Raw genomic sequence first — 54,831 nt, 5'->3', positions numbered from 1 at the left:
CGAACCGCACGAAATGGCCATCATGAAGACGCACACCACCTTGGGGCGGGACGCCATCCTGGCGGCCGAACACGAGCTGGGCATCGAGGTCGATTTCCTCAAGTACGCCAAGGAGATCGCCTACAGCCACCATGAAAAATGGGATGGCAGCGGTTACCCCTTAGGGCTGGCTGGCGAAGACATTCCGATTTCAGCGCGCCTGATGGCGCTGGCCGACGTGTATGACGCCCTGATCAGCCGGCGCATCTACAAGCAGGGCATGGACCATGCGCAGGCCGTGCAGATCATCGTCGAAGGACGCGGTTCGCACTTCGACGCCGAGATCGTCGACGCCTTCCTGGAGATCCAGGAGCAGTTCATCGCCATCTCCAGGCACTATGCCGATGGCGTGTGCGAGATCGCCGACAAGCGGCGGCAGATCGCGCCATACACCGAAAACATCAGCTGACGGTTTTGAAGAAACGCAGCATCTCTCGGCTGGCGTCCGGGCCTTTGCCATCGGTATAACTGCCGCTGCCGCTGCCGCCGGACCACGCATGACCTGCGCCGTGGATGACCCAGTGTTCGCCCAGCGGCGAGCCATCGGCCTGGCTGTGCGTGGTGCGCGTGTAGCGGTGGCCATTCGGTACGCTGCCGTCGATGGAAGCCGCCTTGGCCGCCTTGCCGCCCGCCTGGCTGCGTACGCCCTGGGCAATCAGTTCATCGCCATTGCGCGGGTTGACGGTGGTGTCGCGGTCGCCATGGAAAACGATGATGGGTACGCCACCCGCCGGTGCCTTGCGCTGGGCATTGGGCATGGCGCCGCCCTTCATGGCGGCCAGCGCCGACGGCAAGTCCTGCGCCGAGGCGAAGGGCAGGCCCGAATGCACACCGACGGCGGCAAACAAATCCGGATACAAGGTGCCGACAATGACGGCCATGGCGCCGCCCGCCGACAGGCCGGCGACGAACACTTCGCGTTCATTCACCGGGTAGTCATCGATGACTTGCCGCGCAATGCCGGCGATCAGCGACGGTTCGCCCTGGTCGCGCTGCTGGTCGATGGCATTGAACCAGTTCCAGCAGCGCGAACTGTTGGCAGCCTGCGTCTGCGCCGGATAGACGACAAAACATTCCTTTTCTTCGGCCAGCCCATTCATCTGCGTACCGGCCGCGAAATCGTCGGGATTTTGCGTGCAGCCGTGCAGCATCACGATCAGCGGCATGGCCTGGCCGTGATAGCTGCTGGGGATATACAGTTTGTAGGAGCGCGTGCCCGCATGGTTGCGGTATACGCCGTCGATGAACTGCGCGCCAGCGGGCATCTGCGCCGGCGCGGTGGCCGGCGCGTTGAAACCTGGCGGATGAAAATTCGGCATCTCGAAGCTGGGCATGTCGAAGCTGTGTTGCCCCAGGCTGACAGGCACACCCAGGCGCGCCATGAAATCCTGCGCGAAATCCTGCGCCGCCTGCGCGGGTGTGGGCGGCACAGCTGCCGCTTCCGGCGCGGCATCAGCTTGCGGCTGCGCGGTGCGGGCCTGCGCTGAGGGTGGCGCCGGTGGTGGATTGATATCGCGCATCGGTTGCGGTGGCGGCGCTTGCGTGGTTGCTGCCTGCGGCGCCAGGCCGGCGGCAGACAGCGCCTGCTGGATCGCTTCGGCGGCGGCGGCGGGACCGCTGCCCATCAGATTACGGGTCGCTGCGCGCATCTGCGCCAACATGTTGAGAGGTTGTTTCATGGCCGTCCTTAACGGTGCCGCGCATCGGCCGGGTCATCGCCGCGAACCAATACGCTAGTGAATTCGCCCTGCGAGCGCCGTCTTGACGACGGTGCTGGCATGCAGGGCACCTAATACGAAAATCGACTCGATGGTGGCCAGTGCCAGTTCCACGGAGACGTCGCTGGCGATGCTGGCCAGCCCCAGGACCTGGATCTGCAGGCGCTGACCGGCTGCCTGGATCGCTTCCAGGTCGGCGCGCGAATAATGCTGCATGCCCAATACCAGGCTTTTACGGGCGACGGTTTGCCTGACCACGTCGGCGTGGATACCCAGCTGGTTGCGGATGGCCGTACGGATCAGATCCGTGCGGTTGGAATAAAATCCCTCCTGGACCAGCAAATCGATCTGCCCCAGGTCGATCAAACCGAGGTTGATCGTGATTTTCTCGGATTCCCCAATTTTGGGCTTGCTGTCTTGCTTGGCCATAAGTCTCCAAAAACTCCCCGTGGCATCCATTTGCCATCTGTATGGATGGTAGTATAGTTGTGAAATATCTCAAGTCAAGCAGAATCTGGCCTGATCGGGGTGTAGGACGGACACCTGCAGAGTGAGATCCGTTGCAAAATATATTTTCTAAAGATAGGTTTTTAATCATGCTTACGCTTGAAAATATATTCACAGAAACATTGAATGGCGATGCCGCCGACTCACCGGCATGGTTTCGCGGCATAATGAAAGCCTTCACGTTTACCGATGCCGCTCCATGATGGTCGCTACCCCACCTCCGCCAGCCGTTCCGCTCCCCTTGCCGTCACCGGTGCCGTCGCCCTGTGTCAGCCTGTGCAAGATGAACCGCAACAGTGGCTTGTGCGAAGGCTGCTTGCGCACGCTCGACGAGATCATCGCCTGGAGCAAGGCGGATGACGACTTCAAGCGCGCCGTGTGGGCCGAATTGCCGGACCGTGTATCCCTGCTCGATTTCGAGTCCGACTACTGAGAAAACCCATGCCGCGATCGCCAGCGCTGTTCCCCGATTCCATGCAGGTGTTCGAACGCGGCTGGCTGTCGTCGAATAACATCCTGTTCCAGGGCCGGGACGACACTGCCCTGATCGACAGCGGCTATGTCACGCATGCGCAGCAAACACTGGCCTTGCTGCGCCATAGCTTGCAAGGGCGACCGCTGGAGCGCTTGTTCAACACCCATCTGCACTCCGACCATTGCGGCGGCAACGCGCTGTTGCAAGCCGAATATGGCTGCCAGACGGCCATTCCCGTGTCGGAAGCGGACAAGGTGCGAGCGTGGGATGTCGATGCCCTGAGTTTCCAGGCCACGGGCCAGCAATGCCCGCGCTTCGGCTTTGACTTCACCGTCTCGCCCGGCGACACGTTGACGTTGGCCGACATGGCCTGGCAGGCGCTGGGCGCACCGGGCCATGACCCGCACTCCCTGATTTTTTACTGCGCTGACGAGGGCATCCTGATCTCCGCCGACGCCCTGTGGGAAAACGGCTTTGGCGTGATCTTCCCCGAACTCGATGGCGGCTCCGGCTTTCTTGATGCGCGCGCCACGCTGGACCTGATCGCCAGCCTGGACGTGCGCGTGGTGATTCCTGGCCATGGACGGCCCTTCCAGGACGCCGTCGGCGCTCTGCAGCGCGCTTATTCGCGTCTCGACTACCTGTCGTCGGACCCCGTGCGCAATGCGCAGAATGCGGTGAAAGTGCTGCTGAAATTTTTGCTGCTGGAACGCCAGCGCATCGCCCTCGCCGCAATACCAGCCCTGTTGCGCGGCATGCCCATCTTCGAAGAGGCCAACCGGCGCTTCCTGCGCCAGGAGGCGGCCGCGCTGGCCGAGTGGGCCGTGTCCCAGCTGGTCAGGGCAGCAGCGGCGCGCGTCGAGGGTGAGTACTTGCTCAACGAGGGCTGAAACGGATAGGTGATAAATTCAGCACGACCGTACTTTTTCTGCACTATAATCAACGTTCAGTGTGTCTTTCATCCCGATCAACTTTCCAGCGAGTCCGCCATGGCATTGCCTGTTGCGTTGCAAAACCTCTCCTTACCCGTTATCGCCTCGCCGATGTTCATCGCCAGCGGCCCGGCCCTTGTGGCGGCGCAGTGCAAGGCCGGCATCGTCGGTTCCTTCCCGGCCCTGAACGCGCGTCCCGCCGAATTGCTCGACACCTGGCTCACTGAGCTGCAGGCCGAGCTGGCCGCCTTCCAGGCCGCCAATCCCGATAAAAAAGTGGGGCCGATCGCCGTCAACCAGATCGTGCACCAGTCGAACGACCGCCTGGCGCATGACGTGGAAGTGTGCGTGAAACACCGGATTCCCATCATCATTTCCTCGCTGCGCGCGCCGCCCAAGGAAATGCTCGACGCTATCCACAGCTATGGCGGCATCGTGCTGCATGACGTGATTTCGATCCGCCACGCGAAAAAGGCGCTGGAGGCGGGTGTCGATGGCTTGATCCTGGTCGCCAGTGGCGCCGGTGGCCACGCGGGCACCCTGTCGCCATTCGCGCTGGTGGGCGAAGTGCGCAAATTCTTCGACGGTCCGCTGGCGCTGTCGGGCTCTATCGCCACGGGCGATGCCGTGCTGGCCGCGCAAGCCATGGGTGCCGACTTTGCCTACATCGGCTCGCGCTGGCTGGCGACCAAGGAATCGAACGTCAGCGACGGCTACCGCGACGCCATCGTGGCATCCGCCGCATCGGACATCGTCTACACGAACCTGTTTACGGGCGTGCACGGGAATTACCTGAAAAAATCGATTGTCGCGGCCGGACTCGATCCGGAAGCCTTGCCTGAAGCGGACAAGAGTTCGATGAATTTTGGCTCCGGTAGCGCCAAGGCCTGGCGCGACATCTGGGGTGCGGGCCAAGGCGTGGGTTTGATGGATGATGTGCCAAGCGTAGAAGAGATGGTGGCGCGCCTGAAGGCCGAATACGATGCGGCGCGCGCGCGTCTGAAGCTGTAACGCTGATGCTGCCGGATGACGCGGCATGCCGCGTCATCCGAGCCATCCTTACTCCTGCTTCAAATCCTCGGGCTTGATGGCCCACAGGCCTGGCAGGTTGCGCCAGTAGCCATACGCATCCATGCCGAAGCCGACGACGAAGCGATTCGGGATCACCAGGCCGACGATGTCCGCCTGCACGGGCTTTTTCTTGCCGATGGCCTTGTCGGCGAACACGGCCAGGATGACTTCCGAGGCGCGCATGTCCAGCAAACGCTGCTTGACGTGCGCCAGGGTTTCGCCCTCGTCGAGAATATCGTCGAGCACGATGACGGTGCGGCCCGCCACGTTCGAACGGGGGATGACCTTCCACACCACTTCGCCGCCCTTGTCATCGTCGCCGTAGCGGCTCACATGGATGTAGTCGAATTCGAGCGGGAAGCTCAGTTGCGGCAGCAGGTTGCCCGTAAATACGACGGCGCCGCCCATCACGCCCAGCACCAGCGGGAACTCTTTCGAGTCCTCGGCGTTGAAGCGCGTGTTGAGTACATCGGCCATGCGCGTGATCGACGCCTGCACGGTATCTTGGTCGAACAGCAGTTCCGCGTTCTTGATCAGATCACGGGCACGGTTGTGATGAAATTCTTGCATGGACTCTTGCATGGCGATGAATGGGGCTGATGGTCAATGCCGGTATTATCCCGCAAATCGGCCTTATTTGTAATCGCGCATGTCGTCGATGACCTTGCCGTCCTGCGCCAGACTGCCCACGGCCACCAGCACCACGTCGCCACGCAGCTTGGTCAGTTCGCGGATCGAGCCAATGATGGCCTCGGTGCCGCTGGTGTCAAGCGGATCGTCGACTTCGCAATGCAAGGCCATCTCGTCGTTGGCCATGCGTCCCGATACCACCAGCCGCGCCTTTTTGATTTGCGGATGGCGGCGCGCGATGTCATGCACCTGCGACGGATGCACGAACATGGCGCGCACCTTGGTGGTCTGGTCGGCGCGTCCCATCCAGCCGCGGATGCGCGTATTCGTGCGCCCGCACGGCGAATCCGGCGCGTCCATCAGCACGGCCGATAAATCGCCCGTGGCAAAGCGGATCAGCGGGTAGTCGGCATTGAAGACGGTCACGACGACTTCGCCCACTTCGCCCGGCGCGACGGGAATGCCGCTGCCCGGATGGACGATTTCCAGCAGCACGTTTTCGTCAACCACCATGCCCGGATTGAGTTTGCCATTGCTGGCCGTTTCATAGGCGATGCTGCCGATATCGGCCGAAGCATAAGTCTGGAATACGTGCGGCACACCGTTTTCGGCAAACCAGCTGCGCAAGGATTCGGGCAAGGCTTCGGCGCCCATCACGGCCTTGGTGACGCTGCTGATGTCTGCGCCCATTTCGCGCGCCTTCTCGATAATCAATTTCAGGAACGACGGCGTGCCGATATACGTGTCCGGCTTGAGGTCGGCCATCGCTTGCACCTGCATTTCCGTCTGGCCGATGCCGGCCGGGATGACGGTGCAGCCGATGCGGGCGGCGCCCCCTTCGACCATGAAGGCGGCCGGCGTGAAGTGATACGAAAAGCAGTTTTGCAGCAAGCCGCCGGCGCGTACGCCGGCTGCATACATGGGCCGCGCGAAGCGCCACCAGTCAGGGCCGCGGCCTTCCGGATCGAAGATGGGGCCAGGCGAGACGAACACACGCGACAGGGCGTTTTTCGGCGTCGTGTTGAAGCCGCCGAACGGCAGTTGCGCGTGCTGCAATTGCTTGAGGTCGGACTTGCGTGTCACGGGCAGCTGCGCCAGCGCAGCGCGGCTGGTGATGTCGGCCGCGTTGACGCCCTCGAGGATGCGGGCCCAGCCCGGTGCTGCCTGCGCGCGCGCGATCAGTTGCGGCAGGCCGGCCATCAATTCGCGTTCGCGCGCTTCGGGGGCGCGTGCTTCCAGACTATCGAGCGTATCGGTCATGTTGCAGATTCTCCAATGTCACGTTGCATTTTTTTCGTCAGTCCCGCAAAAATCAGGCTGTATGAGCGGCGCAGCAGGGCCGCCATTGCCCCGTCGTCGAGTGCGTCGGGGCTGGCGACCAGCACCCACCTGGCCCGCGCCAGGTAGGGCGCCGGGCGGAAGCCGGGGCGGTCCGTCAATTCCAGGAAGCGTTCCGCATCGACCTTGAAGCTCATGCCGCGCGTGCTGTGCGCTTCCGCGCCGCACAGGGCGAACATCTTGCCGCCGACGCAAAACGCCAGCACGTTGCTCCATTTGACGTCTTCTGTCGCGCCGGGAAAGCCGCGGCACACTTGCTTCGCCCGTTCCAGGTCCATGACTCGCTTCCTGCGTCAGGCCAGCCAGCGCTTGCGGCGGCGGTAGAACTTCATATCGCGGAAGCTCTTGCGCCCGGCGCTGGAGACGCCCAGATAAAACTCTTTGACGTCTTCGTTGCTGGCCAGTTCCTGGGCTTTCCCTTCCATCACGACGCGGCCGTTTTCCAGGATGTAGCCGAAATCGGCGTAGCGCAGCGCCACGTTGGTGTTCTGTTCGGCCAGCAGGAAAGACACGTTTTCCTTGTGATTCAAGTCCTTGACGATGCCGAAGATCTCTTCGACGATCTGCGGCGCGATGCCCATCGAGGGTTCGTCGAGTAAAATCATCGACGGCTTGGCCATCAGCGCGCGGCCGATGGCGCACATCTGCTGTTCGCCGCCCGAGGTATAGCCGGCCTGGCTGCCGCGCCGCGTTTTCAGGCGAGGAAAGTAGTGATACACCTTCTCCAGCGCGTCTTTCAGCTCGCTGCGCGACAGGCTGCGCGTGTAGGCGCCCGTCAAGAGGTTTTCCTCGATGGTGAGGTGGCCGAAACAGTGGCGGCCTTCCATCACTTGCGACAGGCCCCGCTTGACCAGTTCATTCGGCGTCAATTGATCCACGCGCTCACCTTTGAACTGGACTTCGCCCTTGGTGACGTCGCCCCGTTCGCCGCGCAGCAGGGTCGAGATGGTTTTCAGGGTGGTCGACTTGCCAGCGCCGTTGGCGCCCAATAGCGCCACGATCTTGCCCTGCGGGACTTGCAGCGACACGCCTTTGAGGACCAGGATCACGTGGTCGTAGATGACTTCGATATTGTTCACCGACAGGTAGGGCGGCGGCGCGTCCGGCTGGATCGGGGATTGCGTGGCAGTGTGGGTCATGGCTGCTTCTATAAAATGTTAAACACGGGACCGGCGCGCTGGCGCCGGTCCGGTTCTAGTTGCTTATTTCATGCACGCCGGCGTGATCTTCTTTTCGTCGGCGTACTTGCCTGACGATTCCTCGACCAGCTTGCGCACCAGGGCCTTGTCGCCGACGATCCATTTCGGCGTGATGGCGGTCCATTTCTTGCCATCCCACTGCTGCACTTTCACGGCGCCCGAGCCTTCGTGGTCGTCGCAGCTGGTTTTTACGGTCGGGAACATGCCCAGCGCGCCCACGGCCTTCTGGCGCGCATCGTCGACGTTCAGGTTTTCCAGGCCCCAGCGCATCTGCTCGCCCGTGATCGGTTTGCCCTTGCCGAATTTTTCCTGCGCTACGCGGATTGCTTCCACCCACAGAATGCCGGCCGTCACGCCGCGCATGTGGTAGACGGAGCCGATGCGCGACTGGTCGGACAGGTTGCCCTTGCCGGACGCGTAGAGTTTCTTGCGGATGTCGTCGAGCACGGGGTAGTTGCCCGGCGTATTAAACGTCATCGCCGTGTAGCCCTTGGCCGCGTCGCCCGATGGAATCATGTCTTCCTCGGAGCCGGCCCACCAGACGCCCAGCATTTTTTCGCGCGGGAAGCCGTTGCGCTGCGCCGTCTTGATGGCAACAGAGTTCATCACGCCCCAGCCCCACAGGATCACGTGGTCCGGCTTGGCCTGGCGGATTTGCAGCCATTGCGATTGCTGTTCGCTGCCAGGCGGCGCGACGGGAATTTTCACCAGTTCAAAGCCGTACTGTTTCGACAGCGCTTCGAGCACGGGCAGCGGCTCCTTGCCGAAGGCCGAATCGTGGTACAGGTGGACGATCTTTTTGCCTTTCAGCTTGTCCATACCGCCGTCTTTGTCGCCCAGGTATTTGATCATGGCGGCGGCCTGGCTCCAGTAGCTGGAGATCAGTGGATAGACATATGGGAAGACCTTGCCGTTGGCAGCATCCGAGCGGCCGTAGCCGATCATCGTCATGGGGATCTTGTCCTGTGCCACGCGGTCCAGAATGCCGTAGGCGACACCCGTGGAGAGGGTTTCGACCAGGGTGGCGCCGCCCTGCTTGGTTTTCAGGCGTTCATAGCATTCGACGCCGCGCGACGGGTTGTATTCGGTTTCGCATTCTTCCCAGCTGATCTTGACGCCATTGACGCCGCCGGCCTGGTTGACCAGGTTGAAGTAGTCGATGATGCCGCCGTAGAAACCGGAGCCGCCGGCCGCATACGGTCCGACGCGGTAGGACGGCAGGGCGATGTACTGTTCCTTCTCCTGTGCCTGCGCGGGGCCGGCGAGGGTCAGTGCGGCACTGGCGATGGCGGCGGCCAGCATGAGCGATTTGATGTGTTTCATTGTGTGTCTCCTCTTGTTTTATTTGGTATTCAAGTGAACGGACATCGACTGCAAAAACTTAATGGGGGAAGGGCCAGAGTCTCAACTTTTCCTTGGCGATCTGCCACAGCCTGGCCAGGCCGTGCGGCTCGACGATCAGGAAGAAGATGATCAGCGCACCGAAGACCATCAGTTCCAGGTTCGAGGCCACGCTGGTCGGCAATGCCAGACCATGCGCGATGGTGTTCAGGAAGACGGGCAGCAGCACGATGAAGGCCGCGCCGAGGAAGGAACCCAAGATCGAACCGACGCCGCCGATGATGATCATGAACAGGATGCGGAAGGACAGGTCCAGGTTGTACGCTTCCGGTTCCACCGTGCCCAGGTAGGCATATGCATACAGGGCGCCGGCTACGCCGCAGTAAAACGAGCTGACGGCGAAGGCCAGCAGCTTGGTGCGCATCAGGCGAAAACCGATCACTTCGGCCGCCATGTCCATGTCGCGCACGGCCATCCACGAGCGGCCCACGTTGGAGCGGATCATGTTCTTGGCCAGCAGCGCCATGCCGGCAACGATGGCCAGCACCAGAAGGTATTTGCTTTGCGGCGTGTCGAACTGGTAGCCGAGGATGGTCATTTTCTGCGCCGTGATCACACCCGAGGAGCTGTAGTTGGTCAGATACGGGATCTTGGTCAGGCACCAGACGACAAAAAACTGCGTCGCCAGCGTGGAGGCGGCCAGGTAGAAGCCGCGGATGCGCAAGGAGGGCAGGCCGAAGGCGATGCCCACCATGGCCGCGCACAGGCCGCCCAGGATGAACGACACCAGCAGCGGCAATCCCGGCAGTCGGGCCATGAAGTTATACGAGGCGAACGCGCCCACGGCCATGAAGGCGGCCGTGCCCAGCGACAGCTGGCCTGCGTAACCGGTCAGGATGTTCAGGCCCAATGCTGCCAGCGCGAAGATCAGGAAGGGAATCAGGATCGCCGACAATATGTAGGGCGAGGCAAAATACGGCAGGAGGAAGACGGCGACGAGGAGCGTGGCCGTCAGCGCCAGGCGGTCCTGCCGGATCGGGAAAATCTGGTTGTCAGCCTGGTAGCTGGTCTTGAATTGTCCTGCTTCACGGTAAATCATGGCGTGTCCTTTGCAATGGAGCGATAGCGTTGTGCGTCGTGTGCATGCTGCGGCGGTGCGGCGTCAGATGCGCCGGATGATCTTCTCGCCGAACAGGCCTTCCGGGCGCACCAGCAGGAACAGCAGGGCCAGCACATACGGGAACCAGCCTTCGATGCCGCCGCCCACCATGGGGCCCAGGTAGACTTCGGCCAGCTTTTCCGAGGCGCCGATGATCAGGCCACCGACGATGGCGCCGGGCACCGAAGTAAAGCCGCCGAGTATCAGCACCGGCAAGGCTTTGAGGGCGATGAAAGTGAGGGCGAACTGCACGCCGTTGCGGGCGCCCCACAGCAAGCCGGCCACCATGGCCACCAGGCCCGCCACGCCCCACACCACGGCCCAGATGCGCTGCAGCGGGATGCCCACGGCCAGCGCCGCCTGGTGGTCGTCGGCGACGGCGCGCAGGGCACGGCCCACCTTGGTTTTCGAGAACAGCAGCGCCAGGCAGGTCACCAGCAGCGCGCAGATGCCGGCTGCCATCAGGTCGAACTGCGAGATGTTGATGTCGAAGCGGTCCATCAAAAACTGCATCGGCACGTCTTCGATGGGCAGGTCCAGCTTGTGCACTTGCGAGCCCCACATCAACTGCGCCAGGCCTTCGATGAAAAAGGTCAGGCCGATGGTGGCCATGAACAGCGTGATTTCCGGCTGGTTGACGAGCGGGCGCAAGACCACCCGTTCAATCGCCATGCCCAGGACGATCATGGTGAGCATCGTCAGCGGGATGGCCAGCCACAGCGACAGGCCGAATTTGTCCATGATGCCGACGCAGGTGAGGGCGGCGAAAAACACCATCGCTCCCTGCGCAAAATTGAACACGCCGGAAGCCTTGTAGATCAGGACAAAACCGATCGCCACCAGCGCATACATGACGCCCGATAGCAGACCACCGATCAGCACTTCAAAGAAAAAATTGATATTCATTGCTATCCCTTGTCTGGTGCTAGTGCGCGACACCCAAATACGCGTTGATGACATCCTGGTTGCTGCGCACCTCGTCGGGCGTGCCGTCGCCGATCTTCTTGCCGTAGTCGAGCACCACCACGCGGTCGGAGATATCCATCACCACGCCCATGTCGTGCTCGATCAACACGATGGTCGTGCCCAGCTGGTCGTTGACGTCGAGGATAAAGCGACACATGTCCTGCTTTTCTTCCACGTTCATGCCTGCCATCGGTTCATCCAGCAGCAAAATTTCCGGTTCGGCCACCAGCGCGCGTCCCAGTTCCACGCGTTTTTGCAAGCCGTAGGGCAGGCGCCCCACGGGCGTCTTGCGGATGGCCTGGATTTCCAGGAAGTCGATGATCTCTTCGGCCTTCTTGCGGTGCTCGATTTCCTCGCGCCGCGCCGGACCCCAGTACAGGGCTTGCAAGAGAAAATTCGACTTCATCTTCAGGTTGCGTCCCGTCATGATGTTATCGAGCACCGTCATGCCTTTAAAAAGGGCGATGTTCTGGAAGGTGCGGGCGATGCCGGACTTGGCAGCCTGGTAGCAGTCCATGCCGCGCCGGTGTTCGCCCCGATAAATGATCTCGCCCTGCTGCGGACGGTACACGCCATTGATCACGTTCAGCATCGAGCTCTTGCCGGCGCCGTTCGGGCCGATGATGGCGCGGATCTCGTGCTGTTTGACGTCGAAGGAAATGTCGGTCAGCGCTTTCACGCCACCGAACGACAGGGAGATGTTTTTCAGGTCGAGGATCACGGGGCCGGTCTTGCGTGCCGTGCCGAAGTGGACGTCGGGTTCATTCATTTGCATCGTGCTGTGCTCCATCATGCAGCCAGGCCCAGGGCCGGATACGTTTTGCTGGTCCAGATCTGCAGGTCGGCGCTGGTCGAACCGCTGCGGCCATCCTCGAATTTGACCTGGGTCTCAATGAACTGCGAGGTCTTGCCTTCATACAGGGCGGAAATGAGTACCGCGTATTTTTCGGCGATGAATTTGCGGCGTACCTTGCGCGTGCGGGTCAGCTCGTCGTCGTCCGGGTCGAGTTCCTTGTGCAGTACCAGGAAGCGGTGCACCTGCGTGCGATCCATCAAAGGGTCGGCCGCCAGTTCAGCGTTGACCTGCTCGATGCAGTCGCGGATCAGGCCATAGGTCTCTGCGCGCGCCGCCAGGTCGGTGTAGCCTGCATACGCGATACCGCGCCGCTCCGACCAGTTGCCCACCGCTTCGATATCGATATTGATGAAGGCACACACCTGGTCGCGCGCATGGCCGAAGGCCACCACCTCCTTGATGAAGGGGAAGAACTTGAGCTTGTTTTCGATGTAGTTGGGCGCGAAGATGGCGCCGCAGGTCAGCTTGCCGACATCGGCCGCGCGGTCGATGATTTTCAAATGGCCTTCGCTGTCGAACACACCGGCGTCGCCCGTATGAAAGTAGCCATCGGCATCGATCACTTCGGCGGTGGCATCGGGACGCTTGAAGTAGCCGCTCATGGTGGCCGGCGACTTGACCAGCACTTCGCCGTTTTGCGCCAACTTCACTTCTACCCCCGGCGCGGGCAAGCCGACACTGTCAAACTTGATATTGCCGTCCGGTTGCAGACACACATAGGCGCAGGTTTCGGTGGAGCCGTACAGTTGCTTGAGGTTGACGCCGATGGAGCGGTAGAAGCGGAGCAGGTCGGGGCCGATGGCGGCGCCGGCCGTGTAGGCGACGCGCACGCGCGTCAGCCCCAACACGTTTTTCAGGGGGCCGTAGACGAGCAGCTCGCCCAATTTGTAGCTGAGGCGGTCCACCAGCGACACGCGCTTGCCATCTAAAATTTGCGCGCCGCAGCGCTTGGCCACGTCCATGAAATGGCTGAACATGTGGCGCTTGATGCTGCTGGCGTCCTCCATGCGTATCATCACGCTGGTGAGCATGTTCTCGAACACGCGTGGCGGCGCAAAGTAGCAGGTGGGGCCGATTTCGCGCATGTCGATCATCACCGTGTCGCCCGATTCGGGGCAATTGACGGTGAAGCCGGCCACCATGGCCTGCGCCAGCGAAAACAGGCAGTCGCCCACCCACGCCATGGGCAGATAGGACAGAATGTCTTCGTTGTCGGTGAGCTTGTCGAAGGCCACGCCGCCTTCGCCTGCGGCCAGCAGCGCCGTATGGGTCTGGCATACACCCTTCGGTTTACCCGTGGTGCCGGAGGTGTACAGGATCACGGCGGAGTCACTACCTTGGCCCGCTGCCACTGCGGCTTCGAAAAAGCCTGGATGTTCGCGGTCATAGGCCCTGCCCAGCACCTGCAGGGCGGCAAAGGACATCAGCTCGGGCTGGCGGTAGTGGCGCATGCCCCGCTCATCGTCATAGGCGATGTGGACGATGTGCGGATACAGGGCCTTGAGTTCGAGCAGCTTGTCGACCTGCTCCTGGTCTTCGACGATGGCGTAGCGGATTTCCGCATCCTGCAGCACATAGGCCATGTCGGCGGCCGGCGCATCCTGGTACAGAGGCACGGGTACGCCGCCCAGGCTTTGCGCGGCCAGCATGGCCCAGTACAGGCGGGGACGGTTGTCGCCAATGATGGCCAGATTCATGCCGCGCTGGAAGCCGATGGCAGCCAGACCGCAGGCCAGGGCGCGCACCTCGTCGTTGACCTCCAGCCAGGACCAGGTTTGCCAGATGCCCAGGTGTTTTTCGCGAAATGCGGGCTTGTCGGATCGTACTGTCGCGTGTTGCAATAAGCGCCGCGGAAAAGTCGGTATCGCTGCTGTGGTAGTCGTTTGCACCAGTGTCTCCCTGTTGCTTGTCTCAGGCTCCACCTCGTTGGATGGCGCTCTGTGTTTTTATGTGTAAGGCGTTTGTGCAATGATAGTAGCTTGCGTTAGTTTACCGAGTTGTCTTTTCGGGGACATTTACCCACTTTTTGATGGTGCATTGCACAATGACCTACCCTGATATTAGTCTGAAGGATGCCGTGCGCGCGGCCAACTGGGCGCAGCTGCTCGATCCCGTGCAAATGGCCCGCGTCGAGGCGGACGTGTTTGAAACCTTCGTGCCGAAAGGCGGCTTTGTCTGCCGCAAGGGCGAGCCGGTGGACAACTGGATCGGCGTCATCAGCGGCATGGTCAAGATGAATAATTTTTCTGCTTCCGGCAAGGCCATGACCTTCATCGGCGTGCCGCCCGGCAGCTGGTTTGGCGAAGGCTCGCTGCTGAAAAACGAAATCCGCAAATACGACACCATGGCCCTGCGCGACACGCGCGTGGCGCGCCTGCCCGGCGCCACCTTCCACTGGCTGCTGGAAACGAGTCTGCCATTCACGCGCTTCCTGCTGATGCAGCTCAACGAGCGCCTGGGCCAGTTCATCGGCATGGTGGAAAACGAGCGCCTGCTGGACCTGAACACGCGCGTGGCGCGCTGCCTGGCCTCAATGTTCAATTCGCACCTGTACCCGGGCGTGGAGACGCTGGTGCAGCTGTCGCAGGAAGAAATCGGCCTGTTGTCCGGCTCCTCGCGCCAGCGCGCCAACCAGGCTCTGCAGGTACTGGAAAAAAAGGGCTTGCTGCGCCTCGATTACGGCGGCATCCGCGTGCTGGACCTGGAAGGCTTGCGCCGCTACGAGGCCGATGATGCAGAATGAGGCCGCGCCGCCGAACAGCCTGCAAGCGCCGGCCTAATCGCGGTATCATAGGCACTTCCCGGCACCCTTTTTTCGGCCCCATGCAGACACCTGACCAATCCAATCCCGCCTCCCGTTTGTCGCAACTGCGCAGCGCCATGCGCGCGCAGCACATCGACGCCTGCATCGTGCCCTCGGCCGACCCGCATCTGTCCGAGTACCTGCCGGCGCGCTGGCAGGGCCGCGAGTGGCTGTCCGGCTTTACGGGGTCGGTCGGCACCCTGGTCGTGACGCAGGATTTCGCCGGCGTGTGGACCGATGGCCGTTACTGGGAGCAGGCGGAGACGGAACTGGCCGGCAGCGGCATCGTCCTGAAAAAAATTCCGTCCGGCGCCAGCGTGCTGTATATCGACTGGCTGGGCGAGACCATGCAGCCGGGGCAGACGGTGGCCGTCGATGGCACCGTGCTGGGCCTGTCCAACGCGCGCCTGCTGCAGCAGGCGCTGGGCGCGCAGGTGACCTTGCGCACCGATACCGACCTGCTGCAAGCCGTGTGGCCGCAGCGGCCCGCCATGCCGGCCGCACCTGTGGTGGAACATGCGGCGGCGTATCCGGCCCTGTCGCGCATTGAAAAACTGGCGGTCCTGCGCGCCGGCATGGCGGCGCACGGCGCCAGCCACCATGTCATTTCCACCCTCGACGATATCGCCTGGCTGTTCAACGTGCGCGGCGCCGACGTGAGCTACAACCCCGTCTTCCTCGCGCATGCGCTGGTGGGCCCGGAGCGCGCCACCCTGTTCGTGGCCGACGGCAAGCTGCCCGCTATCCTGCGCGCCACGCTGGAGAGCCAAGGCGTGGACGTGGCAGCGTATGAGCGTACAGCGGCCGCGCTGGGGGAGCTGCCTGCCGGCGCCACCTTGCTGCTGGACCCGCGCCGCATCACATTCGGCACGCGCCAGGCCGTGCCTGAATCGGTGCCGGTGGTGGAAGCGATCAATCCGACCACCCTGGCCAAGTCGCGCAAAACGGCGAGCGAAGCGGCGCACGTGCGCGCTACCATGGAGCAGGATGGCGCCGCCCTGTGCGAATTTTTCAGCTGGCTCGACAGCACCCTGGCCGACCCGCAGCGCGCGCCCTTGACGGAAATCGGCGTCGATGAACACCTGACGGCATGCCGCGCGCGCCGTGCGCATTTTGTGAGCCCCAGTTTCGGCACCATCGCCGGCTTCAACGCGCACGGCGCCATCATGCATTACCACGCGAATGCGGGCAGCGAGGCGACCATCGAAGGCGACGGCTTGCTGCTGATCGATTCGGGCGGCCAGTACCTGGGCGGCACCACGGATATCACGCGCGTGGTCCCCGTTGGCACGATCACCGCTGAGCACAAGCGCGATTTCACCCTGGTCTTGCGCAGCATAATCGCCCTGTCGCGCGCGCAGTTCCCGCGCGGCGTGAAGTCGCCCATGTTAGATGCCATCGCCCGCGCACCGCTGTGGGCCGAGGGCATCGATTTTGGCCACGGCACGGGCCACGGCGTGGGCTTTTTCCTGAACGTCCATGAAGGCCCGCAATCGATTTCCCAGTCCGCCATGCCGGAGCCGCAGACAGCCATGGAGATAGGCATGATCACTTCCATCGAACCGGGCATCTACCGTCCCGGCCAGTGGGGCATTCGCATCGAGAACCTGGTGCTGAATGTACCAGCGGTTCCCGCGGGGACAACGCAGTTCGGTGAATTTCTCCGTTTCGAAACATTGACCCTGTGCCCGATCGACACGCGCTGCGTCGAGCGGTCGCTGTTGCGCGACGACGAGGCGGCCTGGCTGAACGACTACCACGCCACCGTGCGCGCGCGCCTGGCGCCGCACTTGGCGGGCGACGCGCTTGCGTGGCTGGAACAGCGCACGGGAGCCATCTGATGCGCTCGACCCGCGCCACCTCGGCCATCGAGCGGCTCAAGGAACGCACCGGCCACCGCCTCTACACGATGGCGCGCACGGGCGATGAACTGTTTTTCCTGACCGAAGGCCCGGGCTTGCCGCCCCTGTGTCCACCGCTGGAACTGGACGCTTTTGTCGCCTTCGTGAATGGCCTGGGACCGCAAAAGGCGCGCCGCGTCAGCAAGCTCGATGTGGCGTTTGAAAAGCAGCTGACGAAAAAGCCCTAGATGCCGACGATCGACTTCCTGCGCGCCTACTGGTCGCCGGCCGAGCTGGCGACGAATGGCGTGATCCTGCTGAATTTGCTGGGTGCGCTGCTGCTGGGCTTGCTGGTGGGCTATGAACGCTCGTATCACGGGCGCGCAGCGGGCATGCGCACCTACAGCCTGGTCTGCATGGCCTCGGCCGCGCTGACGGTGCTGGGCGGCTATCCGGAGTTCTGGTACGGCGGCCATGGCGCCATCGTCGGCAGCGACCCCACGCGCGTCATCCAGGGCATCGTCACGGGCGTGGGCTTTCTGGGCGCCGGCGTCATCATGCGCGAGGGTTTCAATATCAGCGGCCTGACGACGGCTGCCTCGATCTGGGCTTCGTCCGTGATCGGCATCATGGTCGGCATCGGCTTTTATCTGTCGGCCATGGGCCTGGCCTTCCTGTGCGCGATGGCGATGATTTTTCTGTCAAAATTGGAGAACTGGCTGCCGTCGCGCCACGCAGTGGCCATCACCATGCGCTTCAAGCACGGGTTTGTGCCGCGCGAAGATGCGCTGCGGCGCATGGCCGCCAAGCGCGGCTACGACATCGCCGGCGGCTCGCTGACCATCGGCAGCACCGACGGCATGCAGGAATGGCGCTTTGTCGCCATCGCGCATGGCAAGAACACGGGCGCCAGCCTGTCGGCCATGTCGGCCGAACTGGCCGCCTTCGAAGGCATCGCCGGCTTCCAGCTGTCGCATGCCCGCAATTGATCTGGATGCTGAGAGGATGGACATGGATGTACAAGCCCAAGACGTACTCGATTTCTGGTTTCTGCCGCCAGACAACCCTGATTACGGACAGTCGCGCGTGGAATGGTTCCGCAAGGATGACGCCTTCGACGCGCAGATACGCGCGCGTTTCGGCGCGCTGATCGATGCCGCCATCGAGGGCGGCTTGCGCGCGTGGGACGCGACACCGCATGGCGCGCTGGCGCGCCTCATCGTGCTCGATCAGTTTACGCGCAATGTGCATCGGGGCACGCCGCGCGCGTTTGCCGGCGACGCCCAGGCGCTGGCGCTGGCCGTCGCCTTGACGGACGCAGGGCAGGACCGGCAGCTGCCGCCGATGCTGCGCGCCTTCGCCTACCTGCCGTTCGAACACGCGGAAGACCTGGCCATGCAGGCGCGCGCCGTCGAGCTGTTCCAGCTGCTGTCGCAGGCGCAGCCCGGTTTTGACGGCATGCTCGATTATGCGCAGCGGCACCAGGAGGTGATCGCCCGCTTTGGCCGCTTCCCCCACCGTAACGCCATTCTCGGTCGGCCCTCTACGCCGCAAGAGGTGGAATTCCTGCGCCAGCCCGGTTCCCGCTTCTAGGCAGCCATGGACGTCACCCTGAATATCATCGGCGCCGGCCACGTGGGCCGCGTGCTGGGCCGTTTGTTCGCCGGCGCGGAGGGTATCGCCGTGCAGGACGTGCTGACGCGCTCGATGGCGTCGGCGCAATCGGCCGTGGCATTCATGGGCGCCGGCACCCCCGTCGCCAGTTATGCGGCCTTGCGGCGCGCCGACGTCACCATGCTGGCCGTGGCCGACGATCAGATTGGCCCGGCCTGCGCGGCGCTGGTGGCCGAAGGACGCCAGGCGGGCGTCATCGTGTTTCACTGCAGCGGCGCGCTGGCCTCGAACGTGCTGCTGGCCGCCACGCAGGCCGGCGCTTTTGTCGCCAGCGCGCACCCGATCCGCAGCTTTGCCGACCCGCAGCAGGTGGCAGCCACCTTTGAGGGCACGTTTTGCGGCGTCGAAGGCGATCCGCTGGCGCTGGCCTTCCTCACGCCAGCCTTGACCGCCATCGGTGCGCGTCCCGTGCCCATCGATCCGGCCGCCAAGACCCTGTATCACGCCGCTGCCGTGTTTGCCAGTAATTATCTGGTGACAGTGCTCGATGCCGCGCTGCGCGCCTACCAGGCGGCTGGCATTCCCGAGCCGGTGGCGCGCGAGCTGGCCCAGCCTTTGGTGACGGAAGCGGTGGCCAATGTGTTTCGCCTGGGCGCCGCGCCCGCGCTCTCCGGCCCCATCGCACGGGGCGATGCCGCCACTGTGCAACGCCAGCAGCAGGTGGTGCAAAGCTGGGATGCTGCCACGGGCGAGTTGTACCGGGCGCTGGTGGTGCCCACGCAAGATCTGGCCAGGCGCAAGCGCGGGCAATGAATCAGGCCGCGTGCACGCCGTTGCGTCCCTGTTGTTTCGCCTGATACAGGGCGCTGTCGGCGCGCGAAAAGAAGGCTGATTCGCTTTCGTCGAGCCGGCATTCGGCCACGCCCAGGCTGATCGTCACGGGTACGCGCGGCGCCGGCAGGCCGAAATCGTGCTGCTCGACGGCGGCGCGCAGGTTTTCCGCCACTTCCATCGCCTGCGCCAGGCTGCAGTTATTCAGCAGTACCAGGTATTCCTCGCCGCCCCAGCGCGTGATGACGTCGCTTTCGCGCACGGTGGCGCGCGCCACGTCCGCCACGCCACGGATGACCTTGTCGCCCCACAGGTGGCCGTGGGTATCATTGACGCGCTTGAAGAAATCGATGTCGAACAGGATGGTCGACATCGGTTGCGCCGTGCGCTTGGACAAGAGCATGGCGCGCTGGAACAGCAATTCCAGCGATTGGCGGTTCAATAGCCCGGTCAGCGCATCCGTCGAGGCGATGCGTTCGATGCGGCGCTGGTAGCGGTTCACCGTCAGCAGGGTCAGCACCAGTACCAGCAGGGTGACGCCAAAGCTGATGGCCAGATTCAGGATGAACACGCCCTGCAGCGACTTGACGTCGTCGCTGACATTCTGCTCGACCACCAGATACCAGCCCAGCTCGGGAATGAAACGCGAGTTGACGAGGATTTGCGCTCGGCCCAGCTGGTACGACAGGTGCGTCGGTGCGCTCTGGTGGTTGATGATCTGCTCGGCAATGCTGGCCACGCCAGGCAAATTGCGGATGTTGTCGTGACCCTCGCGCATGGTCTTGCCCGCCAGTACCAGGGCGCCGGCGCCGTCGACAAAATAGATGTTGCGGTGGAAGCGCACCTGGTAGCGGTCGATGATGTGGTTCATGGTGGCCAGGGTCAGGCCGATGCCGGTGGCGCCGATGAACTGGCCGTCGTAGTCGAGCACGCGATGGTTGATGAAGATGGTCATGCTGTCACGGTTGGCCATGTCCACATCGACATTGGTTTCATAATCGGTGCTGTCCATGGCGCGCACGCGGTAATACCAGAGGTCGCGCTTGGCTTCCGGGCTGACGGATTTCAGGGTGCCTTCAGCATAATAATATTTGCTGCTCTTGTCCGAGACGAGGAAGCTGGTGATGGCGCCGTATTTCTTCTTGACTTCGGCCAGGTAGCGCACGATCTGCGCCGGCTTGTTTTCGCCGGCGAGTATCCAGTCGCGCACGAAGGTGTCGTGCGCCATCAGCGACGAGATGAAGACGGGACGCAGCATGTCTTTCTGGATTTCGGAATAAATATTGTCGCCCGTTAAAGGCAAGGTTTGGTCGGCGATGCCATGCTCGATGGCCTGGCGCGACGCCAGGTAGCTGGCCAGGCTGGTGGTCATGAAGCCCGCTCCCAGGATCAGGGTCAGGAGGACGAGCAGGCGGTATTTGATCGACAGAAGGCGCATGGAGACGAGGGATGGCAGGCGGGAAGGCAATCTTGAAGCAAGCCAAAAGTATGCAGCAGGCCGGGTATTGGCGCAATGATAACTGGCTTTATTGATAATTTACGCCGGTGTACGCGACAAGATAACCACGACTTACCAAATAAAAGTGCCGATTTGTCGACAAAGATGTAAATTAGCAATAAGATTTGACGAAGGGGAAATCATTGCGCACGGCCCCTGTCTTGCCGCCCGTTTTCGGCGCAGGACACCACGCGCAGGGAGTGTTGTATGTTATTTTTAAAGAGTACGTCTGTCAGCAAGGCCCCCGGCATTTATGAAGTCGACATCGCCGCCAAGCCACCGGGCAAGACCTTTGGCATTTTCCTCGCCACCGATCCCGATCATCCACCACATGCCTTGCTGGAGCAATTGAAGGTGCTCGGCTTTGACAATACCTATAGTTCGCCCTATCTGCACAAGGATCAGGGCAAGGTGCTGGACCTGCATTTCCAGAAGGATGGCACGGATATTTTCAAGGGCTGGAAAACCGAGGAGTGCACGCTCAACCTGGCGGCCATCACGGCCCTGTTCGAGGAGCACGGCATCACCATCGCGCCACGCGTCATGTCGATGGCGGAAGCCTACGCTTAAGCTGTTTCAAGCGGCTCCAGGCCGATGTGATACAGCGCCCACGGGCAGTGGGCGCAACGTTTGGCCAGGGGCAGCGCCGCCGCGCAGCCGTCCACGGCGCGCAGCAGCACGCTTACTGCGCCCTCTTGCGGCGCGCCCTTCGTTTTCCACACCTCGACAGTAGTGGCCCGCGCCATGGCGGGCAGTTCCACTGCGGCCATGCCGGCAGCAAGACGCTGCCGTTGATGCCTACTCTTTTCCTCTTGACTGAAAATCGCTAAGGTTCTTAAGTCTGGCTTAAGTTCGTTCAACAGTGCGTAATTTTCAGTTATTGTCAGTTTGGAATCTCAGCTTACATCTTGTCACAGTTCTTACGGAATGGAGAAAGACGTAGTTTTTTTCCGCTGTTATTGTGCAGTCATCGCACTTCGCTGAACTGCGAATTCAGGCACGTCAACTATTTGAGAGAGAACATGATGAAAAAGAAAATCCTGTTTGCAATGATCGCTTCCGTTACCGCACTGACCGGCATGAGCGCCGCGCACGCTGAAGGCGCCTATGTGGGTGCCGGCATCACGGGCAACCGCTACAATTTTGATATTCCTGGCGCCACCAGCGCCGACAACCATAGCGGCTACAAGGCCGGCGGCAAGGTGTTTGCCGGTTATGACTTCGATAAAACCTGGGCGGTCGAGGGCGGTTACGCCGATTTTGGCAGCAAGGATTACAGCTATGTCACCAGCGCCGGTAACGGCCAGGTGAATAGCAAGTCGCACGGCTACTATCTGGCCGGCAAGGCCAGCATGCCGGTGACCGATAAAGTGGGCGTGTTCGGCAAGCTGGGTGTGGCCAGAGTCGACAATAGCCTGAGCGGCACGGGCTTGTCGACCGGCATTAGCGGCCAGAACAAGACCGGCGTGTACGCCTCTGTCGGCGCGCAGTACGCGATCAACGAGAAAGTTTCGCTGACGGCGGAAGTGGAACACTTCGGCAAGAGCGCCGACCAGGGTCACAAGGCCACTGGCCTCGCCTTGGGCGCGCGCTACAACTTCTAATGGTTTAGAAGTTTGCTGAAAAAAAAGCAGTCACCTCGCGGTGACTGCCTTTTTGCATTGCTGCCCCCGATTTATACGGTGAGCGGTTTGTAACGGATACGTTTCGGCTTGGCGCCTTCTTCGCCCAGGCGTTTCTTCTTGTCCGCTTCGTATTCCTGATAGTTGCCGTCAAAGAAACTCACTTGCGAGTTGCCTTCGAAGGCCAGGATGTGCGTGGCGATACGGTCGAGGAACCAGCGATCATGCGAAATGACCATCACGCTGCCGGCAAATTCCAGCAGGGCGTCTTCCAGCGCGCGCAAGGTTTCCACGTCCAGATCGTTCGACGGTTCATCGAGCAGCAGGACGTTGCCGCCCGCCAGCAAGGTTTTTGCCAGGTGCAAACGTCCACGTTCACCGCCGGACAGGTTGCCGACGATTTTTTGCTGGTCGCCGCCCTTGAAGTTGAAACGGCCCAGGTAGGCGCGCGACGGCATTTCGAAGCGGCCCACGGTCAGCATGTCGGCACCACCGCACACATCCTGGAAGACGGTCTTGCTGTCCGACAAGGAGTCGCCGCGGTTCTGGTCGACGATGGAGACGCGCGCCGTCTGGCCGATGGCTACTTCGCCGCTATCCGGTTGTTCCTGGCCCGTGATCATCTTGAACAGGGTCGATTTACCGGCGCCGTTGGGGCCGATGATGCCGACGATGGCGCCGGCCGGGATCGTGAAGCTCAGGTCGTCGATCAGCAGGCGGTCGCCAAACGCTTTCGACACGTTCTTGAACTCGATGACCTCATTGCCCAGACGTTCGGCCACGGGAATGAAGATTTCCTGCGTTTCGTTGCGTTTCTGGTATTCATGTTCGGACAGCTCGTTGAAGCGGGCCAGGCGGGCCTTGGACTTGGCCTGGCGCGCTTTCGGGTTCTGGCGCGACCATTCCAATTCCTTCTGCAGCGCCTTCTGGCGCGCCGATTCCGTCGATTCTTCCTGCTTCAGGCGGGCTTGCTTCTGCTCCAGCCAGGTCGAGTAATTGCCTTTCCATGGAATGCCGCTGCCACGGTCCAGCTCCAGGATCCACTCGGCGGCGTTGTCGAGGAAGTAGCGGTCATGGGTGATGGCCACCACGGTGCCGGGGAAGCGCAGCAGGAATTGTTCCAGCCAGTCCACCGATTCCGCATCCAGATGGTTGGTCGGCTCGTCGAGCAGCAGCATGTCGGGCTTGGACAGCAGCAGCTTGCACAGCGCCACGCGGCGCTTTTCACCGCCCGACAGCACGCCGATGGTGGCATCCCATGGTGGCAGGCGCAGCGCGTCGGCGGCCATTTCCAGCTGCAAATTCAAATTGCCGCCGTCGGAAGTCGAGATGATCGCTTCCAGGCGTGCCTGTTCCGTGGCCAGGGCGTCGAAATCGGCATCTTCCTCGGCATACGCGGCGTACACGGCTTCCAGCTTGGCTTGCGCTTCAAATACTTCGCCCAGGCCCGATTCGACTTCCTGGCGCACGGTTTTTTCCGGGTCCAGCTGCGGTTCCTGCGGCAGGTAGCCGATGTTCAGGCCCGGCATCGGCACGGCTTCGCCCTGGATGTCGGTGTCGATGCCTGCCATGATTTTCAGCAGGGTCGATTTGCCGGAGCCGTTCAGGCCCAGCACGCCGATCTTCGCGCCTGGGAAGAAGGAGAGGGAAATATCTTTCAGAATCTGGCGCTTGGGCGGGACGATTTTGCCCACGCGATTCATGGTGTAGACGTAATTTGCCATTAGAAATCTCGGGTGATATACAAAGACGGACAGGATACGGTAAACGCCCGCTTCCGGCCAGCGCTGCGCGCTGCGGAAACGGACCCCAGGGCAAGACTAGGCGACGCTGCGCGCGCGGCGGCTGCTCCACAGCCCCTCGGCCGCATACAGGGCCAGCGCCGTCCAGATGACGAGGAAGCCCAGCATGCGCTCGGGCGTAAACGACTCGTGGAAGACCCACACGCCGATGAGCAGCTGGCCTGTGGGCGCGATGTATTGCAGCAAACCCAATACGGCCAGTGGCAGGCGGCGCGCGCCGGCGGCAAACAGCAGCAGGGGAATGGCCGTGATGGGGCCGGACGCCAGCAGCAGCGCGCGCGTGGCAGACGAGTCAGTATTGACGAAGCCGCTCTGGCCGTGCCAGCCCAGCCACAGCATGTAGGCCAGTGCCAGGGGGAATAAAATCAATGTTTCGAACGACAGGCCTTCCAGCGCGCCCAGCGCGGCCGCCTTGCGCAGCAAGCCATAGCCGCCGAAGCTGGCTGCCAGCAGCAGGGCGATCCATGGCACTTGTCCCGCCTGCCATGTGAGCCAGGCCACGCCGCAGGCAGCCATGCCGATGGCCAGCCATTGCAGGCGGCGCAGGCGCTCGTGCAGCAGCAAGAAGCCCAGCATGACATTGATCAGGGGCGTAATGAAATAGCCGAGGCTGGCGTCGACCACGTGGCCGTTGTTGACGGCCCAGATATAGATGAACCAATTGGCGGACAGCAAAAACGCACTGGCGACGAAGCTGAGCACGACCCTGGGCTGCGCTTTCAGGCTGCCCAGCCAGCTCCACTGGCGGCGCACGGTCAGCACGATACCAAGAAACAACAGTGACCAGACCATGCGGTGCGCCAGGATTTCCTGCGGTGCTATCTCATCGATGGCATGGAAATACAGGGGAAACAGGCCCCAGCACAGGAAGGCGAGGGAGGCGTAGAGCATGCCTGGATTCATGATGGGCTTCCCTGGAGAGTAGACAGTCTGTCATTATGGCTGAAAACATCGGGGGCTGCCCGGCGCCGCTGGCGAGGCGTAGAATGGCAACAAATCAATGGCCGCGAGCCCGCGCAGCAAGGCGGAGCGGCACAAAACCACGACCTTGGGGCAGCTGCGGAACCATGCAAAAATACTCTTGCTATTTGCTAATACCTATCATATTGTGCGATGCAACAAAACAAAAACGGGTGCAATCTTGACGTCGGAACATAAAAAAAGCAGTCTGGTCGGCTTGACACTGGCTGCCGTCGGCATCGTTTACGGCGATATCGGCACCAGTCCGCTGTACACTCTGAAGACGGTGTTTGACCCTGCCCACGGCCTTGCGGTCACGCATAACAACCTGCTGGGCATTGTCTCGCTGATCTTCTGGGGCCTGACCCTGATCGTCTCGCTCAAGTACGTGACCCTCGTGCTGCGTGCCGACAACCGCGGCGAGGGCGGCATCATGGCCCTGATGGCGCTGGTGCTGTCGTCCGTCAGCAAGTCGTCGCGCTGGCATGTGCCGCTGATGGTGATCGGCGTGTTCGGCGCCACCCTGTTCTATGGCGACAGCGTGATCACGCCGGCCATTTCGGTGCTGTCGGCGATCGAAGGTCTGGAAGTGGCCACGCCTGCGTTCAGCCCGTATGTGGTGTGGCTGACGATCGCCGTGCTGGTGGCGCTGTATTCGGTGCAGTCGCACGGTACGGCCGGCATCGGCCGCTTCTTCGCTCCCATCATGCTGATCTGGTTTGTCGCGCTCGCCTGTATGGGCGTGGTCAATATCATCAAGTCGCCAGGCATCCTGGCCGCCGTCAATCCCCTGCACGCGGTAGCTTTCCTGCTGGACAATGGCCGCATCGCCTTCCTGTCGCTGGGCGCCGTGGTGCTGGCACTGACGGGCGCCGAGGCGCTGTATGCCGACATGGGCCACTTTGGCAAGAAGCCGATCCGCATGGCCTGGTTCCTGATCGCCTTTCCCGCACTGGCGCTGAACTACCTGGGCCAGGGCGGCTTGCTGCTGGCGCACCCGGAAGCCATTTCAAATCCGTTTTACCAGCAACTGGGCGCCTGGAGCGTGTATCCGCTAGTGATTTTGTCGACCATGGCCACCGTGATCGCCTCGCAGGCGACCATTTCCGGCACCTTCTCGATGACCAAGCAAGCCATTGCGCTGGGCTTCTTGCCGCGCATGCGCGTGCGTCACACGTCGGAAAGCGAAATCGGCCAGATTTACATTCCTGCCGTCAACTGGCTGCAGCTGGCCGTCGTGCTGATGGCCGTGGTCGGTTTTGGCTCGTCGGAAAAGCTGGCCGCCGCCTACGGCATTGCCGTCACGGCCACCATGCTGGCCACCACGATCCTGACCTTCTTCGTCATCCGCTACCGCTGGAAGATGAATTTGCTGCTGTGCTGGGGTGCCACGGGCTTCTTCCTGATCATCGATGTGAACTTGTTCGCGGCCAGTTCCCTGAAACTGTTCCACGGCGGCTGGTTCCCGCTGCTGCTGGGCGCCATCCTGTTCATCATCATGCTGACCTGGAAACGGGGCCGCCAGCTGGTGTTCCAGAACCTGGAAAATCAGGCGATCCCGCTCAACGAATTCCTCTCGTCGCTGTTCATCGCACCGCCGCTGCGCGTGCCCGGCACGGCCATCTTCCTGCGCGGCGAAACGGATGGCGTGCCGCATGCGCTGTTGCATAACTTGTTGCACAACAAAGTGTTGCATGAGCGGGTGATTTTCCTGACCGTGTTCATGCATGAAGAGCCATGGGTGGCGCCATCCGAGCGCGTGCGCGTGGTGGAGCTGGGCCACCAGTGCTACCAGGTCAATGTACATTACGGCTTCAAGGATGAACCGGATATTCCGGCTGCGCTGGCGCAATGCGCCGAGCAGGGATTGGATTTCGAGATGATGGAAACGTCGTTCTTCATCGCGCGCCAGACCATCATCTCGACGCCGGGGGCCGGCATGATGCCGTGGCGCGAGCACCTGTTCGTCACCATGTCGCGCAATGCACGCACGGCGGCCGATTACTATCAGATTCCGAGCAACCGGGTGATCGAACTGGGCACGCAGGTGGAAATCTGAATAATATGATAATTGTGGCAATGTTTCGTTGACGCATAAATTTAACGGCTTGCTTACGTCTGCTTACAAATGGGGCCGGCGACTCCTGTTAAACTGCAGCCCGTACCGGTCCGCACCGTACGGGCCTCAGTCACACACCAATATTTAAAGGGAAACGATGAAATCGGTATTTCAATTGATCGCCACACTCGCTTGCGCCGTGGCCCTGACCGCCTGCGGCGCTGCTGCCAACACGGAAAAGCCGGTCGTGCTCGACCCGAATACGCAGGTGAAGGATCTCACCTTCCCCGACGTCGTGATTGGCACTGGCACGGCAGCGGCAGCGGGCGATACCCTGACCGTGCTTTACACGGGCTGGCTGTATGACGCAAGCAAGCCGGGCAACAAGGGTACGCAGTTCGATACGAACCAGGCGGGCGCCGGCTTCTCTTTCCCTCTGGGTATCGGCCAGGTCATTTTGGGCTGGGACCGCGGCCTGGTCGGCATGCAGGTGGGCGGCACGCGCATCCTGTCCATTCCGTATGACCTGGGCTATGGCAAGGCGGGCAAGCCGCCGTCGATTCCCGGCTACGCGGGCTTGCTGTTTGAAGTCAAGCTGATCGGCGTGACGAAAAAGTAGGCGCGTGCAGGACAGCCAAACCCAAGGGCGATTCCACGGAATCGCCCTTTTTGCTTTGGCGCTTCCTTTACGCCTCGGGCGGGGCGAGTTCCTGGAAGTAGTAGGTGGCGCCGCCCAGATTGGCCGGTGCGTCATATTGCAGCACTTGCATGCGGCGCAGCGCCACGGGGGCGCTGAAGGCGGGGCCGTCGTAGACGAAGGTGTGGAATTCGCCGTTTTCGCCGCAGGCGTCGACGCCGGGCGGCAGGTCGGCGAGGAAGGAAGCGTCGAACTCGCGCCCGCAAAATGCACGTGGCAAGTGCTGGCCATTGATGCAGACGACGATGGCCTTGAAGCCGGCGGCGAGAAATTCATCGACCAGCGCGCGCCGCGCTTCGCCCCATAGGGGCAGGTGGGCCGTCAGGCCGGCCGCGGCACAGACTTTTTCTTCCCAGTCGCGGTGCGGCTGCAGGTCGATGTCGCCAAACAGGGCGTGGGCTATGCGATCGTCTTTCGCGGCGCGCAGCATGGCGATGAATTGTTCCTCGTAGCTGGCCCAGCTGGCGTGATAGCGCTGCAGGCGCGCACCCAGGCTGGCCGCCTGCGCTTCGAGCAATTCCGGCGGCACGCCGTGCGAGCGCGACTTGCGGCCATCTTCATCCATGGCCGTGATCAGCAGCGGCACGGCCATGCCGGCGTTGCGCGCGCGCCACAGGGCCAGGCAGGAATCTTTGCCGCCGCTCCAGGAAATGAGGGCCGTCGTCATGCCGCCGTTCCAGGCGGCACCGCGCGCAGCATGTCGACGTGTTGTATGCCGTCTTCATCGTAGGGCGCGCTGACGGTGACAAAACCGAAGGACTGGTAGAAGCGCTCCAGGTACTGCTGCGCGCCGATGCGGATGGCGTGGCCGGGGTGCTGGCGTTCCGCGCGCGCGATGCCCTCAAGCAACAGCTGCTTGCCGGCACCCGTGGTGCGCGCTTCGGGCGCCGTCAGCACGCGGCCCAGCGACATTTCCACGTACTTGGCGCCCGGTGCCAGCACGCGCAGATACGCGGCCAGCCGGCGCTGGCCATCGACCGTTTGCCAGCCCAGCAAATGCATGGCTTGCTGGTCATGGCCATCGAGGTCCGGGTAAATACACTGCTGTTCGATGACGAACACGCGCTGGCGCAAGGCCAGCACCTGGTATAAATCGTGGGGGCCGAGTGTGTCGAACCTGTTCCATTGCCAGCTGATCATGCGTACTCCGGGAAAATCAGGAAAAGAGTGCCATTCTAAAGGTCGGCATGAAAAAAAACCGCGCTGCCTTCATGGCAGTGCGGTTTTAATGGCGACGCACGCCGCGCAGCAGCTTATGTCAGGTGCGCTCAGACGATCGTCAAGGTGACGTCGATGTTGCCGCGCGTGGCGTTCGAGTACGGGCACACGATGTGGGCGGCGGCGACCAGCGCTTCGGCGGCGGCGCGTTCCATGCCCGGCAGCGAAATTGTCAGTTCCACTTCGATGCCGAAGCCCGTGTCGATGGCGCCGATGCCGACCTTGCCTTCGATCGACAGGTCCGCCGGCAGGGCGATCTTGTCGCGGCCGCCGACGAATTTCATGGCGCCGATGAAGCAGGCCGAGTAGCCGGCGGCGAACAGTTGTTCCGGATTGGTGCCCACGGCGCCATTGCCGCCCAGTTCTTTTGGCGTGGTCAGCTTGACGTCCAGCACATTGTCGGACGATACGGCACGGCCTTCGCGGCCTCCGGTGGCGGTAGCTACAGCGCGGTACAGGACTTGTTTGATCGACATGATGGTTTCCTTTAGATAGATAAATAGTTGACTACTAAATAGTGTACTACTTGTTTCGTGGGCTGGCGCCCCAGGATGCCCGTCTGAAGAAGCGAGTGCGGCGTCCATGTGCTCAATATATATCGCGCACTATTTAATTGCAAGCGATTTTATTTTAAGGGACGCCTATTTAAGCTTTATTTTCTTGCCTTTGTCGCCACTACGGGCCTTCCATCGCATAATGGCCACCGTCGCCGGGGGCGATGGTTATGCTGGGCCCACTTCACACCCCAAGGAAAAAATCATGACTAGCCTCTTCTTTATCCTGCGCATCACCCTGGCCACGATGCTCACCTACATCATCGCCACGGCGATCCTGGTCGAGAATTTCCTGCGCTATATCTTCGGGCAGACGGAAGGCTTCTTTGTCATCGTCGGCGCGCTGCTGGCCAGCGCCGTCATCACGAATGCGTTTTCGCACGTGCGGCGCGTGCGCCTGATCGCCGGCGCCGTCAATGCCAGCACCCTGTCGAGCCGCCAGCGGCGCCAGATCGAGATCCCGTTCGAGGCGGGCGAGGCGTTCGACATGATCGACGCTGCCATCCGCGAACTGCCGGGCAGCGAAGTGGTCGAAAGTGCGCGCGACAGCCTGCAAGTGCAGGCTAGAGTGCGCCGCGCGGCGCCCTACACGCACACGGGCTTGCCCCGCATGCGCCTGCTGGGTTTTCTGGAGCCGCGGCCGAACCAGATCCTCGCCACCGTCACGCCGAATGGCGAGGCGGGCAGCGTGACCTTGATCTGCGAACCGGCGCGCAATGCCTGGACCGATTGGTTCCTCGTCGACCATGGCAGCAACCTGGAAAACGCGGAAGCGGTGACGCGGGCGATGACGCGTCGGGTGGCGCAGCGCCGGCGCGGCGAGCAGGCCGAGGCGCGCCAGACGATAACGGAAAAGGAACTCACGGTGGCCAAGCTGAGCCTGCTGCATGCGCAGGTGGAGCCGCATTTCCTGTACAACACGCTGGCCAGCGCGCAGCTGCTCACGCGCAGTGACCCGGTACGCGCTGACGAGATGCTGGGCAACCTGATTTTGTATCTGCGCCATTCGCTGCCGCGCACGGAGCAAGCGATGTCGACCCTGGGCACGGAGCTGGAACGGGCGCGCGCCTATCTCGATATCCTGAAAATCCGCATGGGCGCGCGTTTGAACCTGCAGATTGAGGTACCGCAATACCTGCGCCAGGCGGAGCTGCCGCCCATGATGCTGCAAACCCTGGTGGAAAACGCCATCAAGCACGGCCTGGAGCCGAAGAGCGGCGGCGGCACCATCTGGATCATGGCGCGCAGCGGCGATGGCACGGTGATCGTCACGGTGGCCGACGACGGCAAGGGCTTCAGCGACGACGGCGCCGGCACGGGCATCGGCTTGCGCAATGTGCGCGAACGCCTGCGCCTGACCTACGGCAATGCGGCCGCGTTTGCCATTCTCGCCAATTTCCCCGATGGCGTGACGGCCACCATCACGCTGCCGGACAGCACGGCGCAAGGAGTGTCGCATGCATCCGCCTGAAATGAGCTGCGTCATCGCCGAAGATGAAACCCTGCTGCGCGATGCGCTGGTGGCCTTGCTGGCTGAAGAGTGGCCGGCACTGCGCATCGTCGCCGCCTGCGACGACGGCGGCACGGCGCTCGAGGCCATCGCCACGTGCAAGCCCGATATCGCCTTCCTCGACATCCGCATGCCGGGCCTGACGGGTCTGGAAGTGGCGGCCGGCGCGCTGGAAGCGAGTCCCGCCACGCAGGTGGTGTTCGTCACCGCCTACGACCAGTACGCGATCGATGCCTTCGACAAGGGCGCCGTCGATTACTTATTGAAACCCATCGCCCGCGAGCGCTTGCAGGCGACCTTGCAGCGCCTGCAGGCGCGCGCCGGCAAGGCCCCGGCGGGCGACGGCGCGCTGGCCGGCCTGCTGCAGCAATTGAGCAGCGCCTTGCCGGCGGCGGCCAAGTCGCCGCCGCTGGTGTGGCTGACGGCCAGCAGCGGCAAGGATACGCGGTTGATCATGGTGGAAGACATCGCTTATTTTCAATCCGATACCAAGTACACGGCCGTCATGACGGCGGACGGCGAGGCGCTGCTGCGCAAGCCGATACGCGAATTGCTCGATGTGCTGGATCCGGCCATTTTCAAGCAGATTCACCGCTCCACCATCGTCAACATGAAGATGGTGGCGGCGGTCACGCGCGACGAGGTGGGACGCGGCGCCCTGCGCCTGAAAACGCGGCCGGAAACCCTGGCCGTGAGCCAGCCGTTCATGGCGCTGTTCAGGAATATGTAGAGCTTAGTCGGCCGTCTCGAAACCTTCGAGCACGTTCACCACATTGATGCCCAGCTCCTTCACCGCATAGCCGCCTTCGAGGATGAAGGCGGTAGGCAGGTTCAGATGCGCCAGGCGTTCGCCCACGCGCAGGTAGTCGCCGCTTTGCAGGGCAAAGTGCGACAGCGGGTCGCCGACGAAAGTATCCACACCGAGCGACACCACCAGCGCGTCGGGCGCGTACATATTGATGCGCAGGCAGGCCGTTTCCAGCGCGGCGAACCAGCTGGCCGTGGACGTGCCGGCCGGCAGCGGCAGGTTGACGTTGTAGCCCGTGCCGGCGCCGCTGCCTGTCTCGTCGGCGTGGCCCAGATAGAACGGATACTCGCTGCGCGGGTCGGCGTGGAGGGAGGCGAATAGCACGTCGTCGCGCGCATAGAAAATGCTTTGCGTGCCGTTGCCGTGGTGGTAATCGATATCGAGGATGGCGACCCGGCGCGCGCCGTCGTCGAGCAAATGCTGCGCGGCCAGAGCCGCGTTGTTGAGGAAGCAGTAGCCGCCAAAGAAATCGCTGCCCGCATGGTGGCCCGGTGGGCGCGTCAGGGCAAACGTGGCCCGTTCGCCCAGGCGCAGCGCATGGGCCGCGTTGACGGCGCAGTCGGCGCCCGTCTTGGCCGCCGTCCAGGTGCCGGCCGTCAGCGGCGTGCCGTTGTCCATCGAGTACAGGCCCAGCTTGGCCGTGAAGTCGTCCGGTTCGATGTCGCTGCGCAAGGTGCGCACGGGCCACACGGACGGCAGCGCGTCCTTGTCCGCGTTGCCAGGGGCTAGCGCCAGCCAGTCGTGCCAGGCGTGGCGCAGGAAATGCAGATAGCGCGGCGTGTGGATGCGTTCTAGCGACGTCAGGGGCACACCGTGCGGCGTGACGATGCGGCCCAGGTTGCGCCGTCCCAGCTCGGCCACCACCATGTCGGCCCGTTCCGGCGTCTCGAAACAGGGCACCATGGTGCCGCGAAACAGCTCGAAGCGGCCCCGGTGCTGGCTGTGCAATTCATTGTAGAAGGTCAGCATCGGGGCGTTTTGCGCAAGGTCAGGTGTGCGAACACAGGGTGCTGGCGCGGTAGGCGGCGACGAAATCGTCGAAGCTGCCGGCGGGCGCCGCTTCCATGGCGCGCTGCTCGGCCAGCGAGCTGGCGGCCATCTCGTCGAAATACGCGCTTTGTTCCGGTGTCGGCGGCTGCGCGCGGAAGTAGGCGGCGTGGCGCTCGCTCTGGCGCAGGCCGAAGGCGGCAAACGAGCCGCCATTGGCCCGTAGCTCGGCCAATACCTTTGCCGATGGTGTCGCGTCCGGGTCGGCCAGCTTGGCCGCCTGCGTCGCCAGGCTGTCCGCATGCGCCGTGCCGCCCTGCCGTGCGTCGAGCAGTGCCGCCACGGGGGCGATGCGCGCCAGCAGTTCTTCGCCCCACGCCTGCAGGGTGATGTCTGCGCCGTCGCGTCGCAGGGTCAGGCCCGGCGTGCGGCCTTCCTTGACGGTGCGGGCGAAATTGTGCGTGTAGCAGGCGCTTTGCTCGGCCGAGATGGGCGCGCTGTCGTCGAGCGCGCAGAAGAGCAAAAAGGCGTCGAGGAAGCGGCCCGTTTCCAGGCTGATGCCCACTGGCTCGAACGGGTCGACATCCATGCAGCGCACTTCGATGTATTGCACGCCGCGCAGGCACAGGGCCTGGATGGGGCGTTCGCCCGTGCGGATCACGCGCTTCGGGCGGATGGTCGAATAGTATTCATTTTCGATCTGCAGCACGTTGGTGGACAGCTGGATCCATTCGCCATCCTTCTTGGTGCCCAGCGCCGCATACGGCGGATACGGGTCGTTGACGGCGTGCGTGAGCGCATTGACGTAATCATCGAGGCTGTTTTCATGCGGGCGCAGGCCGGACTGGGCATCGTTCTGGTAACCGAGGTCGCTCATGCGCAGGCTGGTGGCGTAGGGCAGGAACAGGGTGTCGTCGGACAAGGTGTCGAGCTTGTGCGCGCGGCCGCGCAGGAAACCGGCGGACAGGGCCGGCGAGGCGCCGAACAGGTACATCAACAGCCAGCTGTAGCGGCGGAAATTGCGGATCGTCGCCAGATAGCTTTCCGACTGCACGTCTTTCGGCGTGGCCGCCGCGTGGTGCGGGCTGGCGCTGGTAGCGGTATTGCTGTGCAATACCTGCCACAGCTGTTCGTCGAGCGAATAGTTGTAATGGATGCCGGCGATGCATTGCATGGCCTTGCCGTAGCGCAAGGCAAGGCCGCGCCGGTAGACGTGCTTGAGCATGCCCATGTTCGAACTGCCGTAGTTGGCGATCGCTATCTCCGCTTCGGGCGGCAGCTGGCAGGGCATCGACTGGCTCCACAGCAACTCGTCACCCAGGCGGCTGTAGGCATGGCGGTGCACGGTGTCCAGCTTGTTCAGCGTAACGGCGATGTCGCTTTCAGCCGGGGTGATGAATTCGAGCAGCGCTTCGGCGTAGTCGGTGGTGATTTCAGGGTGCGTCAGCGCCGAGCCCAGGGCGGCGGGGTGGGGCGTGGAAGCCAGATGGCCGGCATGGTCGACGCGCAGGGTTTCACGCTCGATGCCGCGCAAGCCGCCCAGCAGCGCGCGGTTGGCATCTTCGGTCAGCAATGCCAGGCGGCGAGTCAACAGGTTGGGCAATTTGAGCTTCCTTTCTTGTGCAGCATATAAATAATTTGTGCTGAGATTAACCGAATTTTGGCAAATGCGTCGGCGCCGGCCCAAAAAACGCCGCGTCGCCAGCGTCCGCCCCCGGGTATGGGGACGGCGCTTCGGTCAGGAATTCGCTTGATATTTTAACAAACTGCGGGGGGATCTGGCGCGCGCCGGGTCAAGCTTTGCGCAGTCAGCCGAGGCGGGCGCCGCTGACTCTTTCGATGCCGGCCAGGTCGCGCCAGCTTTGCACTTTGTTGTAGCCGGCAGCGGCCAGCAGCTCGCGTACCTGTGCCGCCTGGTCATAGCCGTGTTCCATCAGCAGCCAGGCGCCTGACGCCAGGTGGCGCGCGGCGCCGGAGACGATGGTGCGCAGGGCCGACAGGCCGTCCGCATGGTCGGTCAGCGCACCGGCCGGCTCGAAGCGCAAATCGCCTTCGGCCAGGTGGCGGTCGCCGCTGGCGATGTAGGGGGGATTCGAGACGATCAGGTCAAACTTTTCAGTACCCAGCGCTTCGAACCAGTCGCTGGCCATGAAGGTGATGTTGACGCCGTTGGCGCTGGCGTTGCGGCGCGCCACGGCCAGGGCCGCGCTGCTCACATCGAGGGCCGTGACGACGGCGTCGGGCCGCGTGTACGCCAGCGCAACGGCGATGGCGCCGCTGCCCGTGCCCATGTCGAGCACCCGTCCGCCGGGCGGCAGGCGCTCGAGCGCCAGTTCCACCAGTACTTCCGTGTCGGGGCGGGGAATCAGCACGGCGTCGTTGACTTCGAACGGCAGGCCGAAGAATTCGCGTTGGCCGACGATATAGGCGATCGGCTCGCCTTGCAGGCGGCGCGCCAGCAAGGCGGACAAACGCCCGGCTTCGTCGTTAGTGAGCACACGCTCCGATTGCGTGATCAGCGAGACGCGCGACAGTCCCAGCGCGTGGCCCAGCAGGATGCGGTTGTCGAGCGGGTCGAGCAGCGGACGGATTTGCAGGGCGCCGACAGTGCTGCCGGCGGGGATCAGTGTTTCTGGCATAGTGCTTTCAATTATTTCTGACGGCGCAGCAAGGTCCACAGCAGGCCTACGCTAAAAATGGCAAACCAGATGAACGCCCATTGCGGGATCGACAGGCCGAAAAACGGCTCGCCGGCGTTTTCGCAGGCGCCATACGATTCAAACATGAAGGGCATGAGTTCGGCCGTGAAGACCTTGTTCAGCGCCGTTTCCACGGGGTCGATGCCGCACGAGAAGCCGGGGTGCGCCAGCACGTACAAATGCTTGGCGCCCACGCCCAGGCCGCCCAGGGCCGCCAAGACACCGATGCCGGCGCCGATTTTCGGCCGCTTGGCCGCCGCGCCAGCCAGGCAGGCGATGCCGATGGCGAGGAACAGATAGCGCTGGATCACGCACAGCGGGCACGGCGCCATGTTCATGGCATGCTGCAAATACATGGCCACGCCCAGCATCAGGAAACACAGGGCGGCGATCAACAGGAGGACGGTGCGTGAATTTTTCATGGGCGACACGGTGAGGTGGATGGAATCGAGCTAGGCATTCTCGCACAAGGCCGGATTTTTATTGCTTAGCCGCTACTTAAACCCCGGGGTCAGACCCCCGCTTGCGCCGACGCCTGATCCGCCGTCAGCGGTGGAGAGGGTTTGACCCCAGCTTTTAGTCACCTAGCGCAGCCAACAATTCAGCTTGGTGCTCAGCCGCCAGCGCATTCGTCAAGTCCGTCAAATCCCCGTCCATGATGAAGTCCAGCTTATACAAGGTCAGGTTGATGCGGTGGTCCGTCAGGCGGCCTTGCGGGAAATTATAAGTGCGGATGCGCTCGCTGCGGTCGCCCGAGCCGATCAGGCTCTTGCGCGTGGCCGCTTCTTTCGATTGCTGTTCGCGCAGCTGCACGTCCTTGATGCGGGCGGCCAGTACTTTCATCGCTTGCGCCTTGTTCTTGTGCTGGCTGCGGTCATCCTGGCATTCGACGACGATGCCGGTGGGCAAGTGGGTAATGCGCACGGCCGAATCCGTCTTGTTGATGTGCTGCCCGCCCGCGCCCGAGGCGCGGTAAGTGTCGATGCGCAGGTCGGCCGGGTTGATGTTGACGTCTTCGACTTCATCCGCTTCCGGCATCACGGCCACCGTGCAGGCGGACGTGTGGATGCGGCCCTGGGTTTCCGTGGCCGGCACACGCTGCACGCGGTGGCCGCCCGATTCGAATTTCAGCTTCGAATACGCGCCATTGCCGACCACGCGCACGATCACTTCGCGGTAGCCGCCCAGGTCGGAGTCGGACGACGACACCAGCTCCACTTGCCAGCGGTTGCGTTCGGCAAAGCGCGAGTACATGCGCAGCAGGTCGCCGGCGAACAGGGCCGATTCATCGCCGCCCGTGCCGGCGCGAATTTCCAGGAAGATATTGCGCTCGTCATTGACATCCTTCGGCAGCAGCATGGTTTGCAATTCGCGTTCCAGGCGCGCCATGGTGGCTTTCGCCGCCTCGATCTCTTCCTGCGCGAATTCCTTCATGTCCGGATCGCCCAGCATCTCTTGCGCTGTGGCAATATCGTTGCCCGCTTCCTGGTAGGAATGGTACAGCGCCACCAGCGGGCCCAGTTCGGCATGCTCGCGCGTCATCTTGCGGTAGCTGTCCATGTTCGAGGTGGCGTCCGGGTGCATCAACAGTTCGTCGAGTTCGACCAGGCGGTTCGCCAGTTGATCGAGTTTGCCCAGCATGGATGGTTTCATAGCGATTCGCGGTAAAAGAGTGTAGGGATGGTGCGGGTCTGGCAAGCCCGGCAGGCGGGCAGGGGGCGGCCGCGCGGGCGGCCAGCGGAGCTGCGCTAACGGCGGGGGCGGAACAGTTTCGGCAGCAGGATGACCAGCTGCTTGCGCTCGTCGCCTTGCGCATGGTGCAGCGCCTGTTGCGGACCGTGCAGGAACTTGGCCGTCAAGCCTTTCGACAGCGCTTCCAGCACGGCATCGATGTCGGCGCCCTTGGCCAGCATCTTGCGCGCCCGTTCCACTTCCATCAGGCGCAGCGCTTCGCTGTTTTCATGCAAATGCTGGATGACGGGGACCATGGCGCGGTCGTCGACCCAGCTCATGAACGATTGCACGCGCGTCTCGATGATGGCCTCGGCTTGCGCCACGGCCGCTTGCCGGCTTTCCATGCCCGTCTGCACGACCTTGCCCAGGTCGTCGACCGTGTACAGGAAGACGTCGTTCAGGCGGCCCACTTCCGCTTCGATGTCGCGCGGCACGGCCAGGTCGACCATGAACATGGGCTTGTGGCGGCGCGCCTTGATGGCGCGCTCGACCAGGCCCAGGCCCAGCAGCGGCAAGGACGACGCCGTGCATGAGATGACGATGTCGAACTGCTGCAGCATTTCCGGCAGGTCGGCCAGGCGGATGGCCTTGCCATTGAAGCGGTGCGCCAATTCCTCGCCCCGTTCCATGGTGCGGTTGGCAATGGTGATGCTTTTCGGATTTTGCGCGGCAAAGTGCGTGGCACACAATTCGATCATCTCGCCGGCGCCGATGAACAGCACGTTTTGTTCGGCAATCTTGTCGAAGATGCGCTGCGACAGGCGCACGGCGGCGGCCGCCATGGAAACGCTGTGGGCGCCGATTTCCGTGCTGCTGCGCACTTCCTTGGCGACGGAAAAGCTGCGCTGGAACAATTGGTGCAGATACGTGCCCAGGCCGCCCGCCTCGTCGGCCGTGCGGATGGCATCCTTGATCTGCCCCAGGATCTGCGTTTCGCCCAGCACCATCGAGTCCAGCCCGGAGGCGACGCGGAAGGTGTGGCGCACGGCATCGTGCTGCGGCAGCATATATAAGTGGGGGCGCAGCTCGCTGTAGTTGAGCTTGTGATAATCGGCCAGGAAATGCGCGCCCGCATCGAGCGGATTCGGTACATGACTGGCCGCATACAGCTCGGTGCGGTTGCACGTCGAGAGGATGGCCGCTTCGTCATTGTCGCGCAAGTCGATGCGCTGGAACCAGGTACGCGCCGCCATCACCGCAGAACCCAGATGCTCAGGCGCAAACGCCAGCTGTTCGCGGAGCGACACTGGAGCGGTGGTATGGTTGAGGCCGACGGCGAGCAGTTGCATTTCAGGGCTGTTTGGAATTCTTATGCCGACATTATAGCGCCTTGTGCCCGCTCTTTGAGCAGTTCGCCTGTTTTCACCCGGATGCGTGGGCGTCACCCGCCCAGTTTTTCCAGGCGATAACCATAACTGTAGACGGGCACGAGGCGGTAGCCGTGTTCGGGTTTCAGCTGCAGCTTGTTGCGCACGCGCGAGACGTGGGTATCCATGGTGCGCGAGGGCAGGGCCGTGTCGCGTTGCCACACGGCTTCATGGATGTAGGCGCGCGACAGGGGACGGCCCAGGTTGCGGAAAAATAGCAGCGCCAGGGCGAATTCCTTGTGCGTTACGTCCAGCACCTCGCCATCTTTCAGCAGGCGGCCGGGGCGGGTTTCAAACGTGTAATGACCGAATTGCAAGTACTCGGCGCCGCTCTGCGCCGGGTAGGCCACGCGCAGCAGCGCCTGGGTGCGCAAGGTCAGTTCACTGCGCCGCAAGGGCTTGATCATGTAGTCGTCGGCGCCCGCCGTCATGCCGGCCACCACATCGTCTTCGCCCGAGCTGTTGGTCATAAACAACACGGGCGCTTTCGGCGCCAGTTTTTCCCGGGCACGGCGCAATACTTCCGCGCCATCCAGGTCGCTCACATGCCAGTCGAGGATGAGCATGTCGCAACTGTCCTTGCGCAATTGCCCCAGCATTTCCTTGCCACTCTGAAACTCGTGGCAAGCGTGGCCGGCGGCGGTGAGCACCTGGCAGATCAGTTCTGCCTGACTATGATCGCTATCGAGTACGGCAATTCGCATATTGGGCTGGAATGTGTAGCAACAAACAGACGGTCCGCTCTGCTTATCGTAATGTTAAGGAATGCTCAAGTGAAATATAACAGAGATTGCAACTGTGTCCAGTGAAATCAGCGGCGACATTCTTTACGTTACACTTGTTCATCTACCCCCTACTAGCGGAGAACGCGCATGCCAGACAAGAGCAACACCGATTGGACCCTGATACCGGCCAGTCATGCCGAAATCGAGCAAGTGCGCGAGCGTTGCCGGCGCCTGGTACAGCGGCGTGCCGTGATGTCGGCGGGCGCCTCGGCCATTCCCATTCCCGGCATCGACCTGATGTCCGATGTCGGCCTGTTTTCCATGCTGATCAACGATATCAACCACGAATTCGGCCTCACGTCCGAGCAGATCGAGCGCCTCAACCCGCAGTTCAAGCTGATGGCCTACCGCGCGGCAGTGGGCATGGGCGGCATGCTGGTGGGGAAATTGGTGTCGCGCGAACTGATCCTCCAGCTGCTCAAGCGCAGTGGCGTCAAGATTGCCACCAAGCAGGTGGCGCGCTTCGTGCCGTTTGCCGGACAGGCGGTGGCGGCAGCCATCGGCTACGCCGTGTTCCGCCAGATCGGCAACCAGCACGTGAATGCCTGCGCCGCGGTGGCGCAGGAATTGCTCACGGTCAGGCCGGATTAAAGCTTATGCGTCCGGCAGCACGACGTTGACGTCGAGCACCTCCAGGTTGCCCTGGCGGTCCAGCGAAATCTTGATGTCGTCGGCATTCACCTTGGTGTACTTGGAAATGACGGCGATCAATTCCTTGTGCAGGGCGGGCAGGAAGTCCGGGCCACCGCGTCCGCTGCGTTCGCGGGCGATGATGATCTGCAGGCGTTCCTTGGCTGCGGTGGCCGTCTTCGGCTTGGGGGGGAACAGGAAAGAAAGCAAGGCCATATCACTTCGCCCCAAAAATGCGCTGGAGTAATCCAGGCTTTTCATAGTTGGTAAAGCGCAACTCGACATCTTCTCCGAGGAAACGCGAGACCACGTCTTCATAGGCTTGCGCCACGTCCGTCCCCTTGAAATGGATGGCGGGATTGCCCTGGTTCGAGGCGGCCAGCACTTGTTCCGATTCCGGAATGATGCCCACCAGCGGAATGCGCAGGATTTCCTGCACATCCTGGTAGGACAGCATTTCATCCGATTCCACGCGTTTTGGCGAGTAGCGGGTAATCAGCAAATGTTCCTTGACCGGCTCGCCGCCCGTCTGCGCGCGGCGCGACTTGGCTTGCAGGATGCCCAGGATGCGGTCCGAATCGCGCACCGATGACACTTCCGGGTTGGTGACGATGATGGCTTCGTCGGCAAACGTCAGCGCCATCAGCGCGCCATGCTCGATGCCGGCCGGCGAATCGCAGATGATGAATTCGAAGCCCATGTTGATCAGGTCGTTCAACACGCGTTCCACGCCTTCTTCCGACAAGGCATCCTTGTCGCGCGTTTGCGAGGCAGGCAGGATGAACAGGTTGTCGCAGTGCTTGTCCTTGATCAAGGCCTGGTTCAGGCTGGCTTCTTTATTGATCACATTGATCAAGTCATACACGACGCGGCGCTCGCAACCCATGATCAGGTCGAGGTTGCGCAGGCCCACATCGAAGTCGAGCACGGCTGTCTTGTGGCCGCGCATGGCCAGACCAGTGGAAAAACTGGCGCTAGAGGTCGTCTTGCCGACACCGCCCTTGCCGGACGTCACAACAATAATTCTTGCCACAAATAATCCTTTTCAGATATCTCTTGAATTGTGCAGCTTAAGAGCGGTTCACGGGAGTGACCGGATTGACAGAGTGTATATCGATTCTGTCTCCGGCCAAACGAATTTGCGCGGGTCCGCGCGCCATTTCTGGGGGGAAACCATCCTCGAACGTGCGGTACACGCCGGCGATCGAGACCAGTTCCGGTTCCATGGCCAGCGCGAAGATGCGCGCCTGGGCATTGCCCGAGGCGCCGGCCAGCGCGCGGCCATACAGCGAGGAATACACGTGGATGCTGCCGTCGGCGATGATTTCGGCGCCATTGTTGACGACAGCCGTGATGATCAGGTCGCAGCCGCGCGCGTAAATGCGCTGGCCGGCCCGCACGGGTGTGTCGATCACCATTACCTGCGCTTCGGCACCCGTCTGGGCAGCCGCCGTGGGGGCGTCCTTGGGCGGCGCATCGTCGCGCGTCTTGCCGCTGTCCAGGCTCAAGCCTTGCGCCAGGATGGCGTCATGCATCTCGGCCGGCGCATTGCGCACGGCCACGACATTCAAGCGGTATTTTTTCAACAGGGCCACGAGGGCGGCCCAATCGACTGGCATGCTGCCGGGCGGCAAGGCAGCCATGTCCAGCACGGCCAGGTCATCCTCGAAAAAATCCGCCACGCCCCCCGTCATGTCGCGCAAGGCGCCATCGAGTGCCTGCGTATCGGCGCTATGCACAATGGCGGAGACAGCAACGACGGTGGAAATCTTGATTTCGATAGGCTTCTGCGACGGGCTTTTGGACATAAACATTTATCAAGGTGAAACTGCGGCAGGCCAACTGTTCCGTGCGGCAACAATGGGGAGCAGTAAATTTCTTGCATTCTACTGCAAAAAAATCAGCATCAGGGGCCTGGCGCGCGCTATTCCGCAGGGCAACACCTACTTCATGTCAAAAAACAAGGGCGGCGCCCCGGAAAACCGCTACGCCGCCCTGCAAGCAGCCGGACATGCGCCCTGACGGGGCTGCACCGGATCAAGCCGCGAGCATATTGCGCAACGCCGCTTCCGTTTCCGCCCAGCCCCGCGTCTTCAAGCCGCAGTCCGGGTTCAGCCATAAGTTAGCCGGCGGAATCACGGTGCTGGCTTTTTGCAGCAATTTCACCCTGTCCGAGCGGCTCGTTTCTATCGTGATCACGTCGGCGTCCCTGGCGGCGATCTGCGGCAGGATGTCGTTGAACTGCGCATAGCATCTGTGCGTGGGGATCTGTGTCGTGTCGCCGAGCACGGAAGCGGCGATGCGGAAGGCGCGCGTGGCCCAGTCCAGATAGACATGCCACCGGCCGCGGCGCAGCGGCACGCCTTCGCGCACGAACGACCATGGCAATATCGTGACGGGGCCCGTCAGCATGCCCTTCATGGGTTTTTGCGTCAGGCTTTGCGCGTGCACCGTCGAGGCCACTGTCATGGCGGCCGGGCGCTGCGCGAGCCGTACGATTGCCCCCAGCCCAGGCGCGTGAAGATGAACCCGTCCAATTGTTCGCCGAAGTATTCGATCATGTCGTGGCGTTCCGCCTCGCCATGCACCAGCACGTCCAGGCCCAGCGCTTCCTGGCGTCCCGCGGCGTGGGCGATTTCGGCGCGCATCTGGTTTTCGTACTCGGCGCTTGCCAGTTCGTCCCATTTCAGTTCACGCGCGGCGCCGATACGGGGAAAGCCAAGGATTGGCTGCGAATGGTCATGATGTCATCGAGATTTAATGTGAATGCGCTAGAGTGTGCGGCAACTTGGTCTATAATCAAAACGAAACATTTTGACGAATAACATGAAAATAATTCACGTACTTCAACCATTTTCCCGATGCTAGAAATCCGTCACCTGCGCACCCTGAGTGCCTTGCGTTCCTCCGGCAGCCTGGTGCGCGCTGCGCAGCTGCTCAATTTGACCCAGTCGGCCCTGTCGCACCAGATCCGTTTGCTGGAAGAGCGCTACAAGGCGCCCTTGTTCGAACGCAAGTCGATGCCGATCGCCTTTACGGCCACGGGCAGCCGGCTGCTGGAGCTGGCCGACAAGCTGCTGCCCGAGATCGAGCTGGCCGAGCGCGACGTGGCGCGCCTGTCGCAGGGCGACAAGGGCCAGCTGCGCGTGGCGCTCGAATGCCATACCTGCTTCGACTGGCTGATGCCGGTGATGGATGCGTTCCGTCAGCGCTGGCCTGAGGTGGAAATCGACCTGGTGTCGGGCTTTCACAGCGAACCGGCGGAGCTGCTGCGCTCGGGCGAGGCCGATCTGGTGATCGGCTCGCCGTATGGCCCCGATTTCACCGTGTTTCCCCTGTTCCGCTTTGAAATGCTGGTGGTGATGGCGCAGAAGCACCGGCTGCAGGCGCAGCGCCGGCTGGTGGCGGCCGACTTTACGGGTGAGACCCTGATCACCTATCCCGTGCCGGAAGAGCGCATCGACCTGATCCGCGAAGTGCTGCGGCCCGCCGGCATCCAGTTTGAACGTCGTACGGCCGAGCTGACCGTGGCCGTGCTGCAACTGGTGGCGAGCCGGCGCGGCATCGCCGCCTTGCCGAACTGGGCCATCAAGAACTACGTCGATTACGCTTATGTGGTGGCGCGCCCGGTGGGTGAGCACGGCTTGTGGAGCGACCTGTATGTCTCCGTGTCGGAGCAGTTGCAGGACAAGGCGTATGTGCGCGATTTCGTCAGCGTGATACGCGAACAGTGCGCGGCCTCGCTCGACGGTATCAAGTTGTTGTCCTGATCAACGTTGAGTTGGAAACAAACCAACAGGAAAGCTTGATAAATATCAAGGTTTAGCAATGAACGACCGCTTACAGTTGAGCACTGTGCGGCGCAACATGGCGCCGCCTACTCTTTGGGGAGGAACGATATGTTTTCATTTTCCGAACAATGGGCACGCGCCTGCAAGGCCGTGGTGGATGCACAGTTGAGCAGTGCGCAAGCGTATGTCCAGGCTGCGGTCGACAGCGGTGCCAGCGTGCTCGATTGGCAGATCGATGCGGCCCGCGCGGCACTGGCCGCCGCTACGGTGGCGGGCAATCAGCTGTTGTCCGTGAAGGACCCGCAAGCGTTGCTGCAACTGTCGCGCACGCAGTCGCAGCTGGCCATCGAACGCATCGGTGCATATGGCCGCCAGGCAAAGGATGTTGTTCAGGAAACCCATGAGAAATTCGACACTGTGACAAAGGGTGAGTTTGCTGCATCGCGTCAAAAATTTGGCGAGCTGTTGCAGGTGGTAAAGCAAACGCCGGTGCCCCTGATTATTCCCTTCAATAATTTTCTAAAAACCACTTTCGGCGGCGCCGATGAAGGGTATGATAAAAATAAGAACACGTGTCCTGCTCGCCAGGCGTAAGCGTGTTGCGGCCCGGCAGCGGCTATCCGCCGCGCCAGGCCGCCCGCTACCACCGCAAGCAGGCTGTCATCGCCGCCGCCTGCGGTGCTGGAACTGCGGCGCATGCCGCGCTAGAATGAAACACAGCTTGCTGTGTCTTCCCGGATTCACTCGATTCTATTAACACCTTGACCTTGGCCCTCGTGGCCTGCATATCGGAGAAATAAATGGATGATGTCGTAATCGTGGCCGCCGGCCGTACCGCAGTCGGTAAATTCGGTGGCAGTCTGGCCAAGATTGCTGCGTCCGAACTGGGCGCGCATGTAATCAAGGGCTTGCTGGCACAAACCGGCATCGACCCGAACCTGATCGGCGAAGCGATCCTGGGCCAGGTGCTGACGGCCGCCGTCGGCCAGAACGCCGCGCGCCAGGCTGTCATCAAGGCAGGCTTGCCCAGCTCCATCCCGGCATTCACCATCAACAAGGTATGCGGCAGCGGCCTTAAGGCCACGCACCTGGCGGCGCAAGCGATCAAGTGCGGCGACGCCAATATCATCATCGCCGGCGGCCAGGAAAACATGAGCGCTTCGCCGCACGCCATGAACGGCTCGCGCGACGGTTACCGCATGGGCGACTTCAAGATGATCGATACCATGATCGTCGACGGCCTGTGGGACGTGTACAACCAGTACCACATGGGCATCACGGCGGAAAACGTCGCCAAGAAATATGAAGTGACGCGCGCCGAGCAGGATGAATTCGCGCTGCAATCGCAATTGAAGGCGGAAGCGGCGCAAAAAGCGGGCAAGTTCAAAGATGAAATCCTGCCGCTGGAAATCGCCAACAAAAAAGGCACCGTTGTTTTCGACAGCGACGAATACATCAAGCCCGGCTCGACCCTGGAATCGCTGACCGGCCTGCGCCCCGCGTTCGCCAAGGATGGCACCGTCACGGCCGGCAACGCCTCGGGCCTGAACGATGGCGCCGCCGCCGTCATCATGATGTCCGCTGCGCAAGCGAAGGAACTGGGCTTGAAGCCGCTGGCACGCATCAAGGCCTACGCCTCGTCGGGCCTTGACCCGGCCGTCATGGGCATGGGTCCTGTCTCCGCATCGCGTTTGTGCCTGAAAAAAGCCGGCTGGACGCATGAAGAGCTGGACTTGATGGAAATCAACGAAGCGTTTGCCGCGCAAGCGATTGCCGTCAACAAGGAAATGGGCTGGGATACCAGCAAGATCAACGTGAACGGTGGCGCGATTGCCATCGGCCACCCGATCGGCGCCTCCGGCGCGCGCATCCTGGTCACTCTGATCCACGAAATGATACGCCGCGACGCCAAGAAAGGCTTGGCAGCGCTGTGCATCGGCGGCGGCATGGGCGTCGCTCTGGCGATCGAACGGGATTAAGCGCTAGCACGAACGCAGGCTGTTGCGCGTACCGCGCAGCGGCCTGGTTCGATGCGGTTGGCCGCCGTTACGCGGCGGACGTGGATAGCTTTCACCAAATAATTAACTTTTTAGTAGCAGAACGACACTGAGGGGATGAAAATGGCAAGAGTTGCATTGGTAACTGGTGGCATGGGTGGTCTGGGCGAAGCAGTCTGTTTCAAGCTGGCGGCGCTCGGCTATCGCGTGGTCACGACCTATTCTCCAGGTAATCAGAAGGTCGCGGACTGGCTGGCGACGACCAAGGACATGGGTTACGATTTCAAGGCGTATCCGTGCGATGTGGCCGACTACGATTCGGCAGCTGCCTGCGTGGCTGCCGTGGAAAAGGACATCGGCCCTGTCGACGTGCTGGTGAATAACGCCGGCATCACGCGCGACATGACGTTCAAGAAGATGGACAAGCCGAACTGGGATGCTGTGATGGGCACCAACCTCGATTCCGTCTTCAACATGACCAAGCCCGTCTGTGACGGCATGGTGGAACGCGGTTGGGGCCGCATCATCAATATCTCGTCCGTGAATGGCCAGAAGGGCGCTTTCGGCCAGACCAACTATTCGGCCGCGAAAGCCGGCATGCACGGTTTCACCAAGTCGCTGGCGCTGGAAGTGGCGCGCAAGAACGTCACCGTCAACACCATTTCGCCAGGCTACATCGGCACCAAGATGGTCATGGCGATTCCGCAGGAAGTGCTCGACAGCAAAATCATCCCGCAAATTCCCATGGCGCGCCTGGGCAAGCCGGAAGAAGTGGCGGGCCTGGTGGCCTACCTGGCCTCCGATGAGGCAGCGTTCGTCACGGGCGCGAATATCTCGATCAACGGCGGCCAGCACATGTCGTAAGCGGGTTTGAGGTACAACAGAGAGACAGCTTCGGCTGTCTTTTTTTATGCTTGCAAACAAAACAAGGGGAGTGCGGGATTTGCCTTAGAATCAGCATTTCTTCACCGCATCATTCTCCATGACCCTTGTTCCTGCCTTGCGCCGCGCCAGTGTGGCCGCCATCCTTTTCCTGGGCGCCAGCGCGGCCCAGGCCAGCGTCGCGTTCCACGTCACGGTAACTACCGAGCGCGTCAACAAGCCCGGCGTGAAAACCAGCTTGCCCGCGCGCGATGCGCAGGACAGCGATGTCGTGCTGGGCCCGCATTACCTGAGCGTGCGTGATGGCAAGAGCTTGTCCGTGCTCGATTTTGCCACGCGCCGCCGCCACGTCATCGATATGGCGGCGTCCACCTATGACACGTATTCGCTGTTCGATGTGGCGGGCTTGCGGCGTATCGAGATCGGGAACCGCAAGGGTATGGCTGGCGCGCTCCAGGCTGGCGGCCTGCAGGCCCACCTTACGCCGCGCGTGTACGATGAACAATCGCTGTCCGTGCCGGCGGCAAGGCGGCGCAATGCACTGCAGCCCCAGGTGCTCGACGGTGCCGTGCTGTGGTCGCTCGACGAGCAGCCGCTGTTGCGCCTGGGGATCGCCGGCAGCCCCGCCAGCGGCGCCGATGCCGCAGCGTTTGCCCAGTACTTGCGCTACACCTGGGGCGGTCACCCGCTGGTGCTGAAGATGCTGGCCGATGGCAAGCGCATTCCCGCCGAATTCACCTTGCATTACCAGGAGGTGGGCGGCAAGGTCATGCGCCATTTCCGCATCAGCGCCATGACGGTGGATGCGCCCGCCACGTACACGCTGGCCGCGTACCGGCCACGCCCGCTGACGGCCGATGCGCGGACGCTCGAAAGAGTGCTGGCGCAGGCGGCGCTGCTGCCGCCGCTGGGACAGCAGGCGCATCCGGCGCTGCGGGCCGAAGCGGAGCGTCTGTTTGCGGCAGAACAACCGTTTGACGCCTTCCTGGGCATGCTGGAAGACCACTTTTCCACGGGGGCGCTGGTCGACAAACTCACGCCCCAGCAGCAGCTGGCCATGCAGGAGTGCGAGCCCATCCACGACTTGACGCGGGGCCTGCTGGCCAAGGACAAGGAAGGCATTCAGGCCGCGCTGGCCACCGTGCAGGGCTTGCGCCAGCAGCACGGCCTGGAGCAGCCGGTACTGACCTTGTTCGAAGGGAATCTGCGCGCCAAGCTGGGGCAATGGCCCGAAGCGACCGCGCTGTATCTGCAAGTGCTGCAGGCAAAACCGCAGATGGCGGCCGTATATCAGGATCTGGGCGACGCCTTGCTGGCGCAATTCGATGCGGCCAATGCCTGGCGCAGTTGGGATGCGGGGCGGGCCATGGCGCCGTCGCTGCGGCAATTTCGCAAGGTCAACACTCTTGAGCGCGACTTGCTAAGTGACTACCCCGCCTTCTTTGCCGATGGCGCGCCGGTTCAGCCGAAAGTTCAGCCCAGCACCAGCCGTCCAGCCAGCAGCACGAAGACGGAAGGCAGCACGAACTTGCCGTAAGGTGAAGGCTTGCCGCGCAGGCGGCGCGCCAGGCGTGCGGCCAGTACGGCGTACACGGCGTCGAACAGCAGGCCTACCAGCACCAGGACGGCGCCCAGACGCAGGTATTGCATGCCGACGCTGTCGCTGCCGGTGACGAATTGCGGCAAGAACATGCTGCAAAACAGCAGTGCCTTCGGATTGAGCAGATTGGTCAGGAAGCCGCGCGCCAGGCTGGCGCGTGCGCTGTGCGCCGTGGCGGGGGCGGCTTCTTCCTGTGCCGTTTTGCCCGACAGGGCCGACTGCAGCAGGCGCAGCGCCAGGTACAACAGATACGCGGCACCCGCCCATTTGACCCATTGCAGGGCTTGCGGATGCGTCACCATCAGCGCCGCCATGCCCGCGCCCGACAGCGCCACATGCACGGCGCGTGCACCGGCGATGCCCAGCGCCGTCACCAGCGCCGTGGCCACGCCGCGCGCGGCACCTGTCGCCAGCACCAGCGCCATGTCGGGGCCCGGTAATAAAAAGGCGCCAGCCAGTGCCAGCAGGTACATCAGGAAGGTAGAATCGGACATGGGCCAGTCGAAAAGAAAAGCGCGAGCATGCGCACGGTGCAGCCTGCTCGCCGGGCCCCATTATGTTCTTGCTGAGATGAAATGTGCTTGCTTTTCCTGCCCTGCAGGCCCTAGTATTCGGGTAGATTCCACTCCTATAAAAACAAAAAATAGATGAAAATTTCAGAAGTTAGCCTCGATGCCACCGATTTGCAGATACTCAGGCTGTTGCAGGACGAAGGACGGCTGTCGAATGCGCGCCTGGCCGAGCGCTTGAAGCTCAGCGAAACCCCCGTCTGGCGCCGCTTGCGCCGCCTGGAAGAAGAAGGGTTCATTACCGGCTACCAGGCTTTGCTTAACCGCAAGAAGCTGGGCATCGGCCTGGTGGCGTTTGTGCGGGTGGTGTTTGCCAACCATGGCGGCGAGCAACCCTCGCAGTTCGAGCAAGCCATCGCCACGATACCCGAGATATTGTCGTGCCACAATGTGGCGGGCGAAGCCGATTATTTCCTGCAGGTAGTGGCGCGCGACCTGGAAGCGTATGGCGAATTCGTGTCGACCGTGCTGCGCCGCCTGCCTGGCGTGGCGGAAATCCAGTCCAGCCTCTCGATGCGCGAAATCAAGTCGTCGAACCGCCTGCCCTTGCCGCTGGCCTGAGGCGCCTGGGGCGCACTATCGCACTATAATTGGGTCTTTGCCAGGCATGCGCTGCCTGGCTTCCAGACCGTTTACGAGGATTGCCATGCCCGATTCCCTGTCGTCCCTGTTCCCCGTCCTGTCGCCGAACCGGCACGGCATGCTGGCGGTCGATGATATCCACACCATTTATTGGGAAGAGTGCGGCAATCCCGATGGCATTCCCGTGCTGTTCCTGCATGGCGGCCCCGGCGCTGGCCTGTCGCCGCAGCACCGCCGCTTCTTCGATCCGCAGCGCTACCGCGTGATCCTGTTCGACCAGCGCGGCGCGGGCAAGTCCACGCCGCTGGGCGAATGGCGCAACAACACGACGCAGCTGCTGATCGACGATATCGAAGTGCTGCGCGCCCAGTTCGGCATCGCCCAATGGTTGGTGTTTGGCGGTTCCTGGGGCTCGACCCTAGCGCTGGCGTATGGTCAGGCACATCCTGAAGCTTGTCTCGGTTTCGTGCTGCGCGGCATCTTTTTGTGCACGCAGGCGGAAATCGACTGGTTCATCGACGGCGTGCGCTGGTTTTATCCGGAACTGTACGCAGAATTTGCCGCCCCCATTCCGCCAGAGGAACGGGGTGACTTGCTGGCCGCCTACGTGAAACGCATCCTCAGCAGCGACCCCGCCGTGTACTGGCCGGCCGCGCGCGCCTGGAGCCGCTTCGAGGGCCGCCGCGTCTACCTGATGCCGCAACCCGAAGATGCGCCGAACGATGCGCTGGACCTGGGCGTGGGCCGGCTCGAATCGCATTACATGGCCAATCTCGGTTTCTTCGAGGAAGACCAGCTGATCCGCAACATGGGGCGCATCGCGCATTTGCCGGCCGTCATCGTGCAGGGACGTTACGACGCCATCTGCCCGCCCCTGTCGGCTTACCGCTTGCAGCAAGCCTGGCCCGGCGCGCAGCTGGAGATGATCCCGGACGCGGGCCATGGCGCGCTCGAGCACGGCATCGCTTCGGCGCTGGTGCGCGCTACCGAGCGCTTCGTCCCGGGGCGCGGCTTCGCATGACGTTAAAACATGCCGGTTGGCAAAGCGGCCAGCCGGCGTGCGCCACCTGCTACACTAGCGCCTGTGCCGCCGCCTTCCGCGGGCGGCAGTGCGTCCTTACCTTTTTTTACCCATGAACATACAGATCGGCGACATCGGCCATATCATCCAGCTGGCGATTGCGCCGGTCTTCCTGTTGACCGGTATCGGTACCATGTTGGTGGTGCTGACCAACCGCCTGGGCCGCATCATCGACCGCACGCGCGTGCTGGAAGACCGGCTCGACATCGGCTACAACGATTTCTATATGGATGAGCTCGATACCTTGTATCGGCGTACCCATTTGATCAATTACTCGATTTCGCTCAGCACGGCGTGCGGGTTTTTCGTCTGCGTCATCATCGCCATGCTGTTTTTGGGCGACATCCTGAACCTGACCCTGGACAAATACATCGCGGTCTTCTTTGTGCTGGCCGTGATTTGCCTGATCGGCTGTTTTATTTATTTATTGCGCGAGATTTACCTGGCCGCGACGGCCCAGCGCATCCGGCGCCATATCCGCCCGCCACGTTGAGCGGCGCGCCGGTTTACCCTACTATTGAAGAACGAGTCCAGCATGCACGATTACAAACGCCCCCCCACCCTGCACCGCTACGGCCAGCGCAGCGAACTCGAGCTGGCGCTGAGCCTGGGCCAGTTCCGTCTGGTGCCAGCGGGCAATTGTTTGACCCTCAGCTTTTCGCACGTGTGGGACAAGCAACTGTTCGACCTGTTTGCCCCGGCCGACGCCTGTTTGATCATCCACAATACGGAAGAATTCGGCGAACGCCTGCACCGCGCCGTGCAACGCACCTTGCCCAGCTGGGCCGGCATCGACGGCGTCGTCGAATATGGCCAGCGCGCGGCCCTGGGCGCTATCTTCACCAAGACGCGCGCCGAAGCCCCCGAGCAGGAATGGCTGTTCGCCTGGCGTTCGATGCAGCCGCAGGCCAGCCTGAATCCCGTCACCGTGAAACTGGGCAGCCTGGAACACTTTGCGGAAATCCGCGACCGCGATACGTATTTAGCCTGATTTATCAGGAGTTATCGGCATGCTGGCTGTCGATGCGGGCCAGCACGGCCGCCATCATGCGCTCGATATCGCCGCGTATCATGGTCGTGCCCAGCATGCCGGGCACATAGAAGCCCGGCATCAGCCGGCTGGAAAAGACGATGCGCGTGCCGCCCGTCTCGGAGATGGGATACAAGTTCCAGCGCGATTCGTAATGCCGCATGTCGCCCGAAATGAGGGCGATGTCGATGGCCGTGAACGGCGTTTCCGTGGCCCGCACCACCAGGTGGATGGCGTGGTTCATGAACAGGAAGCGCGCCATGCCCTGTTGCTCGATGATGACTTCATTGCCGTTGCGCGAGAGTACGCGGCAGGAACTGAGGTCGGGCACGAATTCATGCATGCGCTCGTAGGTGGTCAGGGTCTTCCAGACGGACGCCGGCGGCGCCTGCACGCTGCCGCTGGCATCGACTTCATACATGCGCTGCCCGTCGACCTCGATGCGCTTGACGTCGACTTTCAGCCTGTCCAGGCGTACCGCCTGCATCTGCGCTTGCGCCGCCGCCGGGGTGGCAACGGTGCATAGCATCAGCAGGCAGAGGAAGAGTCGCGTCATGCTACCTAGCCTACGGGAAACTTGCGCCCGGCACAAGCTGTACCCATCGCCGCCGCGTGCGCCGGGCGATTTAGAACCCCCGGTCTAGAGAAATACGCTGCGGCGGCCTGCAATGCTTGTTACCGTACGGCCTGCATACCACCATCTATCGGACCGACCATGACTGCCTATCCCCATTTGCTGGCCCCGCTCGACCTGGGCTTCACCACCTTGCGCAACCGCGTCATCATGGGGTCCATGCACACGGGCCTGGAAGACCGGTTTTATCATTACGGCAAGCTGGCCGCGTTTTACCGCGAACGGGCGCGCGGTGGCGTGGGGCTGATCGTCACGGGCGGCATCTCGCCGAACCGCCAGGGCTGGCTGCTGCCCTTCGGCGGTACCTTGAATTTCCTCGGCGACGTGCCGAACCACCGCAAGGTGACGCGCGCCGTGCACGAGGAGGGCGGCAAGATCGTCATGCAGATCCTGCATGCGGGCCGCTACGGCTACCAGCCCTTCGTCGTCTCGGCGTCGGCAAAAAAATCGCCGATTTCGCCGTTCCGCCCCCGTCCCTTGAGCGAACGGGGCATAGCCCGCACGATTTGCGACTACGTGCGCTGCGCACGCCTGGCGCAAAAGGCCGGCTACGATGGCATCGAAGTGATGGGGAGCGAAGGATACTTGCTGAACCAGTTCCTGTGCGCGCGCACGAATCTGCGCCAGGACCGCTGGGGCGGCACGATCGAGAACCGCATGCGCCTGCCCGTGGAGATCGTGCGCCGCATCCGCGCCGCCGTCGGTCCCAACTTCATCATCATGTACCGCCACTCGCTGCTCGACCTGGTCGAGGGCGGCAATACCTGGGACGACGTGGTGACGGTGGCCAGGGCGCTGGAACAGGCGGGCGTGACGATACTCAATACGGGCTTCGGCTGGCATGAGGCGCGCGTCCCCACCATCGTCACCTCGGTGCCGCGCGCCGCGTTTGCCTCCGTGGCGGGCCGTTTGCGCCGCGAAGTGACGATACCCGTGGTGGCCTCGAACCGCATCAACATGCCGCACGAAGCGAACGCCATCCTGGAGCGGGGCGACTGCGACCTGGTGTCGATGGCGCGGCCCTTCCTGGCCGACCCGTTTTTTGTCGCCAAGGCGGCCTCGGGCCGCGCCGACGAAATCAACACCTGCATCGGCTGCAACCAGGCGTGCCTGGACCACACCTTTGCCAACAAGCGCGCCAGCTGCCTGGTCAACCCGCGCGCCTGCCATGAAACGGAGCTCGTGTACGCGAAAAAGGCCGTGGCGCGCAAGGTGGCCGTCGTCGGCGCCGGCCCGGCCGGCCTGTCGGCCGCCACCGTAGCCGCCGAATGCGGGCATGAGGTGACCCTGTTCGACAGCAGCGACAGCGTGGGCGGCCAGTTCAAGGTGGCCATGCAGATACCGGGCAAGGAAGAATTTACGGAAACCATCCGTTATTTTGCCCGCAGCATCGCCTTGTCGAATATCAAGCTGCGCCTGGGCCAGCGCGTCACACGCGAGCAATTGCTGGCCGGCGGCTATGATGACGTCATCATCGCCACGGGCATCAAGGTACGCCTGCCGGCCATTCCCGGCATCGAGCATCCGAAAGTGCTGTCGTATCTGGACGTGCTGCAAGCCAAGAAGCCTGTCGGCGCGCGCGTGGCCATCATCGGCGCGGGCGGCATCGGCTTCGACGTGGGCGAATATTTGTTGCACGACCCGGCGCACCCGCTGCCCCAGCCTGTGGCGACGTGGGCGGGCGAGTGGGGCGTGGACCTGGACGCGGCGACCGGCGGCGGCCTGGTGCCGCCCGTGGCGCCTGTACCCGTGCGGCAGATTTTCCTGCTGCAACGCAAGACGTCGAAAGTGGGCGCGGGCCTGGGCAAGACGTCGGGCTGGGTGCACCGCGCGGCCCTGGCGCGCAATGGCGTGGCCATGCTGGCCGGCGTGAGCTACGACAAGATCGACGGGCAGGGCTTGCACATCACCGTGGGCGGCGAGCAGCGCCTGCTGGCGGTGGACAACGTGGTCATCTGCGCGGGCCAGGACAGTTTGACGGAACTCATGCCGCCAGTCGGCAAGGATGGCAAGCCCTTGCAGGCGGGCGGCCCGCGTTTCCATAAAATCGGCGGCGCTGCGCTGGCGGCGGAACTCGATGCCAAGCGGGCCATACGCGAAGGCGCGGAGCTGGCAGCGAGTTTATAAGCCTGAAAAATACTGGCGTCAGAGGTTCGGCATCAAAGAACCTTAGCAGGGTGTTGAAAAAAGACCCCAGTCCTTCGGATTTTGTCGCCAGACATGCGAATTTTTCGGGCTGGAAGCCGCATTTTGCCTAAAAAGCAGTTTTCAGCCACTTTTCAGGCCGTTTTTTGACATTTTTTAGCGCTTTCCGTACTCTATGGACGGAGTTATCCAACCACCGCCGATAAACGCCAGCCAAAGATCGTCGCCATGCGCGTCAGGTTGTAAGCGGCGAAAGTGAACGTGGTTTGT

At 62.4% G+C, this 54,831-nt stretch carries 58 protein-coding genes and 1 pseudogene (1 of these 59 only partly in view); 28 read left to right on the top strand and 31 right to left on the bottom strand.

The window, feature by feature from the left end; genetic code table 11:
• A protein-coding gene (locus tag CSZ94_RS10405) for a response regulator (protein ID WP_102121428.1) crosses the window boundary here: on the top strand, positions 1–448 show its 3' end. The gene continues 704 nt to the left of window position 1, outside the view; only the last 448 of its 1,152 coding nucleotides appear in the window; the start codon falls outside the window, past its left edge; the stop codon is at positions 446–448.
• On the opposite strand, the gene CSZ94_RS10400 is transcribed toward CSZ94_RS10405, so the two are convergent.
• Both CSZ94_RS10400 and CSZ94_RS10395 read right to left on the bottom strand, forming a co-directional pair.
• Positions 441–1,718, bottom strand: a complete 1,278-nt coding sequence (locus CSZ94_RS10400) for an extracellular catalytic domain type 1 short-chain-length polyhydroxyalkanoate depolymerase (RefSeq protein WP_258000902.1) — start codon at positions 1,716–1,718, stop codon at positions 441–443. The two genes, CSZ94_RS10405 and CSZ94_RS10400, sit on opposite strands and share 8 nt — an antisense overlap.
• 54 nt (positions 1,719–1,772) lie before the next feature.
• The gene (locus CSZ94_RS10395) at positions 1,773–2,186 is read right to left on the bottom strand and encodes a CopG family transcriptional regulator (protein WP_101483396.1); all 414 of its coding nucleotides are present in this window, start codon (positions 2,184–2,186) and stop codon (positions 1,773–1,775) included.
• 277 nt (positions 2,187–2,463) lie between these two features.
• Between CSZ94_RS10395 and CSZ94_RS10390 the strand changes: the two genes are divergently transcribed.
• From CSZ94_RS10390 to CSZ94_RS10380, 3 genes are all read left to right on the top strand, one after another.
• Entirely contained in the window at positions 2,464–2,697 is a 234-nt protein-coding gene (locus CSZ94_RS10390; RefSeq protein ID WP_258000901.1) for a DUF1289 domain-containing protein, read from the top strand.
• Between the two features lie 8 nt (positions 2,698–2,705).
• Entirely contained in the window at positions 2,706–3,629 is a 924-nt protein-coding gene (locus CSZ94_RS10385; RefSeq protein WP_102121426.1) for an MBL fold metallo-hydrolase, read from the top strand.
• A 99-nt stretch (positions 3,630–3,728) separates the two neighbouring features.
• The gene (locus CSZ94_RS10380) at positions 3,729–4,682 is read left to right on the top strand and encodes an NAD(P)H-dependent flavin oxidoreductase (protein WP_102121425.1); all 954 of its coding nucleotides are present in this window, start codon (positions 3,729–3,731) and stop codon (positions 4,680–4,682) included.
• A 48-nt stretch (positions 4,683–4,730) separates the two neighbouring features.
• Here the strand turns inward: CSZ94_RS10380 and CSZ94_RS10375 are convergent, their stop codons facing one another.
• The 9 genes from CSZ94_RS10375 to CSZ94_RS10335 all read right to left on the bottom strand — a co-directional run bounded on the left by CSZ94_RS10375 (position 4,731) and on the right by CSZ94_RS10335 (position 14,123).
• Positions 4,731–5,312 carry a hypoxanthine-guanine phosphoribosyltransferase gene (locus CSZ94_RS10375; RefSeq protein WP_102121424.1) on the bottom strand — a complete coding sequence of 194 codons (582 nt, stop codon included), beginning with the start codon at positions 5,310–5,312 and terminating at the stop codon, positions 4,731–4,733.
• Positions 5,313–5,375: 63 nt separating this feature from the next.
• Positions 5,376–6,632: a phenylacetate--CoA ligase family protein gene (locus tag CSZ94_RS10370; RefSeq protein WP_102121423.1), complete on the bottom strand. Its 1,257-nt coding sequence runs from the start codon at positions 6,630–6,632 to the stop codon at positions 5,376–5,378.
• The gene (locus CSZ94_RS10365; protein ID WP_102121422.1) at positions 6,629–6,988 is read right to left on the bottom strand and encodes an MmcQ/YjbR family DNA-binding protein; all 360 of its coding nucleotides are present in this window, start codon (positions 6,986–6,988) and stop codon (positions 6,629–6,631) included. The genes CSZ94_RS10370 and CSZ94_RS10365 overlap by 4 nt, the downstream gene beginning before the upstream one ends.
• A 15-nt stretch (positions 6,989–7,003) precedes the next feature.
• On the bottom strand, positions 7,004–7,849 hold the full coding sequence (locus tag CSZ94_RS10360; RefSeq protein ID WP_102121421.1) for an ABC transporter ATP-binding protein: 846 nt from the start codon (positions 7,847–7,849) through the stop codon (positions 7,004–7,006).
• A 63-nt stretch (positions 7,850–7,912) separates the two neighbouring features.
• Entirely contained in the window at positions 7,913–9,232 is a 1,320-nt protein-coding gene (locus CSZ94_RS10355) for an ABC transporter substrate-binding protein (RefSeq protein WP_102121420.1), read from the bottom strand.
• A gap of 58 nt (positions 9,233–9,290) precedes the next feature.
• Positions 9,291–10,349, bottom strand: a complete 1,059-nt coding sequence (locus tag CSZ94_RS10350) for a branched-chain amino acid ABC transporter permease (RefSeq protein ID WP_102121419.1) — start codon at positions 10,347–10,349, stop codon at positions 9,291–9,293.
• Between the two features lie 63 nt (positions 10,350–10,412).
• Positions 10,413–11,309, bottom strand: a complete 897-nt coding sequence (locus CSZ94_RS10345) for a branched-chain amino acid ABC transporter permease (RefSeq protein WP_219725991.1) — start codon at positions 11,307–11,309, stop codon at positions 10,413–10,415.
• A 25-nt stretch (positions 11,310–11,334) separates the two neighbouring features.
• Positions 11,335–12,150 (bottom strand): ABC transporter ATP-binding protein, encoded by an 816-nt coding sequence (locus tag CSZ94_RS10340; protein ID WP_257638169.1) that lies wholly within the window; start codon positions 12,148–12,150, stop codon positions 11,335–11,337.
• 14 nt (positions 12,151–12,164) lie between these two features.
• Complete coding sequence (locus CSZ94_RS10335; protein WP_374703573.1) at positions 12,165–14,123, bottom strand: AMP-binding protein; 1,959 nt, start codon at positions 14,121–14,123, stop codon at positions 12,165–12,167.
• A 152-nt stretch (positions 14,124–14,275) separates the two neighbouring features.
• Here CSZ94_RS10335 and CSZ94_RS10330 point away from each other — a divergent pair, with 152 nt between their 5' ends.
• The 6 genes from CSZ94_RS10330 to CSZ94_RS10305 all read left to right on the top strand — a co-directional run bounded on the left by CSZ94_RS10330 (position 14,276) and on the right by CSZ94_RS10305 (position 19,302).
• Positions 14,276–14,974 (top strand): Crp/Fnr family transcriptional regulator, encoded by a 699-nt coding sequence (locus tag CSZ94_RS10330; RefSeq protein WP_102121416.1) that lies wholly within the window; start codon positions 14,276–14,278, stop codon positions 14,972–14,974.
• A gap of 80 nt (positions 14,975–15,054) precedes the next feature.
• Complete coding sequence (locus CSZ94_RS10325; RefSeq protein WP_102121415.1) at positions 15,055–16,875, top strand: aminopeptidase P family protein; 1,821 nt, start codon at positions 15,055–15,057, stop codon at positions 16,873–16,875.
• The gene (locus CSZ94_RS10320; RefSeq protein ID WP_071079957.1) at positions 16,875–17,123 is read left to right on the top strand and encodes a hypothetical protein; all 249 of its coding nucleotides are present in this window, start codon (positions 16,875–16,877) and stop codon (positions 17,121–17,123) included. Before CSZ94_RS10325 ends, CSZ94_RS10320 begins: the two co-directional genes overlap by 1 nt.
• Positions 17,124–17,864, top strand: coding sequence for an MgtC/SapB family protein (locus CSZ94_RS10315; protein WP_102121414.1), 741 nt, complete (start codon positions 17,124–17,126; stop codon positions 17,862–17,864).
• Between the two features lie 16 nt (positions 17,865–17,880).
• Positions 17,881–18,468 (top strand): DUF924 family protein, encoded by a 588-nt coding sequence (locus tag CSZ94_RS10310; protein ID WP_102121413.1) that lies wholly within the window; start codon positions 17,881–17,883, stop codon positions 18,466–18,468.
• Between the two features lie 6 nt (positions 18,469–18,474).
• Entirely contained in the window at positions 18,475–19,302 is an 828-nt protein-coding gene (locus CSZ94_RS10305; protein ID WP_102121412.1) for a Rossmann-like and DUF2520 domain-containing protein, read from the top strand.
• A 1-nt stretch (position 19,303) separates the two neighbouring features.
• Here the strand turns inward: CSZ94_RS10305 and CSZ94_RS10300 are convergent, their stop codons facing one another.
• On the bottom strand, positions 19,304–20,788 hold the full coding sequence (locus CSZ94_RS10300; RefSeq protein ID WP_258000899.1) for a sensor domain-containing diguanylate cyclase: 1,485 nt from the start codon (positions 20,786–20,788) through the stop codon (positions 19,304–19,306).
• Positions 20,789–21,025: 237 nt separating this feature from the next.
• On the opposite strand from CSZ94_RS10300, the gene CSZ94_RS10295 reads away from it, so the two are divergent.
• Entirely contained in the window at positions 21,026–21,388 is a 363-nt protein-coding gene (locus tag CSZ94_RS10295; protein ID WP_102121410.1) for a hypothetical protein, read from the top strand.
• Here CSZ94_RS10295 and CSZ94_RS10290 read toward each other — a convergent pair.
• Positions 21,385–21,588, bottom strand: coding sequence for a hypothetical protein (locus tag CSZ94_RS10290; protein WP_102121409.1), 204 nt, complete (start codon positions 21,586–21,588; stop codon positions 21,385–21,387). The two genes, CSZ94_RS10295 and CSZ94_RS10290, sit on opposite strands and share 4 nt — an antisense overlap.
• Positions 21,589–21,840: 252 nt before the next feature.
• Between CSZ94_RS10290 and CSZ94_RS10285 the strand changes: the two genes are divergently transcribed.
• Positions 21,841–22,422: a porin family protein gene (locus CSZ94_RS10285; protein ID WP_102121408.1), complete on the top strand. Its 582-nt coding sequence runs from the start codon at positions 21,841–21,843 to the stop codon at positions 22,420–22,422.
• 71 nt (positions 22,423–22,493) lie between these two features.
• Here CSZ94_RS10285 and ettA read toward each other — a convergent pair whose 3' ends face one another.
• Both ettA and rarD read right to left on the bottom strand, forming a co-directional pair.
• A complete protein-coding gene (ettA, locus tag CSZ94_RS10280; protein WP_102121407.1) occupies positions 22,494–24,164 on the bottom strand; it encodes an energy-dependent translational throttle protein EttA in 1,671 nt (556 codons plus the stop codon).
• Between the two features lie 96 nt (positions 24,165–24,260).
• Entirely contained in the window at positions 24,261–25,145 is an 885-nt protein-coding gene (rarD, locus tag CSZ94_RS10275; protein WP_102121406.1) for an EamA family transporter RarD, read from the bottom strand.
• A gap of 238 nt (positions 25,146–25,383) precedes the next feature.
• On the opposite strand from rarD, the gene CSZ94_RS10270 reads away from it, so the two are divergent.
• Both CSZ94_RS10270 and CSZ94_RS10265 read left to right on the top strand, forming a co-directional pair.
• A complete protein-coding gene (locus CSZ94_RS10270; protein WP_102121405.1) occupies positions 25,384–27,261 on the top strand; it encodes a potassium transporter Kup in 1,878 nt (625 codons plus the stop codon).
• A gap of 157 nt (positions 27,262–27,418) precedes the next feature.
• On the top strand, positions 27,419–27,880 hold the full coding sequence (locus CSZ94_RS10265) for an FKBP-type peptidyl-prolyl cis-trans isomerase (protein WP_102121404.1): 462 nt from the start codon (positions 27,419–27,421) through the stop codon (positions 27,878–27,880).
• Between the two features lie 67 nt (positions 27,881–27,947).
• Here the strand turns inward: CSZ94_RS10265 and CSZ94_RS10260 are convergent, their stop codons facing one another.
• From CSZ94_RS10260 to CSZ94_RS10250, 3 genes are all read right to left on the bottom strand, one after another.
• Positions 27,948–28,625, bottom strand: coding sequence for a diphthine--ammonia ligase (locus CSZ94_RS10260; RefSeq protein ID WP_102121403.1), 678 nt, complete (start codon positions 28,623–28,625; stop codon positions 27,948–27,950).
• Positions 28,622–29,098: a GNAT family N-acetyltransferase gene (locus CSZ94_RS10255; protein WP_102121402.1), complete on the bottom strand. Its 477-nt coding sequence runs from the start codon at positions 29,096–29,098 to the stop codon at positions 28,622–28,624. The genes CSZ94_RS10260 and CSZ94_RS10255 overlap by 4 nt, the downstream gene beginning before the upstream one ends.
• A gap of 128 nt (positions 29,099–29,226) precedes the next feature.
• Positions 29,227–29,652 (bottom strand): organic hydroperoxide resistance protein, encoded by a 426-nt coding sequence (locus CSZ94_RS10250; RefSeq protein WP_102121401.1) that lies wholly within the window; start codon positions 29,650–29,652, stop codon positions 29,227–29,229.
• Between the two features lie 283 nt (positions 29,653–29,935).
• On the opposite strand from CSZ94_RS10250, the gene CSZ94_RS10245 reads away from it, so the two are divergent.
• Positions 29,936–31,201: a histidine kinase gene (locus CSZ94_RS10245; protein WP_102121400.1), complete on the top strand. Its 1,266-nt coding sequence runs from the start codon at positions 29,936–29,938 to the stop codon at positions 31,199–31,201.
• Positions 31,188–31,970, top strand: a complete 783-nt coding sequence (locus CSZ94_RS10240; protein WP_102121399.1) for a LytR/AlgR family response regulator transcription factor — start codon at positions 31,188–31,190, stop codon at positions 31,968–31,970. Before CSZ94_RS10245 ends, CSZ94_RS10240 begins: the two co-directional genes overlap by 14 nt.
• Positions 31,971–31,973: 3 nt before the next feature.
• On the opposite strand, the gene CSZ94_RS10235 is transcribed toward CSZ94_RS10240, so the two are convergent.
• From CSZ94_RS10235 to CSZ94_RS10205, 7 genes are all read right to left on the bottom strand, one after another.
• The gene (locus tag CSZ94_RS10235; protein WP_102121398.1) at positions 31,974–33,017 is read right to left on the bottom strand and encodes a histone deacetylase family protein; all 1,044 of its coding nucleotides are present in this window, start codon (positions 33,015–33,017) and stop codon (positions 31,974–31,976) included.
• A 19-nt stretch (positions 33,018–33,036) separates the two neighbouring features.
• Positions 33,037–34,638 carry a glutamate--cysteine ligase gene (gshA, locus tag CSZ94_RS10230; protein ID WP_102121397.1) on the bottom strand — a complete coding sequence of 534 codons (1,602 nt, stop codon included), beginning with the start codon at positions 34,636–34,638 and terminating at the stop codon, positions 33,037–33,039.
• A gap of 205 nt (positions 34,639–34,843) precedes the next feature.
• Complete coding sequence (prmC, locus tag CSZ94_RS10225; protein WP_102121396.1) at positions 34,844–35,674, bottom strand: peptide chain release factor N(5)-glutamine methyltransferase; 831 nt, start codon at positions 35,672–35,674, stop codon at positions 34,844–34,846.
• 11 nt (positions 35,675–35,685) lie between these two features.
• Complete coding sequence (locus CSZ94_RS10220; protein ID WP_102121395.1) at positions 35,686–36,156, bottom strand: disulfide bond formation protein B; 471 nt, start codon at positions 36,154–36,156, stop codon at positions 35,686–35,688.
• Positions 36,157–36,310: 154 nt separating this feature from the next.
• Positions 36,311–37,387, bottom strand: a complete 1,077-nt coding sequence (prfA, locus tag CSZ94_RS10215) for a peptide chain release factor 1 (RefSeq protein ID WP_071079939.1) — start codon at positions 37,385–37,387, stop codon at positions 36,311–36,313.
• A gap of 95 nt (positions 37,388–37,482) precedes the next feature.
• A complete protein-coding gene (gene hemA / locus CSZ94_RS10210) occupies positions 37,483–38,757 on the bottom strand; it encodes a glutamyl-tRNA reductase (RefSeq protein ID WP_102121394.1) in 1,275 nt (424 codons plus the stop codon).
• A gap of 92 nt (positions 38,758–38,849) precedes the next feature.
• Positions 38,850–39,539, bottom strand: a complete 690-nt coding sequence (locus CSZ94_RS10205; protein WP_102121393.1) for a response regulator transcription factor — start codon at positions 39,537–39,539, stop codon at positions 38,850–38,852.
• 168 nt (positions 39,540–39,707) lie between these two features.
• Between CSZ94_RS10205 and CSZ94_RS10200 the strand changes: the two genes are divergently transcribed.
• Positions 39,708–40,211, top strand: coding sequence for a hypothetical protein (locus CSZ94_RS10200; protein WP_102121392.1), 504 nt, complete (start codon positions 39,708–39,710; stop codon positions 40,209–40,211).
• Positions 40,212–40,214: 3 nt separating this feature from the next.
• Here the strand turns inward: CSZ94_RS10200 and minE are convergent, their stop codons facing one another.
• From minE to minC, 3 genes are read right to left on the bottom strand one after another with little or no spacing between them, the layout of a single operon-like run.
• Complete coding sequence (gene minE, locus CSZ94_RS10195) at positions 40,215–40,466, bottom strand: cell division topological specificity factor MinE (RefSeq protein WP_071079935.1); 252 nt, start codon at positions 40,464–40,466, stop codon at positions 40,215–40,217.
• Position 40,467: 1 nt separating this feature from the next.
• A complete protein-coding gene (gene minD, locus CSZ94_RS10190; RefSeq protein WP_102121391.1) occupies positions 40,468–41,283 on the bottom strand; it encodes a septum site-determining protein MinD in 816 nt (271 codons plus the stop codon).
• Positions 41,284–41,320: 37 nt separating this feature from the next.
• Positions 41,321–42,058 carry a septum site-determining protein MinC gene (gene minC, locus CSZ94_RS10185; RefSeq protein ID WP_102121455.1) on the bottom strand — a complete coding sequence of 246 codons (738 nt, stop codon included), beginning with the start codon at positions 42,056–42,058 and terminating at the stop codon, positions 41,321–41,323.
• On the opposite strand from minC, the gene CSZ94_RS27580 reads away from it, so the two are divergent.
• Positions 42,051–42,272 (top strand): hypothetical protein, encoded by a 222-nt coding sequence (locus tag CSZ94_RS27580; RefSeq protein ID WP_146009782.1) that lies wholly within the window; start codon positions 42,051–42,053, stop codon positions 42,270–42,272. The two genes, minC and CSZ94_RS27580, sit on opposite strands and share 8 nt — an antisense overlap.
• A gap of 15 nt (positions 42,273–42,287) precedes the next feature.
• Here the strand turns inward: CSZ94_RS27580 and CSZ94_RS10180 are convergent.
• A pseudogene (locus tag CSZ94_RS10180) lies at positions 42,288–42,964 on the bottom strand (5-methyltetrahydropteroyltriglutamate--homocysteine S-methyltransferase); the annotation flags it as partial.
• 147 nt (positions 42,965–43,111) lie between these two features.
• Here CSZ94_RS10180 and CSZ94_RS10175 point away from each other — a divergent pair.
• From CSZ94_RS10175 to CSZ94_RS10155, 5 genes are all read left to right on the top strand, one after another.
• On the top strand, positions 43,112–44,020 hold the full coding sequence (locus CSZ94_RS10175) for a LysR family transcriptional regulator (protein ID WP_102121390.1): 909 nt from the start codon (positions 43,112–43,114) through the stop codon (positions 44,018–44,020).
• A gap of 186 nt (positions 44,021–44,206) precedes the next feature.
• The gene (locus tag CSZ94_RS10170; protein WP_180977427.1) at positions 44,207–44,635 is read left to right on the top strand and encodes a phasin family protein; all 429 of its coding nucleotides are present in this window, start codon (positions 44,207–44,209) and stop codon (positions 44,633–44,635) included.
• A 206-nt stretch (positions 44,636–44,841) separates the two neighbouring features.
• A complete protein-coding gene (locus tag CSZ94_RS10165) occupies positions 44,842–46,020 on the top strand; it encodes an acetyl-CoA C-acetyltransferase (RefSeq protein ID WP_102121388.1) in 1,179 nt (392 codons plus the stop codon).
• A gap of 141 nt (positions 46,021–46,161) precedes the next feature.
• Positions 46,162–46,902 (top strand): acetoacetyl-CoA reductase, encoded by a 741-nt coding sequence (phbB, locus tag CSZ94_RS10160; RefSeq protein ID WP_096233088.1) that lies wholly within the window; start codon positions 46,162–46,164, stop codon positions 46,900–46,902.
• Positions 46,903–47,020: 118 nt separating this feature from the next.
• Positions 47,021–48,457 (top strand): hypothetical protein, encoded by a 1,437-nt coding sequence (locus CSZ94_RS10155; RefSeq protein ID WP_102121387.1) that lies wholly within the window; start codon positions 47,021–47,023, stop codon positions 48,455–48,457.
• Here CSZ94_RS10155 and CSZ94_RS10150 read toward each other — a convergent pair.
• Positions 48,394–49,014: a LysE family translocator gene (locus CSZ94_RS10150; protein ID WP_258000898.1), complete on the bottom strand. Its 621-nt coding sequence runs from the start codon at positions 49,012–49,014 to the stop codon at positions 48,394–48,396. The genes CSZ94_RS10155 and CSZ94_RS10150 overlap by 64 nt on opposite strands.
• A gap of 153 nt (positions 49,015–49,167) precedes the next feature.
• Here CSZ94_RS10150 and CSZ94_RS10145 point away from each other — a divergent pair, with 153 nt between their 5' ends.
• From CSZ94_RS10145 to CSZ94_RS10130, 4 genes are all read left to right on the top strand, one after another.
• A complete protein-coding gene (locus CSZ94_RS10145) occupies positions 49,168–49,650 on the top strand; it encodes an Lrp/AsnC family transcriptional regulator (protein ID WP_010393611.1) in 483 nt (160 codons plus the stop codon).
• An 85-nt stretch (positions 49,651–49,735) separates the two neighbouring features.
• Entirely contained in the window at positions 49,736–50,692 is a 957-nt protein-coding gene (pip, locus tag CSZ94_RS10140; protein ID WP_102121386.1) for a prolyl aminopeptidase, read from the top strand.
• A 112-nt stretch (positions 50,693–50,804) separates the two neighbouring features.
• Positions 50,805–51,245 (top strand): DUF2721 domain-containing protein, encoded by a 441-nt coding sequence (locus CSZ94_RS10135; RefSeq protein WP_010393607.1) that lies wholly within the window; start codon positions 50,805–50,807, stop codon positions 51,243–51,245.
• Positions 51,246–51,287: 42 nt separating this feature from the next.
• The gene (locus CSZ94_RS10130; RefSeq protein ID WP_102121385.1) at positions 51,288–51,743 is read left to right on the top strand and encodes a hypothetical protein; all 456 of its coding nucleotides are present in this window, start codon (positions 51,288–51,290) and stop codon (positions 51,741–51,743) included.
• Positions 51,744–51,747: 4 nt separating this feature from the next.
• Here the strand turns inward: CSZ94_RS10130 and CSZ94_RS10125 are convergent, their stop codons facing one another.
• On the bottom strand, positions 51,748–52,338 hold the full coding sequence (locus CSZ94_RS10125) for an SRPBCC family protein (protein WP_258000897.1): 591 nt from the start codon (positions 52,336–52,338) through the stop codon (positions 51,748–51,750).
• Positions 52,339–52,497: 159 nt separating this feature from the next.
• Between CSZ94_RS10125 and CSZ94_RS10120 the strand changes: the two genes are divergently transcribed.
• Positions 52,498–54,543, top strand: a complete 2,046-nt coding sequence (locus CSZ94_RS10120) for an NADPH-dependent 2,4-dienoyl-CoA reductase (RefSeq protein WP_102121384.1) — start codon at positions 52,498–52,500, stop codon at positions 54,541–54,543.
• Positions 54,544–54,831: the final 288 nt, after the last annotated feature.

The sequence above is a fragment of the Janthinobacterium sp. ROICE36 genome (assembly GCF_002869965.1).
Taxonomy (GTDB): domain Bacteria; phylum Pseudomonadota; class Gammaproteobacteria; order Burkholderiales; family Burkholderiaceae_D; genus Janthinobacterium.
Note: the sequence above shows the minus strand (reverse complement) of the source record. Positions and strands in the feature narration are given on the sequence as shown.

Excerpts from the sequence above, each read along its gene's own strand:
- CSZ94_RS10310 (WP_102121413.1), top strand. The coding sequence starts at position 17,881 with ATGGACATGGATGTACAAGCCCAAGACGTACTCGATTTCTGGTTTCTG.
- hemA (WP_102121394.1), bottom strand. The coding sequence starts at position 38,757 with ATGCAACTGCTCGCCGTCGGCCTCAACCATACCACCGCTCCAGTGTCG.
- CSZ94_RS10245 (WP_102121400.1), top strand. The coding sequence starts at position 29,936 with ATGACTAGCCTCTTCTTTATCCTGCGCATCACCCTGGCCACGATGCTC.
- CSZ94_RS10150 (WP_258000898.1), bottom strand. The coding sequence starts at position 49,014 with ATGTCCGATTCTACCTTCCTGATGTACCTGCTGGCACTGGCTGGCGCC.
- minE (WP_071079935.1), bottom strand. The coding sequence starts at position 40,466 with ATGGCCTTGCTTTCTTTCCTGTTCCCCCCCAAGCCGAAGACGGCCACC.
- CSZ94_RS10265 (WP_102121404.1), top strand. The coding sequence starts at position 27,419 with ATGAAATCGGTATTTCAATTGATCGCCACACTCGCTTGCGCCGTGGCC.
- CSZ94_RS10315 (WP_102121414.1), top strand. The coding sequence starts at position 17,124 with ATGCCGACGATCGACTTCCTGCGCGCCTACTGGTCGCCGGCCGAGCTG.
- CSZ94_RS10355 (WP_102121420.1), bottom strand. The coding sequence starts at position 9,232 with ATGAAACACATCAAATCGCTCATGCTGGCCGCCGCCATCGCCAGTGCC.
- prfA (WP_071079939.1), bottom strand. The coding sequence starts at position 37,387 with ATGAAACCATCCATGCTGGGCAAACTCGATCAACTGGCGAACCGCCTG.
- CSZ94_RS10295 (WP_102121410.1), top strand. The coding sequence starts at position 21,026 with ATGTTATTTTTAAAGAGTACGTCTGTCAGCAAGGCCCCCGGCATTTAT.
- CSZ94_RS10365 (WP_102121422.1), bottom strand. The coding sequence starts at position 6,988 with ATGGACCTGGAACGGGCGAAGCAAGTGTGCCGCGGCTTTCCCGGCGCG.
- ettA (WP_102121407.1), bottom strand. The coding sequence starts at position 24,164 with ATGGCAAATTACGTCTACACCATGAATCGCGTGGGCAAAATCGTCCCG.
- CSZ94_RS10395 (WP_101483396.1), bottom strand. The coding sequence starts at position 2,186 with ATGGCCAAGCAAGACAGCAAGCCCAAAATTGGGGAATCCGAGAAAATC.
- CSZ94_RS10370 (WP_102121423.1), bottom strand. The coding sequence starts at position 6,632 with ATGACCGATACGCTCGATAGTCTGGAAGCACGCGCCCCCGAAGCGCGC.
- CSZ94_RS10235 (WP_102121398.1), bottom strand. The coding sequence starts at position 33,017 with ATGCTGACCTTCTACAATGAATTGCACAGCCAGCACCGGGGCCGCTTC.
- CSZ94_RS10205 (WP_102121393.1), bottom strand. The coding sequence starts at position 39,539 with ATGCGAATTGCCGTACTCGATAGCGATCATAGTCAGGCAGAACTGATC.
- CSZ94_RS10305 (WP_102121412.1), top strand. The coding sequence starts at position 18,475 with ATGGACGTCACCCTGAATATCATCGGCGCCGGCCACGTGGGCCGCGTG.
- CSZ94_RS10240 (WP_102121399.1), top strand. The coding sequence starts at position 31,188 with ATGCATCCGCCTGAAATGAGCTGCGTCATCGCCGAAGATGAAACCCTG.
- CSZ94_RS10320 (WP_071079957.1), top strand. The coding sequence starts at position 16,875 with ATGCGCTCGACCCGCGCCACCTCGGCCATCGAGCGGCTCAAGGAACGC.
- CSZ94_RS10385 (WP_102121426.1), top strand. The coding sequence starts at position 2,706 with ATGCCGCGATCGCCAGCGCTGTTCCCCGATTCCATGCAGGTGTTCGAA.
- CSZ94_RS10260 (WP_102121403.1), bottom strand. The coding sequence starts at position 28,625 with ATGACGACGGCCCTCATTTCCTGGAGCGGCGGCAAAGATTCCTGCCTG.
- CSZ94_RS10340 (WP_257638169.1), bottom strand. The coding sequence starts at position 12,150 with ATGCAAATGAATGAACCCGACGTCCACTTCGGCACGGCACGCAAGACC.
- CSZ94_RS10255 (WP_102121402.1), bottom strand. The coding sequence starts at position 29,098 with ATGATCAGCTGGCAATGGAACAGGTTCGACACACTCGGCCCCCACGAT.
- CSZ94_RS10120 (WP_102121384.1), top strand. The coding sequence starts at position 52,498 with ATGACTGCCTATCCCCATTTGCTGGCCCCGCTCGACCTGGGCTTCACC.
- CSZ94_RS10220 (WP_102121395.1), bottom strand. The coding sequence starts at position 36,156 with ATGAAAAATTCACGCACCGTCCTCCTGTTGATCGCCGCCCTGTGTTTC.
- CSZ94_RS10130 (WP_102121385.1), top strand. The coding sequence starts at position 51,288 with ATGCACGATTACAAACGCCCCCCCACCCTGCACCGCTACGGCCAGCGC.
- CSZ94_RS10375 (WP_102121424.1), bottom strand. The coding sequence starts at position 5,312 with ATGCAAGAATTTCATCACAACCGTGCCCGTGATCTGATCAAGAACGCG.
- phbB (WP_096233088.1), top strand. The coding sequence starts at position 46,162 with ATGGCAAGAGTTGCATTGGTAACTGGTGGCATGGGTGGTCTGGGCGAA.
- CSZ94_RS10285 (WP_102121408.1), top strand. The coding sequence starts at position 21,841 with ATGATGAAAAAGAAAATCCTGTTTGCAATGATCGCTTCCGTTACCGCA.
- CSZ94_RS10165 (WP_102121388.1), top strand. The coding sequence starts at position 44,842 with ATGGATGATGTCGTAATCGTGGCCGCCGGCCGTACCGCAGTCGGTAAA.
- CSZ94_RS10380 (WP_102121425.1), top strand. The coding sequence starts at position 3,729 with ATGGCATTGCCTGTTGCGTTGCAAAACCTCTCCTTACCCGTTATCGCC.
- CSZ94_RS10125 (WP_258000897.1), bottom strand. The coding sequence starts at position 52,338 with ATGACGCGACTCTTCCTCTGCCTGCTGATGCTATGCACCGTTGCCACC.
- CSZ94_RS10400 (WP_258000902.1), bottom strand. The coding sequence starts at position 1,718 with ATGAAACAACCTCTCAACATGTTGGCGCAGATGCGCGCAGCGACCCGT.
- minC (WP_102121455.1), bottom strand. The coding sequence starts at position 42,058 with ATGTCCAAAAGCCCGTCGCAGAAGCCTATCGAAATCAAGATTTCCACC.
- CSZ94_RS10325 (WP_102121415.1), top strand. The coding sequence starts at position 15,055 with ATGCAGACACCTGACCAATCCAATCCCGCCTCCCGTTTGTCGCAACTG.
- pip (WP_102121386.1), top strand. The coding sequence starts at position 49,736 with ATGCCCGATTCCCTGTCGTCCCTGTTCCCCGTCCTGTCGCCGAACCGG.
- CSZ94_RS10145 (WP_010393611.1), top strand. The coding sequence starts at position 49,168 with ATGAAAATTTCAGAAGTTAGCCTCGATGCCACCGATTTGCAGATACTC.
- CSZ94_RS10175 (WP_102121390.1), top strand. The coding sequence starts at position 43,112 with ATGCTAGAAATCCGTCACCTGCGCACCCTGAGTGCCTTGCGTTCCTCC.
- rarD (WP_102121406.1), bottom strand. The coding sequence starts at position 25,145 with ATGAATCCAGGCATGCTCTACGCCTCCCTCGCCTTCCTGTGCTGGGGC.
- CSZ94_RS10135 (WP_010393607.1), top strand. The coding sequence starts at position 50,805 with ATGAACATACAGATCGGCGACATCGGCCATATCATCCAGCTGGCGATT.
- CSZ94_RS10390 (WP_258000901.1), top strand. The coding sequence starts at position 2,464 with ATGATGGTCGCTACCCCACCTCCGCCAGCCGTTCCGCTCCCCTTGCCG.
- prmC (WP_102121396.1), bottom strand. The coding sequence starts at position 35,674 with ATGCCAGAAACACTGATCCCCGCCGGCAGCACTGTCGGCGCCCTGCAA.
- CSZ94_RS10350 (WP_102121419.1), bottom strand. The coding sequence starts at position 10,349 with ATGATTTACCGTGAAGCAGGACAATTCAAGACCAGCTACCAGGCTGAC.
- CSZ94_RS10360 (WP_102121421.1), bottom strand. The coding sequence starts at position 7,849 with ATGACCCACACTGCCACGCAATCCCCGATCCAGCCGGACGCGCCGCCG.
- CSZ94_RS10250 (WP_102121401.1), bottom strand. The coding sequence starts at position 29,652 with ATGTCGATCAAACAAGTCCTGTACCGCGCTGTAGCTACCGCCACCGGA.
- CSZ94_RS10290 (WP_102121409.1), bottom strand. The coding sequence starts at position 21,588 with ATGGCCGCAGTGGAACTGCCCGCCATGGCGCGGGCCACTACTGTCGAG.
- CSZ94_RS10155 (WP_102121387.1), top strand. The coding sequence starts at position 47,021 with ATGACCCTTGTTCCTGCCTTGCGCCGCGCCAGTGTGGCCGCCATCCTT.
- CSZ94_RS10330 (WP_102121416.1), top strand. The coding sequence starts at position 14,276 with ATGACCTACCCTGATATTAGTCTGAAGGATGCCGTGCGCGCGGCCAAC.
- CSZ94_RS10200 (WP_102121392.1), top strand. The coding sequence starts at position 39,708 with ATGCCAGACAAGAGCAACACCGATTGGACCCTGATACCGGCCAGTCAT.